This window comes from Hahella sp. CCB-MM4, assembly GCF_002260525.1.
In the GTDB taxonomy this organism is placed as follows: Bacteria; Pseudomonadota; Gammaproteobacteria; order Pseudomonadales; family Oleiphilaceae; genus Hahella.
On sequence record NZ_MRYI01000004.1, the window covers coordinates 230,687 to 288,357 of the forward strand.

Genomic DNA, 57,671 nt, shown 5'->3' on the forward strand with positions numbered 1-57,671 from the left:
CGGGCACTGAACAATACCAACGTTGCCTGCTCAGGCTTCACCAGACTTTTCACGGCATTGCCCAAAGTATCCAGGTATTCATCCCGATCACTTGGATCCGCCCCGAGATCACACAGCCGTAACAGACAGTTTTCCTGAAAATTAAAGGGACTGTGATGGATACTGAACTGGGTGTTTTCCGGCAGCCCGACCTGCATCGATAATCGTGTAAAACTGCCCGCCACACTCAAAGTGGCCGACGTTAACACCGTCGCAAAGGCACGTTCCCATAATTTGAACTTGAGCAACCCGGCGGCATTGGTAGGGCTGACATGTACCGTAATATCTCCCTCGCCTTCCGCCCCTGTGGTCGTGAGCCAGCGGGCAACCGGTATTGAGCCTTCGTCATGAACACGCTTCATCTGCTGCCAGACATCCACCATGTTGCCGACCTGGGACTGAAACACCGATAACGCCATTAAAGACTGTTCCATCATCTGCCGGGATAAGCTTCCTGGAGTTTCTTTATCGACCAGATCCCGCAGACGCTTCAGTATCGCTTCCAGATCATCTGCAATTGACGACACCCTGGAAGCACACAGCCCCGAGAGTTCAATCAACTCTTCAGGAATCACTCCCATCGGATAACGATAGATACTTCTGACCGCATCACCCTGCCATCCACCGTCCGATTCACGCTGCCATTCGACAGTGCGCCAAAATAGCTTCTGAATGCTATCCAGTATTTTGTGGCATTCGATAGAACTGGTTGATAGCGAAGGAATATGATTTCCGATCTTATCATCATGCCCCCAGCCCCTTTGACCATCAGAAATCGCTTTGGAAAGAGACTTTAGTATTTTCTGGCTGCCCTTGAGCCCAGCACTGAAGGCGAAGTGATTCAGCGCCTTATCCGCCAGGTGGTGTCCTTCGTCAAATATATAAATGGTCTGCTCTGGAGGAGGCAGTACATAACCTCCTCCGAGGCTTAAATCGGAAAACACGAGATCATGATTGGCGACGATGATCTGAGCCTGCTCCGCCTCGGCCTTGGCTTTATAATAAGGGCACTGCAAAAAGAATCCGCACCGTTTCACCAGACACTGCCGATGATCGGTTGTGACCTGCCTCCACAGATCTTCATCAACCGGTTCAGGCGTGCTGTCCCAGTCACCTTTCCAGCCTTTATCCACCATCCAGCTGAGGAGTTGCTGATAAGCCTCCTGGGAATATTCAGTCTGATTTTCCACCTGACCGAGATCCATCAGCGGCAACAGGGCCTGCTCCTGTTCTCCCATCAACTGGTCGACCCTGTGCAGGCACAGGTAACGGCCACGCCCCTTGGCCAGCGCCACCTTGAATTCCAGATCAGTATGCTCTCTGAGCATAGGCAATTCTCTGTCGATGATCTGTTGCTGGAGGGTAACCGTGGCCGTGGAAATGACAATGTTCTTACGTAACGCACTGGCGAAAGGAATAGCCGCCAGAAGATAAGCCAGAGTCTTGCCCGTCCCCGTCCCCGCTTCGATCACACAGGAGGAAGGGGCAGAGCAACGCTTCATGTCGCCGTCCATTTCGATCCCCGCCAGATAGCGGGCAATTTCAGCGATCATATGCCGCTGGCCGCTACGGGGCTTAATATCCCGGGCGGCCAGATACTGGCGGTAGGCGTTTTGAATTGAGTCTTTTACTGCTTGATCAACCATGTTTCTTTTTAAGATTTCCGGGAGTTGTATAGATAGACGGTGGCTGTATGGACGATAAGTGCCGTCGCCCTTATGACTCAGGTGCCCAGTTGCGAACGACTGACACCTTGAATGGTTGACCATTCTTTTTGAGAACAACGCCGCTTTCAGTAATTTCAACGACTTGAATACCCGAAAAGCTTTGCCCTTCCCGGAGATAATTATTATTGATCATGATGCGACGACCCTTAGGGTCGCTGCTGTAAATATGGCTATTGAAAACCAATGGAGGAATCATGCTCTGGAATGACTTATCCAGATCCGCAATGGAGGGATACTCAGAGTCATTCTCCTCAGCAGATTGGGCATTCACGTTTTCCGAAAGGTTATCTCCGGCTCCCTGACCAGGAACGACATAGGCCTTGTCCGTATTCACGTTACCACTATTTTGTGTCGAAACACCTTCATGAGCCATATCACTGGCGGGTGTTGAAGCACTGGACACAGGCACAGCTCTGACCTTACCGGTAAAGGACGGAGTAATGAGAACCGCTTCCTCCGCCGTCACGGGTGCTTCCCATGGCGGGATACTGTCAGATTCCGGCAATCCTTCATCTGCGAATGCTGCCGGCGCTTTCGCCAACATGGCTTTGCGCTCTTCCTCACGCTTTTTGGCAATCGCCGCTCTGGCCAAAGCCATTGGGTCTTGCTCGATTCCGGTTTGGCTGGCAGCGGCCTTTTCTACATTAGCGCCATCCAAACCTGTCTCCACTATCGCTGGTAGGGTATCGGGCCCGGAATTCACTGAGGAGCCAATTGCGGAAGTTGCCGCTTTGTTTTCACTGTTTTTTTCAGGAATCGCAGGTGCAACAGAGGTGTCTGGTATTTCTGGGACAGTTGAGGATTTTTGATCCGTGAATGACAAGGAATCCTTGAAGAACAGCAGATATACCACTCCCGCCAGATTGACCAGCAAGAGTATCGTCAATATTACCGGCCACATGCGGCTGCGGGAGTTCCTGCTGTATAGCATGGGTCTGGAGTTAGCCAAATGGCCCGGGAGCTTTTCCTGGTGACGCTCAGACTCTGATTTCTGCAAGGCTTCCAATATGTATGACATGGTTATTCCCTTCAGGAGTTCTTGGCAGAACGTAACAGCGGCACCTCGGGATTGGTCCAGCTGTTAAGCATGATCAAAGTAATGGTTCCGGCAATACCATCCGGCAATATGCCCACCATTTGCTGGAATTCGCGTATACGATCTTCCAAAGGCCGCTTCACCGAGTTTCTGGCTGAAGCCATGACCTCTGGATTGTCCTTCCCTGCCATCAACAATACAGAATCCAGAAGATCCAGCTGCTGCTCAAGCCACGCTTCCTTATCCTGCAAAGCCCCGGGTTCTATTACCAGGGAATCATAAGGAGGAACACGCCAAAGCAGGCTATAACTTCCTTCCCAGAACCGGTCCAGATCAGACAGCGGCATCACAATAGTTTGGTTATGAATTTTGACTGTCGCCATCTGCTCTTCAGTCACGTGCAACAAAGTCAGGAAAAAACGCTGCCCGTCGACGTCCATCAATTTCAGGACAACAGGACGATTCAGCTGCATCAGACTACGCCAGTTGCCTTCCCGGTGCAGACATCTCAGGCCCTGCAATTCAGCCCACTGACAGTACTTGCCTTCCGAATTCATTCCCGGATCGGCCGTCATGCCCCATAGATCAAACAAGGCCGTGAATGCCAATGCCACATCATTTTCCGCAGATCCATAGGACGCCAGCATCGCTTTTACGTCGCCATGTTCGACAGCTCCCCCTACGGCGGGCATCGCATAGGATTGCATACGGTCAGAATTTCGCTCTAAAGGGTTTGTGAAGCTGACACCCGAGTCTCCGAAGCTCTTGGCATCCTCCGACGTCCTTCCTTCTTGTCCACTTTGCAGCTCATCTACCGGGCTTTTTTTCTGCGCTAAATGATAACGCTCTGCCAACTGATCTGTTTCATCCACCACCTCTGCCCGAGGTTGATCCTGCTGACTCAGAGCATTTTCAGAAGAGTCCTCACTGATCGGCTCCTCGACCGCTTGTTCAAACGACATATTTCTCGATGGAGAAGCCCAATAGGCAATGGAAATGGTCAGGGTTGCCGCCATTGCCCCGGAAAGCAGTCCCTTGGTAATCCAATGCTGCCACCACTTTTCTTTTGGAGTACTGACTTCGGAACCGACTTCGCGGACAGCTGTTCGCACCATCCCAGCGGACACTTCGCCCATATGCTCGGAGTAGGCTCCCAGCAAGGCGCGGTCACAAATCAAATTAGCCAGTCTGGGGATACCCCGGCTTCCCTTGTGGACCTGGCGCACTGCAGCTTTGGTAAATACAGACCTGGGGCAGCCCGCGCGATTCATCCGGTAAGCGATATATGCGCCCAGCTCATCAAAATCCAGCGCTTCAAGGTGATATCGAGCCGTTATACGCTGGGACAATTGCCGCAATTCCGGGCGCTGTAACAGGGATTTCAGTTCCGGCTGTCCCAGCAGAATAATCTGAAGCAATTTCTTTTGATCGGTTTCGAGATTCGTGAGCAGGCGCAGCTGTTCCAGAACATCCGTGGAAAGATTCTGGGCCTCATCGATGATCAACGCGGTATGCTTGCCGGCTGCGTGCGCCTCAAGCAGGTGATGGTGAATCAGGTCCACCAGGGTTTTTGTGGACGACAGAACCGGATAGGTAATACCGAACTCATCACATACACTGGCCAGCAGTTCCCTGGCCGTCAGCTTGGGATAAAGTATAAAAGCCAGTTCCGTATTTTCCGGCACGCTCTGGATAAAACAGCGACAAATGGTGGTCTTCCCCGTTCCCACCTCTCCGGTCAGAAGTACAAATCCGCCTTCCCGCTCCAGACCATACAAAAGATGGGCAAGCGCTTCCTTGTGACGTACGCTCATATATAGATAACGGGGATCCGGAGCGATGGAGAATGGGCTTTCTTTGAGCCCGAAAAAAGATTCGTACATGTATCTCAATTAGGTTGGGTCAATGCAACGCCATAGTGTACCCCGCCATCTACCCGAGATAAATGGTTGTCGCGGTAAGGTTTGGGGATTCTGCTGAGTCGGGGGATCAGCCCCCGACAACCTTCAGATCGGCTTTGCGGCCCTGGAGCCTGCTCCGCAGGCGCTCGGTCGCCTCTTCCAAGGCAATGCTGATCTTGGAATGGCTTCGAATCATCGAAATCATCGGCCAGGTGGCCCGCTCGCCTTCCAGGGTAAGACGTTTGACAAACTCCGTATCGGGATTTGAAAGCATCTTGGAGAAATGCCAAAAACGGTAAGTAGGCGCAATGGTCACGTCGCCATAATACCGCTGAGCCAGTACCGTATAGGCCTGACCACACGCCTGACGTACCAATTCCGGTTCCGCATACTTACGCAGATAGTCAAAAACCGCCTTTCCGTGAAAACGCATTTCTGATTTCAATACCCGCCACGGAATGTTCAATTTGCTCATCGCAGACTCGGACCGGGCTTTTTTCAAAAAGGGCACAATATGGGGGTTGGTCTGACTGACAATGGAGAAATTGACGTCGTACAGATGCATCAGTCTGTCGATCGGCAGATCACTGACGACCGAACCGTCCACCCAACGCAGTTTGGACATATAGGGTACACAATTATCATGCTCATCCTTTTTCATGAGACGGACCGGGGGAAAAATTCCCGGTACCGCAGAGGATGCCAACGCCCCGCTCCACATCAATAGATAAGGAGATGTGTAGCGGCTCAGCAACCTGGATTTCTGGTGTTCATGCACGGGCGATACTGAGATGTTCACACTTCTCCCTGTGCGCTGGTAGGCTTCCTGAAAAGAGTATTCCCCGATGTTGGATCTCAGACAGCCCTCAAGCTGCTGTATATCCATAAACCCTTTGCCCTGAATCCCATTGACCAGCCCCATCCAACGCCAGGCTTTGAGGTTATGCTTATTGGGATCCAGCATATCGGGGATTTCAGCATCTGTATGGGTCCCTAAAGTGGCAGCGATGATCGCCCCGACACTGGAACCTGAGATGACCTGCGGCAGTAGCCCCCGCTCCCACAAGGCTTTAATGACACCAAGATGGAACAGCCCAAGCGAAGCACCGCCGCTGAGCAGCAGACTGGGATGGCCAAAGCTGAGGGAAGTATCCTTGAAAAATTCCAGCTTCTGCCGCAATGGCAGTTCGGGAAGGTCGTTGTCACAAACATAGTTGATCGCATCGCACACCTGACTCACATATTCCTCAATCAGGTGTTTGGTCCCGACATGACTACGGTGGTACAGGCCAGGATTGCCGAGATTACCCAGATCATGATGAAGCCCCTCTCGCAAACTGCGTATCAACCTGTCGTGCTGGCGACTTTGCTGGGCGTTCTTGAGCTCCATCAAGCGGTCATAGATAAGCTCATAATTATAGAGACTGGAACTGTAGGACTCCTTCCATTCGACGTGCCCTTCCAGATAATCCAGTTCCAGTGCGGCATCCCGCCAGGTGTGATAGTCCTTGGCCTCAGCCATGGCTTTGCGGTATTTGGCTAACTTCTGATTAAAAAACAGCCCCATAGAAATTCTTATCCTTACAACATCCTCTTTCAACTATAGTCAAGGATGGAAAGGATGTCCTTTGCCGGTGCGACGCAGCTCACAACCTGGGACATTGAGCAGATGAAAATTACAGACTAAAAGTCACTCAAATCATCATCCAGGAAACTGTCTTCCACTTTGCCGTCATTAATCAGGTACTCACGACGCTGTAAGTATATATTTCTCAAAGCAGTGTACTTATCCCCGGTCAACAGGTGCTCACCAGGAATCAAATCCGCCCGCTTGTCGACCATTTTGGTTCCAGTAGCGATATAAACTTCGGGCGATTCGAAAATATACCCAATGGGATCTACAAAAGAGTCTGGAATCCGCCCGATTGCATCGGTCACCGTTGCCGGGCCAAATAAAGGCAGTACCAGATAATTCCCTTCGGGCACACCGTAATAGTTCAATGTCTGGCCGAAATCCTCATCCTGTACCGGTAGATCCCACTCCGTTGCGATATCAAACAATCCGCCGATACCAAACGTTGTGTTGTAAACCAATCGTGAGAAAGTAATGGCAGACTCTCTCCCCTTCAGCTGCAATATATTGTTGGCAAGATTGGGGACGTCAGACAGATTATTAAAAAAATTCGTGACGGACCGATCAACGAATCCCGGAGTAACAAATCGGTAGGCCTTCGCCACCGGCTTCACAATCCATTGATCCAGAGTCTCGTTAAACGAGAATACCTTGCGGTTGAATGACTCCCACGGATCATCCGGATGCTCGTAAGCAGCCGCTACATGACTGGTTGACAACAGAGTGACTAACAGCAACCCGAGGGTCTGTTGAGGTTTCATGCTATTTTCTTCCTGATAGAGAGATGAGCGGAAAGGTTCTTCTCGTCCTTTCCCACGAACAATTTTCCCGGTTCCAGTTGGCGGTCGTTATCAGGGTTATTATTATGATGTGTTTTTTATGATTGCTGCCACCGAATACCGGCATTTGACAGCTGAAAGAATTTGACTGCTAATCCTACACGAAGCCAATTGATAATCAATGACAAATACTAACGTTGAACTCGACCGAATCATTATCCCGATACGCTGGGGAGATATGGATGCCTACGGCCACCTGAACAATACCTTGTACTTTCGGTTCTTTGAAGAATCCAGGGTCAAATGGCTGGAACAGAGCGGATACTCAGTAAGAGGAGAAGGAGAATCTCCTGTGCTAATCCAAAGCTCAGCCACTTTTCTTAAAGAAATCAATTATCCCGCTAAAGTGATCGCCACGACGGAGACCGAAGCGATTGGTCGTACCAGTTTCACACTTTACCACCGAATTTTGAGTGAAGATCTTGAAACACTGCACTGCGAGGGTTCTGCCAAACTTGTCTGGGTGAACAGGGATACTGGAAAAAGCCAGCCATTGCCGCCCGCACTCAGATCCCTGCTTGAAAACGGGTAAGTGATGGACGAAGACTCCGATACTGTGGCCGGAGTCTTCTGTCAGTCACCGCGCCTCAGAGTTTGCGAACAATCACGCTGCCTGCGGAATAGCCCGCACCGAATGAACAGATGACTCCAAGAGCACCCTCATCAAGTCCTTCCTTGTGCTTATGAAACGCAATGATGGATCCCGCTGAGCTTGTATTGGCATAGGTATCCAGGATGGTCGGAGCCTCTTCGTGAGTGGCTTCCCGACCCAATACTTTCTTAGAAATCAGCACATTCATGTTCAGATTGGCCTGATGGAGCCAGAGGCGACGAAGATCCTGTGCGCCGATTCCGTGTTCGGCAATATGGGCCTGAATCATATCAGAGACCATGGGCACCACTTCCTTGAACACTTTGCGGCCATTCTGGATAAACAGCTTGTCCGGAGCCCCGACACCGCGTTCATCACAACGATTCAGAAATCCGAAATTGTTACGGATATTATTGGAATACAAGGTCTGCAACTTGGTGCCTAATACTTCGTAACCTTTGACTTTGGCGAGATCGGCACGCTCCAGCAATACCGCAGTACAGGCGTCACCAAAAATGAAATGGCTATCCCGATCCCTGAAGTTCAAGTGTCCGCTGCAGATCTCAGGATTAATCATCAGGACAGCTTTGGCTGTGCCGGACTGAATCGCATTACAAGCGGCCTGAATACCGAAGGTTGCCGAAGAACAGGCCACATTCATATCGTAGGCAAAACCTTCAACGCCGAGAGCCGCCTGGACTTCAACAGAAACTGCAGGATAAGGCCGCTGCAGATTGGAGCAGGCCACGATCACCGCGTCGATATCCGAGGGAGAACGCCCGGCCTCTTCCAGCGCTTCTCTGGCTGCGACCAGTGCCATCTCGCATTGAATACTGTGCTCTTCGTTGCTGCGCTCAGGCAAATGCGGATGCATGTAATCTACATCCAGAATGCCCTCTTTATCGAGCACGTAGCGGCTTTTGATGCCGGAAGCTTTTTCAATAAATTCAGCAGAGGATTCCTGCAGAGGCTCCATATCACCTTTCCGGATGGCTTCGGCATGTTCCTGGTTAAACTTGTTAACGTAGGCGTTAAAGGATTCCACCAACTCCTGATTGGAAATACTGTTCTTAGGGGTATATAGCCCAGTGCCACTTATCACTACTGAATTCACAATGCAGCCTCTTTCAATCTTATCTTTTATCTGGTTTCCTCAGATTTTCACTCGTGCAGGAATAGAAACCAGTCAATTAATCACCGGGACCAGATGACACAGTTAAGGACTCCCGGAATGCATAACCGGAGAATGATACCACATTCCCCCGAATAGCATGGATGGCTATTCATTTCATTAACCAATTGTCAGGCACCACGCGACAAGGTGTCAGGCAGGCAAGGTTATAGAGTGACGCTTTCCCACTGTTTCTGGAGCTTTTTCTCCGATACGCTCATGGATGTCCCCAACTTTTGCGCGAAAAAGGACACCCTGAATTCTTCCATCATCCAACGGTAGAGCTCCAGCTCCGGGTCAGACACCCCTTCTTTCTGATGCTTGGCCAGCCTTTCCTCGTAACGCTTCCACATTGGTTCTATGATACGAAGGAAATCACGTTCCTGACTTACCTGCCGCGGCATTTTTTCCAAACGCTCTTCTACGGCCTTCAGGTATCGAGGGTAATGGCGAAGCCACTCACCCGGCACCTGCTTCAGAAAGCCATCAAAGACAAGATGGGCCAGCTGCTGTTTAACATCAGCCATTGGCATGGCAAGCGCGAGCACAGTAGACTTTGACAGCACTTTATTCAGCGCATGATGCTGCTTGAGAATATCATGCAAAAGAAGCGCTCTTTCCTCTGCCGCCCCCACCCAATCAGCCTTACAGGACTGCAATCGCTGCTTGAATTGTTCCCGGTTTCGAATCGGCTCTCTTCCAGTGAGAAACACCTCCATCGCCGAACTCAGAATCAGATCGTCGACCAGGGGTTCGAGTTTACCCTTAGGCGCATAATACAGACCGATTTCGTTCTGCTTCGGCAGATTCTTACGCAGATACTTCACCGTATCAGCCAGGGCAAACATGATCAGTCTTGCGACCCCACGGCTGTGTTGTACCAGTGCACCCTGCTCATCAAACCCGGCGGTCAGGGCAACCGATTTACCATCGTCACGCAGGTAAGGAAATAGAAACAGGTTTGCGCCACCTTGCTCGACCTGCTTTTTGGCAGGCACACTATCAAAGTCCCAGGCAACCAGACCGGCTTTTTCCTCGAACAGCTGGTTACCACTATCGGCTACCGCTGTCTCGATATCTTTTCCGATCTGATCCACCAGACGATGGTAGTCGCGGCCGCTGGCGATGACCTTGCCTTTACTGTCCACCACCGCGATGGTAATTTTCAGGTGATCCGGCAATGCGGACACATTCCAGCTTTCCTGATCGATGGTAATTCCCGTCATCTTTCTGAGCTGACGCCCCAGCACAGCGGTAAGAGGCTCATCAGTCGGCTCCATCGCCTCTGACGCTGCCTTAGCGAAATCCGGTACGGGAACAAAGTTTCTCCGCAGAGATTTGGGAAGAGACCGGATCAAGGCTTCACATTTTTCCCTCAACATTCCTGGCACCAGCCATTCCAGTCGGCTGACAGGCAACTGTTGCAAAGCCGCCGGAGGCACCTCAATGGTGACCCCGTCATCTTTTTGTCCGGGCTTGAAGGCATAATCAAGCTTGAATTGCTGGCCCCGCCACTGAAGATTATCCGGATAGGCAACGCCAAGATCCGTTTCCGGCCGGCTTCTGAGTAGATATTCCTCAGTAAGAATCAGTGAGTTCTTTTCTGAATCCGACAGATGCTTGTACCAGTATTCGAGTGTTTTAACGGTGGTACAGTCAGCCGGCAAAAGCTCATCGTAAAACTGAAACAACGTTTCATCATCGATTAGGAGATCCTTGCGCCGAGTCTTGGCTTCGATCAGCTCAACGGATTCCCGGTTTGCCGCATTCTCCCGAATAAATGGCAGCCGGGAGAGGATTTCCCCTTCAATCAGCCCCTCACGAATCAACAGCTCACGGCTCAACTTCGCATCAATCCGTCCATAGCTCACTCTACGCCGGGGAACGACGACCAACCCATACAGACTCATTTGAGCAAAGGCCTGCACTTCGCCCCGTTTCTTCGACCAATGGGGCTCAAGATAACTGGTCTTCAGCAAATGAGGAGCAATATGCTCAATCCAGAGCGGCTCTATTTTGGCCACGGTTCGCGCAAACAATCGACTGGTCTCCACCAGCTCGGCAGCCATCATCCAGGGAAAGCTTTTCTTCTTCAGCCTGGAGCCGGGAAATATCAGGAACTTGCGCTGTCTGGGGCCGACGTATTCGTTTTTCTCATCTTTTTGCCCCACCTGACTGATCAGTCCGGTTAACAAGGCTTTATGGATCTGCTCATAGGTCGCAGGCTCGGCATTTTCCTTGTAGTCCAGGTCATGGCAGAGAATCAGCAACTGCCGGTGAGTATCCCGCCATTCCCGCAGGCGGAGAAACGACAGGAAGTTTTTCTTACACCAGGCCCGTAATTGGCTGTTGGACAACTCCTGACGCTGCTCCTCATAGGCGCGCCAAAGGTTAAGAAAATCGAGAAATTCCGACTGCTCATCAGACCATTGAGCGTGCTTCTGGTCTGCCGCCTGCTGGCTTTCATGAGGACGCTCACGGGGATCCTGAACGGCCAGCGCCGACACAATCACCAGGATCTCGCCCAGGCAATGCTGCTCTGCGGCAGCAAGCAGAATCCTGGCCAGACGGGTATCTATGGGAAAACGGGAAAGCTTACGGCCGACGTTAGTCAGCTTCCGATCCTTACTGACAGCACCGATTTCTTCCAGCAGCTTATATCCGTCGTTGATGTACCGCTTGTCCGGTGGCTGCATAAAAGGAAACCGGGACACATCCCCCAGCCGTAAGGCAAGCATCTGCAAAATAACGGAAGCCAGATTCGTACGCAGAATCTCCGGGTCAGTAAACTCCGGTCGACTGACAAAGTCTTCCTGACTGTATAAGCGAATACATATCCCCTCTTCCACCCGGCCACAGCGACCAGCCCGTTGTTGGGCACTGGCCTGGGAAACGGCTTCCACCGGAAGTCTCTGCACTTTTGACCGGTAGGAGTAGCGGCTGATTCTGACATCACCCGGATCAATCACATAACGAATTCCCGGCACGGTCAGAGAGGTCTCAGCCACGTTAGTGGACAGGACAATACGCCGGCCACCATGGGATTGAAAAATTCGGCTTTGCTCCTGGTGGCTCAGGCGGGCATAGAGAGGCAATATTTCCGTATTGCGCAGCTCAGCTTTTCGCAATACGTTGGCGGTTTCCCGGATTTCCCGCTCACCAACCATAAAGATCAAAATATCGCCCGGCCCTTTTCCGGCGGCCCTTTCAATCTGCTCAATTTCACTGACTGCTGCCAGGATGCCTTCCTGCAGTGACAGGTCCGCATCTCCTTCTTCGGAGCTCACCAATGGACGATAGAGGATATCAACCGGGTAGGTCCGCCCTGAAACCTCAATCACCGGTGCACTTTCAAAGTGGCTGGAAAACCGCTCCACATCGATGGTAGCGGAGGTAATGATCAACTTCAGATCCGGCCGGTTAGGGAGAATATTTTTCAGATAGCCCAGAAGAAAATCGATATTCAGGGAGCGTTCGTGGGCTTCATCAATAATGATGGTATCGTAGCGGCTGAGAAAACGGTCATGCTGGGTTTCCGCCAACAGAATCCCGTCGGTCATGACCTTAACCAGAGTATGTGGCGTGCTCTGATCGGAAAACCGAACCTGGAATCCTACCTGATCGCCAACTTTACACTGCAACTCTTCACCCAGACGATTGGCGACAGCCCTGGCCGCCAGACGGCGTGGCTGGGTATGACCGATCATACCGGAAATCCCACGCCCCATATCCAGACACAGTTTAGGCAACTGAGTGGTTTTCCCAGAACCGGTCTCACCCGCCACAATGACCACCTGGTGCTCTGCAATCGCCTGCCGGATATCATCCAGGCGTTCGACTACCGGCAATGTCTCCGGATATTTCACTGCCGGAACTTTCTGCCGCCTTTCTTCTCTTAAAGCAGCGGAGGCTTCCGCTTTCTTACAAAAGGTTTCCAGGTCTTTTTCAGATTCTTTTTGCTGCAGCTGGCGCCATTGCTGCTGTAGTCGGTACCGGTCTTTAGTCAGCACCAGATCAGGATTAAATGCTTTCACGGAAAATCGCGTATTGGTCATGAATGTACAGGGGGAGAATGATAACGGGAAAAGGCATCTTTGTAAGCCCGCCTTTGATAGCAGGAAGGGCGAAAAGGAAAAGGCCGGGAGATGACCGGCCTTTTTGGGTCGTCAGTATCTACCGTCAGGCCGCATGGCTGTGTTTCTTGACTTCCTCATCACGCAATTCGCGTCTGAGGATCTTGCCCACGTTGGATTTCGGCAATTCGTCCCGGAACTCTATGAATTTAGGCACTTTGTAAGCGGTCAATCGTTCACGACAGAATTCTTTCAACGCACTGTCGGTAAGATTCGGACTGCTCTTCACTACAAAGACTTTTACCACTTCACCGCTCTTCAGATCGGGAACCCCAATGGCCGCACACTCCACCACATCCGGGTGACTGCCAACCACGTCCTCAATTTCATTGGGATACACGTTAAAGCCGGATACCAGGATCATATCCTTCTTACGATCGACAATCCGCAGATAACCGTCATTCTGAACCAGTGCGATATCGCCCGTCTTGATCCAGCCGTCTTCTGTCATCGTCTTGGCGGTTTCATCCGGACGCTGCCAGTAGCCTTTCATGACTTGAGGGCCCTTCACACACAGCTCACCAGCCTCCCCTACCGACAACTCCTTACCTTCATCGTCAATCACTTTGACGTGGGTATTAGGTATGGGCAATCCGATAGTACCGATCTGCACCGCATTGATGGGATTAATGGATACGACCGGTGACGTTTCAGTCATACCGTAGCCTTCCGTGACATCGCAACCGGTGACGGTTTTCCACATCTTGGCAGTATCCGATGTCAGAGCCATACCACCGGCGGCGGTAATTTTGAGGTGACTGAAATCCAGGTCCTGGAAACCTTCGTTATTGCACAGTGCAACGAACAACGTATTGATGCCCAGAAACCCGGTGAAGTTCCACTTCTGCAATTCCTTGACGAACCCGTCCAGATCCCGCGGATTGGGAATCAAAACGCTGTGGTTGCCTGTCTCCAGCATAATGCCGCAGTTCATGGTGAAGGAATAAATATGGTAGAGCGGCAACGGTGCTATGATGGTTTCGCAGCCTTCACCCAGTCGAACAGTCAGCAGTGGTTTCAGCTGTAATACATTGGCAACCAGGTTGGCTTGGGTCAGCATCGCCCCTTTGGCCACCCCGGTCGTGCCGCCGGTATACTGCAGCACTGCCAGATCGTCGCGTTTGATCTTAACCTTCCTGAACGTGCTTTTGCTTCCCAGGCCAAGTGCCTTGGTGAAACTTACCGCATCAGGAATATCAAACGGGGGCACCATTTTTTTGATGTACTTGACCGCCTTGTTCATGACGAAACGCTTCAGCGGAGAATGCATGTCGGCGATTTCGGTCACAATCACGGTTTCGATGCCAGTGTGGGGCAACACTTCTTCAGCGGTCGCCGCCATGTTAGCCAACACGACAAGCGCCTTGGCTCCCGAGTCATTAAACTGGTGTTCCATTTCCCTGGCGGTGTACAGAGGATTCGTGTTCACCACAACCAGACCGGCGCGCATGGCACCATACACCGCGATCGGGTATTGCAGAAGATTTGGCATCTGAACGGCGATACGGTCGCCGCGCTTCAGGTTGGTGTGATTCTGCAGATAGGCTGCAAACTGTCGGGTATACTGTTCCAGCTCACCGTAAGTAATGGTGGTTCCCAATGCCGAAAATGCCGGTTTATCGGCAAACCTCTGGCAAGCCTGCTCGAACATCTCAACCACAGAAGCATACTTGTCCAACTCAACCTCAGAGGGGATACCCGGAGGGTACTTGTCCTTGAAAAAGTTCTCCATACGCCTGTCTCCCAATACAATCGCTATCAATCGTTATTCTTTTGTTGTGAATTTGCCGGCAGAGATATCCAATACCGGGTTGTCAGAATGACCTGGACTTTTATGCCCGCATTTTCAGGATATTTAGCAGCCACCGACAACACTGCTCACAGCACCACCTGCGTTGATGAACCTGGCAACCCGGGGCTGGCCTTATCGGTTTCATGGAACTTTATTGGTTTCATGGAACTTTATCGGTTTCATGGAACTTTATCGGTTTCATGGAAGATTGTCGGTTTCATGAAACTACAGTGAACCACATCCCCCATATGGGTTAGGACATATTGCAGTTGATGATGATGTTATTTTGGGTGCTAAGAATACCAGCTTTGCGACCTACAACATAGACAAAGGTATGATATTTGATAATGTGGCAAGGTTTGTTTGGCGTCATAACCTTCTGATTAGCCAATAAATGATCAATACACCGGGAATTCTTGACCTGTCATTGTCATCAACCAAAACCATAATCCCTTACATCATATCTGAAGAAAAAGAGTAAACAGGATGCAGTATCAGGAATCAGACCTGGCCAGTGCTGAAAGATTGGACGAAAGCCATAGTCCGGACACCATCGAAAGTATCGATGGTCACCAAATTACCCTCTATAAATGGCTACCCCAAAATCGGGCTCCCAAGGGCGTGTTTCAGATCGTACACGGGATGGCAGAGCATAGCGCCCGTTATGAACATCTGGCCAAAGCCCTTACCGAACAGGGCTTCATGGTAATAGCCCACGACCACCGTGGCCATGGGCGTTCAGCAAGAGGCAAGCTCCTCGGACATTATGACGACAAGGACGGCTGGCGCAAGGTGGTCGGAGACGTCAATCTGGTCTACCAATATTGCCAGCAGCACTGTCATCAGGGCCCCCATGTACTATTTGCCCATAGCATGGGCTCTTTTATCACCATGGGCTTCCTGATGAACTACCCCACCGCTTTGTCCGGCCTGATTCTTTCGGGAAGCAATTACTCCCCACCAATAAAGTTCAAAGCCGCCGTCCAGATTGCCAGACTGGAGAAGCTTCGTCTGGGTGCGAGGACCACCAGCAAATTTCTGGATTTCCTGTCGTTCGGCTCATTCAACGATCACTTCAAACCTAACCGTACCAGCCACGATTGGCTGTCCCGGGATACGGAACAGGTGGATCGATACATCAATGACCCTGCCTGCGGGTTTATCGCAACCACTCAATTATGGTGCGACTTTCTCGGCGGACTGAGGGACATCTCAGCTTCCCGCAACCTCAGAAAGCTCCCCAAAAATATTCCTTACTATCTTCTCTCCGGAGACAGGGACCCCGTGGGAGGAATGGGCAAAGGCGTTAAGGAGCTGTCCCGTAAACTCAAGAATAGCGGAGTTCAGCAACTGAACTGCCGGTTATACCCGGATGGCCGTCATGAGATGTTAAACGAAACCAATAAAGACGAAGTTATTCAGGATATGGTGAAATGGCTTGAGCAACACCATTTACTGCCTGACTCCTGTCACCACTGAGCCTGTTACCACCGAGCCTGTCAGGCCGACGGACGGCCATGCTTCCGGGTTGAATATAAGCTACACTGAACACAGTGTCTCAATTTACCAGGTACGATAAGTAGACTTATGGACGTATTAGAAAACTTCACTTATGACGAACTGGATGTGGGAGATACTGCCACATTCACCAAAACCCTGACCGAGGATCAAATTATCCTGTTTGCTGCCGTCTCAGGCGACATGAATCCGGTTCACCTGGATCCAAAATTTGCAGAAACGACGGTTTTCAAAGAGCGGATAGCACACGGAATGTGGTCAGGAGCACTGATATCGGCGGCCATTGCCACGGTATTACCAGGTCCAGGATCTATCTATCTTGAACAAAGCATGGCGTTTCTGAGGCCAGTAAAAATCAACGACATTCTGACTGCCCGGATTACGGTAACGGAAAAACTTCCGAAAGGCCGCGTGGTACTACAGTGTGAAATCCACAACCAAAATGACGAGCAAGTCGTTTCCGGTCAGGCCAAAGTCATTGCGCCAAAAGAAAAGATGCAGGTAGACAAACCGGAACTCCCGGAAATCACCATCGGTTAACCGCATCTCGTAGAGCCTTGCTCTATCCAATCAAGCTTACGCTATCAAGAACCAAAAAAGCCGGACAACTGTCCGGCTTTTTTATTCCCTCATCCAAGCCCTGATCAGGTCGGGAAGAAGTCGATGGGATATTGCACCTTCTGCTTCTCAGTGTCTGCCTTGGCACCAAAGTTGACCAACAGCAGTCTTGCACAGACTTTGCGTTCAACTTCCGGATTGCCCAGCTCACTTTTGACAACATCACAGGAAGATACCGATCCGTTGGATTCCAGCACCAGCTCAAAGGTGACAGCACCTTTCAGGGTCGGGTTCTGCCTCAGCTCACGCTTGTAGATCCGCGAGATAGCCCCCTTATTGGAGTCAAACACCCGGCGGATTTCCTCCGCTGAACGCCCGCCACCTTTTCTGGATTGCTTCGCCGCAGCCTCTTCTTTTGCCACCTGTTCAGCCACCGGTGATTCCACTTCAGTCACCTGACGAGTCGCCAACGCCATTTTCTGCGTGCTCTGGTCAAGCTGACTGGTGTCCACACCGCCACTGCTCTTGGTGGAAACACTGTTGACCAAGCCTTCAGAAGACTTACGCGCTATCGGTTTAGCGGTCAACAGCGGCTGGTCCGTTGCCGGTGCCGTATCCGCTAAGGCCCTCAGTTCTGACAGCTGATCACTCAATGCCAGAAGTCCTGTGCTCTTGGCCTTCTCGCGAGCTTTCTGAACATCATTCTTGGGCTCGGGTTTAGGCTCAGGCTTCGGCTCGGGTTTGGGTTCGGGTTTAGGTTCGGGCTTCGGCTCGGGTTTCGGTTCCGGCTCTTCCTTTTTTTCCTCAGGTTTGGGCGGCTCCGGTTCGGGCTTCTTGATTTCGGGTTTCGGCAATTCCCGCTTCTCAATGACCACCCGGGCCAGCTGAGGAGGCAGGGCTTCCAGCTCCTCACGGCTTTTCTCGGGCAGATTAACCAGCGGGACAATCGTACCAATGACCAGAAATACCAGGAAACAGCACAGCAGAATCAACAGGAAGCGGTCACGCTCTTTGGCATCCACCTGCCAGGGCAATGGTACACTCGCGGTTCTCATGCTCCGGCCTCCCCTTCACCCTTGCGAGATACTGCCAGGGAGATACTGCTGTAACCGGATTCCACACAGGTGGACATAATTCTCTTCAGCAGTTTGTACGGCAGTTCCCTATCAGCCATGACCATAATTGGCCTGCCGTTGGGATCTTCAGCAACGGTTCTCGATGCCTGATAGTCCAGCTCTGCTTTGAGGCCATCGATGATCAGAGACTCCTGATCAGCAGCCTTTCCGGCATTTGCAACCACCCGACCACCGACAACGATATTGTCTTCGGAGACATTGATCGTCAGCAGGTCTCTTGGCAGCTGATCAGCAACCGAAACCGGCAGTTTGATATCCGCATTCTGCTGTAAGACCTGAACGTCCGATGAGTTCACCATCAGGAAGAAAACCAGGATGGTAAATATGTCCATCAGGGACACCAGGTTCAAACCGGCTGTTTTGTGCATGCGCCGATAGTGGCGCTGCACTCTTTTTGCGCGGGCGGACTGCTTCATTGAGCACCTCCCGCATCAGCCATGGGATCGATGATTTCCGGAGCGTCCGCGATGGATATGTCTGGAAACAGTTCCGCATTCACAACACTGCCGGCCACAACCGTTCTATAAGACCTCAGAGTATCCATGGCGGTTACCAGAGTCTGATAGGAGGTATTATCCTTGGGCATAATTGTGATATCGCGCTTCTCCGGCAGACGGGCCTTGATATCCTTGGCAACCAGACTCAGCAATGCAAAGTCGTGTTCACCGGTTTCCAGTTTGGGGATCTGCTTGATCACCCCGCCCTTGTTGTCAGCGACAATTAACCGGTCATCCAGGATAATGGCCTGCAACTGCAGGTTTTCTTCATTGTTGTTGCCCCCAGTGGACTCTGGAAAATTCAGGTCCAGAACACTGGTCTGCGCAAATACGAGATTGATAAGTAACACCGGTACCAGAACGATCATGAGATTCATGAACGCGGTAATATCAAGCTCAGCATTGCGCTCCGGGCGACGATGCTTACGACGCATGATGATTATCCTGGATTAAGCTTGTTCAGTACCGTTGTTACTACGCTCAGAAATCAGGTTCATGATTTTCACGCCGGCGGCTTCAAAACTGTCAACAATTTCGTTAGTTTTGGTTTGCAGGATAGCGTGCAAAAGCAGCAATGGAATAGCAGCAATCAGACCGAATGCGGTGGTGTTCATCGCCACGGAAATACTCTGGGATAACAGGTTGGCCTTCTCGGCAGGGTCCGCATTCGCAACGGCGGTAAAGGCCGCGATCAGACCGATAATGGTCCCCAACAGCCCAAGCAGAGTGGATACGTTCGCCAGAGTGGCCAGATACTGGGTACGTTTTTCCAGCCTTGGCAGCACCTCCATCAACCCCTCTTCCATGGCATATTCAATGTCATCACGAGACTGGCGGTTTAACAAGCGACCTATACCGGCGCCAATAATGCTTGCCATAGCCGTACGCGACTGGTTGGCATGTTTGAGCGCGCCACGATAGTCGCGCTTCCTAACCATAGGAATCAGTTTATTGAAATCAGAACGGTTGCTGACTTTTGCAACACTGAGGTAAACATACCGCTCTATTGCAATCGCTACGCCAAGTACTAACACAACGGCAATAGGATACATAAAGGTTCCGCCGTCTTGAAAAAAGCGAACGATAGTCTCAAACATTTGAGAAGGCTCCTGTAAAAATCAAAGATACTAATGCTATTCCAGGTCGCCGATTTTAAGATACTGCCTGTAATACAGGCGCTCGCGGAAGCTTTGTCTCTCCACCGGCTCTAAAATGCCATCCAATTCCTGCTTTGGCGCCGGCACCTGAATCTCAGGACTCTTGGGTGTTTGCCACGGAATCAGATACAAGACCTGGGGCTGCTCCTGATCACCTCGAACTGAGGTTCCCTCCAGTTCGATCCGTTCTACGGCAGCGGAGGTGATACTGTAGAGAGCCGTAAAAAGGATAGCAAGCCTTTGATGAATCTGCATAACTGAGCCTTTATTGAATTCTACGTTTGAGATCTACTACCCATAATGCCACCTGATTATCAGGTTGTTTTCTAATTTTTTGATAGAGTTCATAGTGCTTCAATGCATTTTCCAGATCCCCTAAATACAGATCCAGCAAAATGGCATAGTTCCTATGGTATAGAGGCTCCTCCGGTTTCAATGCGATGGCACTTTCATAGAGCTCCCGGGCACGTTCAAACTCCCCTTCTTCCCGGGCAAGCATCGCCAACTGATGCATGGCCATATGATTACCCGCATCAACCTCCAGTGCGTGACGATACAGCAACTTTGCAGATTCCTTGTCCCCTTTCATTTCCGCTATACGCCCGCGGGTCACATAGGGAGCACTCAGATTGGGTTCAATATCAATCAACTGTTGCAGATACACTTCCGCTTGCCCCAAACGTTCCAGGTTAAAAGCCTGCAACGCATTGCCGTACAATTGCTGCATCTCTTCAGTTACCACCACTGCCGGTTTAGGAGCCACCACCGGCACTGGGGTTTCAGGTGAAGAAGCACAACCGGCCAACCAGAGTGCAGCCATCGTGGTAATCAACTGGAGTTTGAAACTTTTCTTGCAGAGATACAGGCTATTGCAGAGATTCAGGCACATCAACGGCCACCTCCTGCTTGTTATATCTGACGGGTAATAATTCGCTTAACGCGGCATAGCTTTCCCTGATCCATTGGTCATAAAGTCCCTCGCGGGTTCTGGACACATTCTGCTCCAGCAATTCGATTGCCTTATCCTCAAACGGGAAGGCCTGGTCTTCAAGTAACAGGGCATATTGCTCAAGCTCCAGATCCGACAGATTGGCGGGACGCTCAGATCCGATAATATCCTGCCCAAGCTGCAGATAGAGTTCCCCCATCATGTGATTGGCTGCCGTGACATATTCGCGGATACCGTACTCAAGCGTACGGTTTAACTGAGCCACCAGGGATTTCAAAAGTACCTGTTTACGGGCAAGTGATTTCGCCAAAGGCAGCGTCAACCTGACACGGTCATACTCTTCCTTCTCGTTCTGTAGCAGATTCCAACTTGCTTCCGCTGCCAACGCTTTGCTTTCAACAGACCGCTGACTCCCACCATCCGCTTCGAAACTGACCAATTGCTGCTGCCAATATCTGACGGCCTTGTCTCCTTCAGAATTCCGGGCAATGTCGATCAGTGATTGGTAGCTATCCATCGCCGCTTCAAAAGGACGTGGATATTCTTTGATGTAGCGCTTATACAAATCCCCGGCAGAAACAGCCTCTCCCGCATCCCGGAATAACTGGGCGGTTTGCAGCAGCCCTTTGCGACGGCGCTCAGGGTCTTTTTCCTCACTGGTAATCCGTTTCAGCTCGTTTGCCGCCTGCACCTGCTGACCACTTTGCATGTAGACAAATACCAGCTTTTCTCCAATGCCTTCTGCAAGGGTATGCTGACTAAACCTGCTCCGAAAATTGGTCATCAGAGCTTCCGCTTCATCCCAGTATTTCAGATCAATGGCCCGCATAGCGGCATCATATTGCGCACTGGTTCGTACCGAAGAATCCGGGGTAAGCTCAACTATGCGCTTATACTCGTTAAAGGCTGCCTGGATATTACCCTGTCTTTCGCGCACTTCCCCCAAGCTATAGATGCTTGCCGCAAGGCTATCGGTAAGGCTTGCATAATCTGCATCCTTTTTAGTGCGGAGTTTCAATGCATTTTGATAGGCCTCTTCCGCTTCCATGAAACGATCCAAAGCAAATGCTGAGTGACCTGCCACTTTCCAGGCTGATTTCAGAATAGCCGGCTGTTGACTGCCGGTTGCCACTTGACGTGAAAGCTTAAATGCCTGGAGATAGTGCTCCATTTCATACTCTTCACTCGCCGCCAGCAGCAGTGCGCTATCGCTCCTTTCATCATCGCCGAAGGTGTCGACAAACCGGATCAGCGCCTTAACCCGCTCTTCCCGCAAAAATTGATCATCAGGGGTTTCCTTCAGAGCTTCCCCTAACGCCAGGATGGCGGCATATCCGGCCTCTGCCCGCTGTTCAGAGTCAGTATAGAAATAGGCCACACGGTCGTAGGACTTAATCGCATTTGGCCAATCCTTCAATTGAAAGTAGGCCTCACCCGCCAACATGGAAGCTTGAGCTGAAGCCGCTTCACGGGGATAAAGATCAACCATCATAGAAAAGTAGCCGGTTGCCTCCAGCAGGCTGGCACGATGGGCTTCCCCTTTCTTTTGCGCGGCCAGGGCATAGCTTCTTTGTCCGAGTTCATCCAGATATCCATATAGAACCGCGTTGACATGAGTCTTGACATCTTTGTCCTGACGGCTCAGGTAATCGCTTCCCGGAGCCAGTTCTGCAACTACGGTTTCCTTCTCCTTCCAGGCCAGTGAAGGCAGGCGTCCCAGCTGGTATGCCGCCACTTTTCTCTCATGAAAATCGATTCGTTTGGGTGAGACGGGATATTCGTCGATAAATGCCTGGGACGTATCGCTCGCATCCTGATAACGTTCCGCATCAAGATAAAATTGATAAAGCCGTCCATAGAGTGCCGGCGCCATATCGTCGTAGCTGTGCTTCGCGATGGCCCTGGCGAGAGTTTTTGGACCCTGTTCAGCACTGGCAATCACAGAGGCAATACGCAGGGTATCTGCTTCAACGGCTTCTGCGGAATCCACGCTTCCCCGGGAATCACCGATCGCTTTGAGCACTTCCAGAAACGTATTGAGAGCTTCAGAATGTCGATCCTGCTTATATTGGGACCATCCGGTCATATACAGTGCCTTCTCCTGAAAGCCACTGTTTCTGGACATATCCAGCACTTTGCCATAGGCCTTTTCCGCCTTGGCATAGTTACCGCGTGAATAGCGTAATTCAGCAATCCGAAACCAGGATTCCGGCACCAGCCCTGACTGCGGGTATTGACCGGTGAGCCGTTCCAGAATCGAAAGGGTTTTATCGGTTTTTCCAACATTTTCGTAGGCACGAGCCAACTGATAAAGAATCCAGTCATTCCCCTTCTCCGAAGGATGCTGCTTTAAAACCTCTTCATAACTTTGGATCGCAATATGCCAGATTTCCTTATCAATCATGCCATCCGGGCGTTGTGCTCCAAAAAGATCCTCCAGATTGGCCAATCTGTGCAGGGCCTTTATCCGAACCTCGGAATCCTTCGCTTCCTTGATCAGCCGGGTATATCTGAGCACCACCTCATTCAAAGGCACACGGGGGCTCGTGCGAAATTTAAAATCGATATAGGCCGGCTTCAGTTCACCGATCGTTTTGTCTGCTTCATCCTTGTCTACAATCACGATGGCTTTGTTGCTGTCTGCCAAAACCTGGGTGGACAGACAACCGAGTATGACTCCCATCAGCAACAGCATTCTCATAGGGGAGCCTCCCCTTTGTCGCTTTTGGCCTTCGATTTCTCCAGATCAGCCAGGGCCAGATCATCGTATAAATTAACCAGAGCTAACTGACTCCGTACATAATAGGAGTCGATTTGATCTCTGTGCTGCTTGAGCAACTCAACCCCCTGTCGGGTTAATTCGTTATCCAGCTCTTTAAGTTCAATGTCCAGATCTTGACGAAGATCTGAGTAGAGAGAGGTGAGCTTTTGTACGCGTTCGATCTTGGACTGGAATAGCCCGTGGCCACGCCCGAAGTCATCTTTCAAGCGGAGGAAGTTTTCTTTTAACTGATTCAGTTGATCATCCACGGATTGCATGGTGGTAACGACATCAACTCTGTTCTGTTTGTACTCATCCACGGAATTCCACAGAACCAGCCCTTTTAAACGCTGAATTCTCTGCTCATAGTCCTGCCTCTCCCGTTCGGAGAGCTGACCGGACAGGGACTGCATTTCCGCCTGCAGTTGCTCAAGCTTTTTACCGGCATTCGCATATTCCGGAAGGCTGAATGCCTGGTAATCCTGTTTTTTCTCGGCTTCAGCGAGAGATTTGGCCAATTCATTACGCTCATCCACCAATGCGTTCAGCATACGGGTATCAAGCTTTTTCTGGCCTTTTGCCGCAGCCCCACCAATCTCCTTTGCACGCCGTGTCAGCATTTTTTTGAACACCGTCAACTGGTGAAGACCATCTTCGACCGCCCCCTGCAAACTATTGAGTTGCAATGCTTCTTTGGCTAAGCCATAGAACTCCGGGTCTTCCATCATGAAGTTAACGAAGGCCACCGTTGGCGTGTTGGTGACCAGATCTGTCGCCAGAAACCATTCCACGCCGTTGTTCTGGCGTTTGATTTCCACCAGTGTTTGCAGCGCCCCCTGGGTATTCAACGAGTTGGTAATGGAATCCAGCTGACGCAATTCCTTCTCATAGACGGCAATTGCTTCCAGATAGGCATCAATGGCCGTCGCCCGCAGGTTTTCCTGCTCGTAGCCATAGGCGATCGCCTGAAATGTGTCTGCGACACCGGGAATCACCAACGCAAATTTTTTCGCCCGGTGCCAGGACTGGATAGCCGTGCGATACCGGCCCAAGCCGGCAAAGGCACGTCCATAATCGTATATGGCTGCCGGAGCACTGGTACCGGCCGCCCGGACATTTTTCAGAAACGACAGGGCTTTGTTGTAGTCCTGCTCCTCAAGAGCAATGTGACCGGCAGAAAGCTGTATACGATCATTCAGCTCCAGTCCTTCCAGGGTCTCATCGGTCATGGCCGAGGCCACTCTCAGTGACACAAATGCACGACTGTGATCAGGATCCTTCCGGGCGTAATAAACGCCGAGATTGTAGTAGCCATAGGCCGCCCACAGACTGCCGTCACTAATCGCTCCGAGTACTTTGGCAGCTTCGTTGACCTGATTGACCTTCAGATAGCTGTTGGCAAGATAGTAAAGCGCCTCATCCTTCTCGGGTTTCGTCAGTGTCCGGCCCTTGAGGGCATCCGCATAAAGATTCGCAGCTTCTCTCCACCGGCCCTGGCTATAAGCCTTGCGCCCTTTGAACATCAGCACGGTCTGCTTGACATCCTTTTCCCTGGCGGTGAACTCAAGATGCTGAAGAATCTCATCAACCGTGGACGCCATCCCGAACCTTAGGTTGGTCTCCAGGGCCAGAATATGATTCAGGTTGTGGTATTCATTATCGATGTGGTTGGAACCCACATGGGAGTTCTCAAGCAGCACCAGAGTCTTCAGGTAATCGTTGTTGTAGAAATGGTACAAAGCTTCGCGGTGCAAGAGTTCATCAGCGGCTGCATCCGCGAATACTTGACTGGCTGTCGCCATCAGGATCACAAAGGCAACAGTGAGCCTGAGGGCCGAAACTCTACCAGCGGTCCGAAGGGCTGAGAATGCCATCGCAAGAAAGGCTAAACCGGTACGAAGGCGGGACAATGATGAAGAGAACATCAATAACGCCCCAACTAGTGCTGCATTTCCTTAACCAGGAACCTGGGCAGATTCCCTTTACCGGTTCCGCGCTCTATGCGCAGTTCCAGGAATTTTGATGTTGAGGCCTTTTCAAAGTTCAGATTGGCCGCGTTACGAAAGTACTTATCATTTCCCCCTCGGCCATTAAAGACGGCTTCCACCTTATGCGGCCCTGCCGACAGACTTCCCATATACAAGCGCTGTACACCTCCGCGCTTCAGAGCATTCATTTCCCGTTCGGAGTAAAGATAGGAGGTCGCAAGCTTACCGTTCAGATTCAGCTCAACTGAATCCAGATCGAAGTCAACGTTGTCAGCCACGGACAGAAACACGACCACTTGAGTGTTGGCAGGATACAGAATTTCTTCTTCGAGCTTATATAGCTCCCGGTTGAGTTCAATCACCCTTTTCTTCAGGGACTCTGTTCTCTGCGCTAGGTTTTCTGTGGAGTTGGCAGGAGCAGAAGCAATGACCAGAGATACCAACAACAGATTGAGGAGTGCCTTACTGAGGACTTCCTTGGTGGCAAAAGGAAACATAGGCCATAGCACCTTGGTATTTGAACCGTCTGACATTTTCATGGCGCCATATTACCACTGCTTCAGCAACAAAAGTGTGAACTCCTTTACTCAAGAGAGACAATTCTTTACAAAACGAGACATGGTTAAAACTTGTCGGCATGCAAAAAACGGCGTGATTTATCGAGCGTTGCGGGTCCCGGTGTGAGTGTTACGGGTATAGGTGTGAGTGCAAGCGTGAGCGTTGCGGGTGTAAGTATGAGCGTCGCGGGTGTAAGTATGAGCGCCGCGGGTGTAAGTATGAGCGCCGCGGATACCGGTATTAATGCGGGTATGAATGCAGGAAAAACAAACCGGCACTCTCGTGCCGGTGTCAAAGCGGGCAGGAATATTCACCAAGAGATCACTGATTAAGCAATCATTTGCTGAGATATTTCATTCCCTGCTCAAGCCCTTCAATGGTCATTGGGAACATCTTTTCGCTTAGCAGCTGCTTGGTAATACCAAGGGAACCGCCCTCCCCCCAATACTGCTGTGGCAACGGATTGAGCCAGGCGACTTTGTCGAATTTCTCCATCACTCTCTGCATCCAGACGGCACCTGCTTCGTCATTCCAGTGCTCGATACTGCCGCCGGGGTGCGTGATTTCATAGGGCGCCATACTGGCATCGCCGACAAAGATCACCCGGTAGTCAGAACTGTATTTATGCAGGATATCGTAGGTCAGTGTTGTCTCAGACATCCTGCGGATGTTGTTCTTCCAGACCCGCTCATAAATGAAGTTGTGAAAGTAGAAATACTCAAGATGTTTGAATTCAGAACGGGCTGCCGAAAACAGCTCCTCACACACTCGGATATGGGGATCCATGGAACCACCCACATCAAGAAACAGCAGAACTTTCACCGTATTATGGCGCTCAGGCACCATCTTGATATCAAGGTAGCCGGCATTATTGGCGGTGCTGCGAATCGTATCCGGCATATCCAGCTCTTCCTGAGCCCCCTGACGGGCGAACTTGCGCAACCTGCGTAAAGCGACCTTGATATTACGGATTCCCAACGTGATGGAATCATCCAGATCCTTGTAGGCTCTCTGTTCCCAGACCTTTACCGCTTTCTTGTTACGGGAGTTTTTCTGGCCGATCCGAATTCCTTCCGGGTTATAGCCATTGGCTCCGAAGGGCGATGTGCCGCCAGTGCCGATCCAGCGATTACCACCTTCGTGGCGTTCTTTCTGTTCTTCCAGCCTTTTCTTGAAGGCCTCGATCAACTCTTCCAGCCCACCAAGAGACTGGATCTGGGCTTTTTCCTCTTCCGTTAACTGACGCTCGAATTCCTTGCGCAGCCAGTCATCAGGAATCAGTGCCTCCAAAAGCTCATTCAGATCTTCCAATCCCTTGAAATAGGCAGCAAATGCCCGATCGAACTTGTCGTAATGCTTCTCATCTTTCACTAGGCAGGCACGACTCAGATAATAAAACTCATCCATGTCGGCAAATGCCAGCCGATGCTGCAATGCCTCCAGAAAATCCAGGAATTCCCGCAGGGTCGCGGGCACCTTGGCTTTGCGGAGGGCCATAAAAAAATCTATCAGCATGCTTCTCTCCGGTTATCTTCCGAGTTTCCGCAGATCAGCCACCGCGCCGGGCCATAAATGCCAGTTTCTGCAACAGATGCACATCCTGCTCATTTTTAACCAACGCACCGTACAACGGTGGAATAGCCTGACTGACATCATGTTGACGCAAAATATCTTCCGGCAACTCATCGGCCATCAGAAGTTTAAGCCAGTCGATGAGCTCAGAGGTGGAGGGTTTCTTCTTCAACCCAGGAACTTTACGGACGTCAAAGAAGATATCGAGCGCATCCTTGACCAATTCCTTCTTGATGCCAGGATAATGCACCTCGATGATGTCCAGCATGGTGTCCTTATCCGGGAAGTTGATGTAGTGGAAGAAGCAGCGACGCAGGAAGGCATCCGGCAGCTCTTTTTCATTGTTACTGGTAATAATCACAATCGGACGTGTCGTCGCCTTGATCCGCTCCTGGGTCTCGTACACATAAAATTCCATCTTATCGAGCTCCAGCAGCAAATCGTTTGGAAACTCGATATCCGCTTTGTCTATTTCATCGATTAACAGTACGGCTTGCTGCTCGGATTCAAAGGCCTCCCAGAGTTTGCCTTTCTTAATGTAATTCCGGATATCGTGAACTCGATCATCCCCAAGCTGGGAATCCCTTAAACGGGACACAGCATCATATTCGTAAAGTCCCTGCTGGGCTTTGGTGGTGGATTTGATATGCCACTGAATCAGAGGAGCCCCTAATGCTTCTGCCAGCTCCTCGGCCAGCATTGTTTTGCCGGTCCCCGGCTCACCTTTGATCAGTAATGGACGTTGCAGAGCAATCGCTGCATTCACCGCCAACTGTAGATCTTCTGTTGCAACGTAGTTTTCTGTTCCAGTGAACTTCATTCATTCGTACCCGTCTTTTCTTGCCTTCTTTTCTTAACCTGCTACTTGACTGCAGTGCACCACTGCCAGGTTTCCCAGCCAATTCCCGATATTAGACCAAAGTCGAAGTTTATACGCTGGTCATTCCTGCCTCAACCTTGGCTAAAAGTTACAACTTACGGCTAAAACACATAATTCCATGCAGACAAGTGAATATTGGTGTTTGCAGACCCAACGTAATCTGAATAAGCTGCCTATCTGTGCCACCGTTATCACAGGACCGCCTGTGTCCTGAAGCCAGCACCTTGAACGTTATGAGGAGAACTCCATGCCCGTCTACGAAGACAATTCCCTTTCTATTGGCAATACCCCACTGGTTAAATTGAACCGGGTCACTAATGGCCGTGTATTTGCAAAAATTGAAGGCCGCAATCCGGCTTACTCAGTTAAATGCCGTATTGGCGCCAATATGATATGGGATGCAGAAAAATCCGGGCGCCTGAAGCCGGGCATGACGATAGTTGAACCCACCAGCGGAAACACGGGTATCGCACTGGCTTTTGTCTGCGCTTCCCGTGGTTACCGGCTGGTACTGACCATGCCGAATACCATGAGCCTGGAACGGCGTAAGATCCTGAAAGCCCTCGGCGCAGAACTGGAGCTGACCGAAGGCGCCAAGGGCATGAAAGGTGCCATCGATAAGGCCAATGAAATTGTTGCGACAGATCCGGATACCCATTTGCTGTTGCAGCAGTTTGAAAACCCAGCCAACCCGGAAATTCACGAAAAAACCACCGGGCCGGAAATCTGGAATGACACCGAAGGCAGTATCGATATTCTCGTTGCCGGCGTCGGCACCGGCGGCACCATTACCGGCATTTCCCGCTACATCAAAAACACTCAGGGTAAGGCAATTACGTCGATCGCCGTTGAACCGGCGCTTTCACCCGTCATTTCCCAAACGCTGGCAGGCACTCCGGTACAGCCCGCCCCACATAAGATTCAAGGCATCGGCGCTGGTTTCGTGCCGAAGAACCTGGATCTGGACATGGTGGACAGTGTCGAGCAGGTAACCAATGAAGAAGCGATTGAATATGCTCACAGACTGATGAAAGAAGAAGGAATTCTGGCAGGAATATCCTGTGGAGCCGCCGTAGCCGCTGCCGCGCGCGTTGCGGAAAGACCCGAGAACAAGGACAAAACCATCGTGGTTATTCTTCCTGATTCCAGTGAACGATATTTATCAAGCCCACTATTTGCAGAAGTGTTCTCCGATAAGGAAACTCAGCAGTAAGTTCTGCGCCGCCGGTATTCCCCACCGGCGGCACTTTAATAATTATCCCTGGCTGTATTATTTTTCCTTGCTGTCCTGTGAGGGAAGATCATCTGTATCGGAAATATCAAAATCCTCGAGATTGAACTCATCATCCATGTCAGCCCCTTTCTCGTTGGACTTCAGAATCTCATCGGCCAGTTCTTCCGCCGATTTGTCTTTATCTTCATCGGCTTCAGCAGCCTTTTGATTCAGTAATTCATCAATATCATCCTGAGAACCCGTATCAGTATCTTCCTTTGCACTAGGCTCCTCAGTGTCTTCCTCGGGAGGTTCGGGTTCGGACATTTCCGATTCTTCCAACGAAAACTCCATATCGTCCGTCTCATCTTTGCTGCCCTGTTCCGGCGGCATTTCTTCTTCCTCAACGCTGAACTCCTGCGACTCGTCCATGCTGAAGGCGGGGTTTTCAAGCTGCTCGATCTCATCTTCAAGATCCGGCTCAGCATCTTCTTCTACCTTCGCAGGTTCAGCCTCCTCTTTCTCCTGCTTCAGAGTACGAGGTTCCCTGGAGCTTCCTGAAGTCCGTTCGGCCAGGAGCTTTTGCTCTTTCTTCTTTTTCATCAAGGCCCAGATACCCAAGCCAGCCAAACTGATGACAACGAGCCCTCCACCCACGGCGGCAACGATATACATGATGGTCCGTTTACTGCTCTTTGGCTTCTCTTCCGTGTCTTCAGACATTGCCGCTTCCTGCTCTTCCAGTGCTTTTTGGGCAACGTCTTCCGGAATTGCGGGAACGATGCTTTCCCCTGTTGGTTCTGCGACAGGCTCAGGCACCGGTTCAGGTGGTTTGGCAACACTTTCCGCCAACGCATCATTCATCGATGCAGCACCTTCCGAATCGACCAGAGAGCGATACTCGTTTGGCGAAGCTTCCTGACGAGGAAATTCTGCAGTGATGACATCCGGATCAAAACGGAATTTCCCTCCCGTGGTGGCAACTCCCTCAACCCTTAGATTCAACTCGTACACCCCGTCTCCCTTGGTCGGCTCGATGTCAAGCTCCCAGCGCCCGGTATCCGGATTATAGGGGATTGATTTGATCAGATTACTGCCGTCAGGCCCTTTAACCTTAGAGATAATGGAAGTCTGTTCCGTATCAATGTGGTCGCTGAGGGCATTGACCACTACCCGGTAACGGGTATCCTCGCCTGTCCCTGTCGCCTCCAGGTCCACCGCCATGGGCGCATTGAGAGTGATCAATTGACGGATCTGGCGACGAAATGTCCGTCCGTCACCCAACACACTGACCTCATAGCGGCCAACATCCTTTAACTTGGTGACCTTTTCCCGGAAGACACCATCCGCAGGAGGCTCGCCGTCCTTGGATATCCGTTTGGTGCCGGACTTGTTATCCTCGGTTTTGATAGTGACGTCCACCGCAACCAGGCCCAGGAAAGTGGCGTTTGTAATTTGCTCACCGTCTTCAAAGAAACCGACTTGAAGCTGCAGCTGGTCCCCTGCATAGAAATTGGAAGGCAGCGGATCCATCACCATTCTGAGATTACTCACGACAGTTACCCGGCTTCCTGGAGCCAATTCCGCTTCCAGCTTCCATTCTCCTTCCAGAGGACGACTGACCGTAATCAGGTCATAGCCGACTTCTCTGAACCAACGAACATATTCCGGCTTGCTGTCTACCGTAAATTTTTCGCCTGTCGGCTCGATGATCGCGGTCTGGCTGTTCTCATCAGCCCGGAAAATCAGGGCGGTAAACTCTTCGATACTGGAATCCACGTCAAACTTGTTGTCTTCCAGAGGAATTTCCTCTGCAGGCGCGGCTGTCTGAAGAGCCTGCAGAAATACCTTACTGAGCTCATCGGATGATTCCGCCAGTGCATAAATTCCATTGGTGGCAATAGAGATATTCTGCAGCAGAGACTGGTCAGCATTTTTAGATAGCGCGACGGTATGAATCTTCGCCCCCATCGATTTGAACCTGGGGAGTACTTCGGTCAGTATCCGTTCACGTTCCGTGACATTGGCGCCGGTCGCCTTCGAGATGTCCACCACCCCATCGGTCAGCAGAATAAAATGTGTATTGGAGTAATCGGCTCCAGGCGGCAGGTCTTCCGATGATTTCTCAAGCGCAGCACCGATATTGGTAAACAAAGCGGATGAGCTGATCTCCTTGCTTTTTTCCCGCGCCAGCGTGCGCCACTTTGGCGTGACTTTCTGATGCGGCACCAATTCGTTGACATATTCACCGAAGGTCCAGACACCGGCAGAATTCCCCTCCGGAAGGAGCTCCGTAATCAGATTTAAGGCAGGCTTACGCAGGTTCTTAGGGTCATTTTTCTTCATGCTGCCGGAAATATCGATCAAAACCCGAACATCGGAACTTTCGGGGATCACCATTTCAGCATGGATAGAGGGCATCCAGCATAGACCCAGGACAATGACAAATAGGACCTGGAATTTCTTGAAAAACAAGGTGGTTAGTCCACTCAAGGCAATTACTCTTCCGAAGACATTAAACTCTGGGCACAAATCGCCCGTTAACCGGACACTGCCCGCCCCACCAGAAAGACAGACCATGCCTTACTACTCATTTATAGCAGCTTTTTCGGGGACTACAACGCGATATTTAAAGAAAAGTCTTAAGTAGAAGCTAGAAGATGCTTGATTTTGAAAGAATTGAAACATTACCGGCACATCGGACCAGTTCTCCAGCATGCCTGCATGTCATTCGATACAACATAGGATAAATCAAATCCGGAGCATGGATTTGAAAGAGCCACCGTCCGGCATTGGCCGTCCCTGATACCGCAAAGGTGACTCAATCAGCTTTCGGGATGTGCTAAACTCGAATTGAGCTTATCCCGGAAGCACTTAGCAGTGTGGCTCGATTCGTTCCTTGACGGCCTTCTTGGCAACCGGCTTGGGCTTGGCTTTGGACTTAGACGCCTGCTGTTGACCGCCCCCCTTACCAAGCTTTCCAAGAATGTATTCCAGGGCAAAAAGAAGCCCGATGATGCAAAGAGACCCAGCGATAAACATGCCCGCATGAAGTGCCCTGACTTCATCGTGCTGCATCAGGCTGACCAGAGCGACAATGTACGCCGGTGCCCACAATCCCTGCTCAGGAACGGAAATAGCTGGAGTGAATACAACGACAGCCACAAGAGCACGAAAGAATAGCTGTACCGGGCGCGGCCCCAGACGCTTAAATAGCGGCCAGAGCATAAAATAAAAGACAACTGCCGCCACCAGATAGATGGACCAGGCGCTAAGATAACCAAATTGTGTCAACATACCTTTAATTCTGTTTTTAATTACTCAATACTGTTTGCTGATTAACTATTCTGCAGAACTCTGTAGAGCAGTCGGGGGCTGTTTTATGGAAAACAATGCCTCCGGAAAATCAGCCTTATAGGATATCCACCAGGATCAGTTCTTCCCAGTCCACATCATCACCCAACTCATCTTCACTGATCGCCCTGTGACGAATTGAATGGCCACAGCGCTCGACATGATCGGCATCCCCCGTGTTCAACGGATGCCACACGGGTAACGGCATCCCTTGAGAGCGCAGGCGATAAGCGCATGTCTGAGGCAGCCATTCCAGCATGGACTCGATATTGTCAGGCTTTATTATCAAACAGTCCGGATTCTTTTCAGCCCGCTCTTTATAGCACTTGCAGCGAACCTTTTCTGTGCCCAGAAAGCGACAGGCAACCGCCGTGAAATAAAGCTCATCCGTCTCTTCATCCTGCAGCTTGTGCAAGCAGCATTTTCCACATCCGTCGCACAGCTGCTCCCACTGACCGGCATCCAGAGTTTCAAGCGGCTTCAGCCACCATCTGTCAGGCGTCGTGTTGGACATTTGACCGACTGACGGCAGGTTGAGACTCCTTCGCCTTTACAACTTCCTGCATGTAGTCTTCCGCCGGAGGCGGCATCTGCAGATAGAAGCCCTGTTCCTCAATTTTTGCCAACACTTCTTCCGCATCGGCACGGGCCAACGACTTTTCAGCCGTCAGCAATAAATCAAAAACGTGAACCGGCTTACCGAAATGGGCCAATAAAGCCTCCGGCAGATCCTGCACTCCCTGCTTTTTGTCCACGTAGATGTACATTTCATCCTTACGCGGACTTTTGTAGACCGACACCAGCCGCTTGGAGGGTGAGGACAGATTACTCATGCTTTTCTTTAACCAATAACTACATTCAAATATTTAAACTGCAAACTACGGCAGCATTTTACCACGCCGGCCCTGGCAACCATCCTGACTGGTTCCGGTTTTCTGGCAAACAATTGCTGTTCAAGTAGACGCCTGCTTTTACAGATAGCAGTTCTTCAGATGACTTTTTACAGATTCTAGACAGACCACAACCATTTACGGTTACCCAGTCCTGCCAACCTATAATTACCGATCATCCTCTCCCGTCTGTAACACGTCCATCAGCAAGCTCCCCAGAATATCTCCCCGCCATGTGCGAAGCAGTGCAGGCTGCTCTGCGGCCTGTCCCTTAAGATACCAGTCAACCAGCTCTTCCAGCATGCTGCGGCTCGCCAATAAGCCTGGATTAATACCCTTTTCGGAGGCAATAGACTGTGCCATTTCCCGGACCTGCTGATACAGCTCTTTCGCCGACTTGGGCAAAGGGGGGCGAATCATAACAAATTCGTCGCCCGCTGGCTCTCTTGCCTCATCCTCCTTGACCAGCTCCAAAATCAGCTTACCGAATTTCCTTAACTGGCTTCCCATCAGCTTGGTACATTGGGTGATCTGCCCCAGGGACTCAGGCCTTCGCATGGCAAGCTGGATCAGGTCGTCATCGGTACAGATCCGTCGACGCGGTATATTACGCGCCTTCGCTTCCCTTTCCCGCCAGGAGGCCAGTGTTGCCAATAAACTTTGAGCGTGCTTTCTAAGCTTCCAGCCACCACGCAGCTTCAGATAGTAAACATCCTCTGCAATGGGATTTGCCGCCTGCGCCCCCATCAGATCACCTTCAGCAAGCACCAGATCATATTGCCCACGATCGAGCAATGCTTCCTTCTGTTTCTCAAATAGAGGCAACAATATGACGACGTCCTCTTTGGCGTAGCGAATCTGTTCGTCACTTAATGGCCGCAAAGTCCAATCTGACCGGGTCTCATGTTTTGTCAGATGCAAATCCAGGTTTCTGTTGACCAGATTCTGCAGCCCCTCATTCAGCTCTCCTCCCAACATGGCCGCAGCCACCTGAGTATCAAAAAGCGGCTGAGGCTGCTGGATACCGAGACTGAAGAACAACTCCAGGTCTTCGCCGCAAGCATGCAGAACCTTCAATATGTCAGGCTGGGCAAATATGCCAGATAACGGAGACCAATCCGTGATAGGCAACGGGTCAACGAGATAGACCCTTTCGCCATCATACAATTGCACAAGCCCGGGCACCGGGTAAAAGGTGTTCGTGCGAACAAACTCAGTGTCCACTGCCAGCCATTGGACACTCTTCAACTGGCCACACAGATTTACAAGTTCGGTATCCGACGAGATCCATTGATGCTCGCGAACAGTATCTTCTGACTTTTGGGACATGAACGACATCCGGGAATTTTATAATGAGAATCTGCACCACAAGGGTAATTACAGCCGGTTTCAGATGCGACTAGAAAAGGGACTTCCGGCCTTCCAAGGCATAGCTCAACGTGCCTGCATCCAACATCCCCAATTCACCACCAACCGGGATACCATGAGCAATTCGAGATACTTTCAGGTCAAGGCCCCGGGCTATTTCGGCGACGTAGTGGGCGGTTGCTTCACCCTCAACCGTGGGGTTGGTGGCCAGTATTACTTCCTCCACCTCATCCCCTTCCAGGACGGCTTGAAGCTTGTCCATCCCGATTTCCCGAGGACCAATGCCGTCTATCGGTGACAAATGCCCCATCAGAACAAAATAGCGGCCGCTATAGGCTGATGTCTGCTCAAAAGCCACTACATCCGTAGGAGACTCCACCACGCATACCTGTTTTCCGGTACGCCGGGGATCAGCACAGATCCTGCAGAGCTCCTCTTCAGTAAAGTTCTGACAGCAGGTGCAGCGTTTTACCCTCGTCAAAGCGTCACTCAGAGCTATCGCCAGCTCTGCCGCCCGATCCTGGTTTCTTTCCAGCAAATGGAGAGCCATACGGGTGGCGGACTTGGGTCCGACACCCGGCAAATAACGCAAACACTTAACGAGTTGATCAATACTAGGGGTAAGGCGACCGGACATCAGGTACCGATTCCTCAAATAAAGCCTGATTAAAAAGGCATTTTAAAATTGGGGGGAATACCCATTCCTGAGGTCAGGCTGGACATTTTTTCCTGGTTATTGGCTTCGATTTTACGGACGGCATCATTTACCGCAGCCGCAATCAAATCCTCCAGCATATCCTTATCTTCCTGCATCAGGGATGCATCAATCTCCACTTTTTTCACATCATGACGACCGTTCATCACGACTTTGACCATACCGGCTCCAGATTCGCCCTGAACTTCGGCATTTGCCAGCTCTTCCTGGGCTTTCTGCATCTGTTCCTGAATTTTTTGGGCCTGTTTCATCAGATCGCCCATATTACCTTTTAACATGTCTACAGCTCCCGAATAATCGGTTCTATGGATTGTTCTATTACTGTCGCGCCGAATCGCTGGATCAAGGCATTGACATGAATGTCATTGCGAATTTCCTGCTCTGCCTCCGCTTGCAGTTCAGCCCGCTTCTTCTCCAATTTCTGCAACGGGGAAAGAAAGTTCGCTTCCCCGGCAATAATTTCGATTGTAACGTTTTCGTTCATGAATTCCGACAACGCTGCACGCAACCTGGCTTTATTCACCTCGTTGAAGAAATCAAAATGGTCATGATCGATCAGAAATTCAATTCTTTGCCCCAGCACATCATGCATAACACATCGCTGTGCAAGGCTTCGCGTCATTCCAGAGACTGACAATTGACGCAACACTTCATCCCACGTCAAGCCTTTCAGTTGAGGTTCCGCCGTATTCGAGACCTTGCTGACCTTGGTCACATCAAAGTCCCGCTCCATACTTTTCGCGGATTGCTGATAGGACTCCAGTTCCTCTTCCTGGTTATCCTCGTCTTCGACCTCTTCCTCAGAAACCTCAGCGGAATCTACCGGCGCGGAAGTCTGCGATAACACTGCAGGCGCAGGTATGCCACCATTACCACCATTACTGGCTTCAGATAGCTGGAGAGAGACTACAGGCGCGCTCTCATCAGGTCTTTGAGGCTCGGCGGTCACCTTCTTGTCATAAGAGTCTTCTGTGTAAGCATCATAAGACTCCCTGACAGGGATCAGATCATCATGGTCAGCTTCAAAGTCACCAGGGTCATAACCCGGATAGTCATCCACATACCCACTGGCATTGCTCTGAGTGGTCTGCGGGGTCTGATTGTTTTGCTGAAGCGACGGAGACTGGCTGGAAACCTCATCATTAAAAGGCGACTGCCTATCGGCATCAACAGTTTCAACCTGTTGCCGAGATCCCGCCTCTTCTGACATTTCTTTATCTTTAAAAGACTGGCTGTCTACGAGGGCCTGACCTTCTACAACAGCCTGATCAACCCTTGCAGTCTCGCCTACACTTTCTACTAATTCTGGTGCCTGTTCTACTGATTCTGGTGCCTGTTCTACTGATTCTGGTGCCTGTGCTGCACTGGCCTGTGCCGTATTTGTCAGAGCTTGCGACGCATGAGCGTCCAGCACCTGAGTGCCCGATGCCTGGACCGCAGGTGTGTGGTGATCACCTACTCCAACCGACTGCTGCTCTGGGCGGCCGTCATGCTCAACTTTAGCGCGAGGTTGTTCTGCGGCGGACGCAGCGGCTGCTTCCAGCACTTCGGTGCCATTTGTCTCTGGACTACGTGTCTCTGTGCTACGTGTCTCTGTGCTGCGTGTCTCAGTGCTATGTGCCTCAGAGCTGCGTGCCTCTGCACTAGGTACTTCTGTACTGGGCGCTTCCTGGCTTGCCTCATCCGTTTTGGTGAAATTTTCCTGCGTCGCTATAGCTGCCGCCCCGGAAGCACCATTTGATTCAACAGTCGCCTCAGGCATAGCCGCGTGAAGTCTGGACTCTGTATTTTCTTTAGGTGGAAGCGGGGTGACTGAAGGTGCCGGGTCACTCTCCTTGTCAGCGCTGGAAGGCCCTGTATTCGTTCCAGTGGAAGGTCCGGAATGAATTTCCCTCCCGGATTGAGCGTTGGGCCGGAAACTCACCATTCTCAACAGTGCCATTTCGAAACCAACCCGCGGATCAGGAGCAAGTGCAAGGTCCTTACGGCTGGTCAGGGCAATCTGGTAAAACAACTGGGTGTCCTCAGCTGCCAACTGTCTGGCTAATGCCACCACCTGCTGCTGATCCCCAAAGCTGTTATCTATCGCACCGGGAACGGCCTGCTCTATGGCCACACGGTGCAGAAGTTCCGCAATTGCCTGCAATATATAGGCATAGTCCGGTGAAAATTCCGCCATATGCTGAACTTTTGACAACATACCGCCGGTGTCGGACGAAGCAACGAGCTGTAGCAGTTCAACAACCACATGCTTCTCGATCGTTCCGAGCATTTCGATAACATCTTTGGCTTTAATTTCACCGTTACCGAATGCAATCGCCTGGTCAGTCAGACTCAGCGCATCCCGCATACTGCCTTCTGCAGCCTTGGCCAGCTCCCATAACGCCGCCTCTTCTGACGGCACCTGCTCGGCACCGAGTACATGAGACAGATGTTTTACGATTCTTTCAGGAGAAAGATTCTTCAGATTGAACTGCAGGCAGCGGGACAAAATCGTCACTGGCAGCTTCTGTGGATCTGTGGTGGCCAACAGGAATTTGATATGGGGAGGAGGCTCCTCGAGTGTTTTCAACAATGCATTGAAACTCGAGTTGGAAAGCATGTGCACCTCATCGATGAGGTAGATCTTATAGCGCCCTCTTGTAGGGGCATATTGCACATTGTCCAGAAGCTCTCGCATATCCTCCACTTTGGTTCTGGAGGCAGCGTCAATTTCAATCAGGTCAACAAAGCGCCCTTCAGTAATTTCTGTACACACGGCACATTCGCCACAGGGCTGGCTGGTGATTCCTGTCTCACAGTTGAGGCTTTTGGCAAAGATTCTCGCCACGGTGGTCTTACCAACACCACGAGTGCCCGTGAACAGATAGGCATGATGCAATCGATCCTGATTCAGCGCATTCCCCAAGGCCTTGAGAACGTGCTCCTGGCCGACCATTTCCTGGAAATTCTGGGGGCGCCACTTCCGGGCGAGAACTTGATACGACATGCGATTTAAATTACCGAAGAAGAGGCTTAACCGTAAAAAGCGTAACCTTAGCATGCGGGCCCGAATCTGTCACCGAAGTGATTCTAACTCCGCGAATTTTTCATTCATGAGAAGCAAGTTCATACATAAAGAGCAAGTTCATAACATCAGGAACAAGTTCAGATATCAGCCGCAAGTCGAGCTTACATCGAAGGGCATAAAGGTTTAGACTTCGCGCCCCTTAGGAAAACAATCTGTATGGAAGGATTCCATGTCTTTGAAATCATATTTGCTTCAAGCTATTGCAGTACCTGCAACCCTGTTCGCCACCTCAGCACTTGCCGAAGTCGCTTATTTCGAATTCACCGACACCGATGCCGAGCACACCTTTGTCATACAATTAACGGACAAAGCAAAAATCCAACAGGCACGGGATATTCTGGAGAACGGTCAGACCGACTTCTATCACGTGATGGGCTATATCACCCCGTCCCAGACACCCTACAACGCCAGCTGGCAATATCATTTGGACACGGACACGATCAGTTTCTTCGAGTTCGCCATAGAAGTTTGCGATGCCTCAATGGAATATGTGCAATTGCACCTGGATGAGGTTGGTGGTGCATTTTTGCCTGGCAATATGTGGTGTCCGTGGAGCTCCAAGCTCGTGAAGGAAATTCAGTATCCTTCCCAACAGCAAATGTAGCGAAATCACCCGCCAAACCAACTCCGGGAGCATGTCTCCCGGATCTCTTCCAACCGAGAAAATAAGCATGAAGAAAGAAACACGCTCAACGAATATAGATCCACGGAATCACAATAGAATTTAAGAGCGTAGAAGTAGAGAGATCTGGGAATAAAGAAGACTTGGAAATCTAGAAGAAAAGCATTTGAAATGGAGGTGAACCCTACCAGCCACACCCCGGCGCCCGAGTCCTCCGCTGTGGCTGCTCCCTTCCGGGTCTGACCAGGTTCGCGGTCTATCGTCGCGAGGGGACCGGCAAGGCCCACCATAGAACTGACAAGGATTGCTCGTCAGGAGGCGCGCATCATAGCAAAGAGCATCCGGAGGCTCAAGCTTTTATCCGGGATGTTTATGGATTACCGCAGGTTGTATAAAACCTGTACTATCAACCCTTTATAATCCCCTGCTTTTTAACTATTTACGCTTGGATTCCACTCTGCGGATAAACTCTTCAAAAATGATCCGGTAGAGTTCGTCTCCCAAATATTTGTCCTCAACGCCAGACTCGATACTGGGATTATCATTCACTTCAATGACAGCGGCTCTATCCCCGGCCTGTTTGACATCGACTCCATACAATCCCTTGCCTATCAGATTGGCCGCTTTCACTGCCGCATTAAGAACCACCTTGGGCACTTCGTAGGTTGGCAGAGTATCCCAGGCTCCGGAGTCTGTCGCGCCATCGCCATGGTGATAAATCTGCCAATGGTTTCTTGCCATATAGTACTTACAGGCATAAATTGGCTTGCCATTAAGCACCCCTACCCGCCAATCAAAATCCGTAAACATGAACTCCTGGGCCAGAAGCAGAGCCGATTGCTTGAACAGCGATGCAGACTTAGCCGCGAGATCTTCAGCATTCTCGGCTTTGACCACTCCACGAGAGAAAGAACCATCGGGAATTTTCAACACCAATGGGAATCCCAACTCTTCGCCAGCTTTCTTTAATTGATTGGGATCACCCTTGCTAAGAATCAATGTTTTCGGCGTGGGGACTTTGTGAGTATTCAACAAGTCAGCCAGATAGACTTTGTTGGTACACCGCATGATCGAGGTGCTGTCATCCATCACTATCAGCCCTTCCGCCTCCGCCTTTTTGGAAAACTTAAAGGTATGGTGATCGATGGCCGTGGTCTCCCGGATAAACAGCATGTCATATTCCGGTACCCGTTGATAATCCTTGGGCTCCAGCATGTCCACGGCAATTCCCATTTGCTTGCCGACCTTCACCATTTTCTTTAAAGCCTGACTGTCGCTGGGAGGAAATTCTTCTGCAGGATTAACCAGTATTCCCATATCGTAGCGATATTTTTTGCGTTCTTTGGGTTTTCGCCAGACTTTTTGGCTAAAACTATCGAGCGCGTCAGCAAATTGGGTTTGCTGCGTTTCGTCCAACCCTTTTGGGCTGACGGGTCGGATTCCTGCAATCTTCCAGCTACTCTTATACTCCAACTGAATTTCAGTCACCGGACAGGCAAAGCGCTCAAATATCAGAGACGCCAAACCATCCAGCTCCTTGTTTCCGGTAGTGCCGAAATAGGATTTGAACAGCATTTGGTTGGATTCTGTCTTGGGAATCTTCCGAAACGCGCCGGCAACTGCAGGGTCTGCCATTTCGAATGCCATGGAGTACAGAATCCGCTTTTCCAAATCATTAAGAGTGCGAACTGAGGGAATCACATGATGCCCCCGAGCTTCAGCCAACAGGGAGCAGTAATACCCCTTACTCAGGTACTTATAGCTGCGACAGAGGTTAATGACACGAACCCTGCCGTTCCTGCTCGCAGGCATCGCCAGGTAATCATCAAAAGTAACAACATCTTCACTTGGGTAATAAGGTGTCCAGTCTTTGAGGGACTCCACCACGATATAAAGCCGGGACATAGGGACGTGTAGCTCGCAAATAGTTCCAAAATTAACATGAAATTTCTAAGCTCTTGCAGCTTAGTGCTACTGTTGTTCCACCCAATAAAGCTATAGAGTAGCGCTCTTTTCCTGAGCCGTTTTCTTTGGCAGCTGGCGGACCCGGAGCGGAATGGCAGAATGTCCAGATTAGAGCTAAGTTTTGCTGATAATCCTGCAGCTGTCTACTGTAGAAATATCGCTTGAGTCGCAACAGGAAAAACCATCATTATTCTCACAGATACCACTGTCTATCCGGTTTACGTTTTTGAGGCGCACAATGTCCAAATCCTCTATTGCTACGGCCACTCGATCTACCCCTGAATATCGTCTGGCCGGCCTCGAAGACCTTGACGCACTGGTTACTTTGGAAAACCAGTGCTTCCAGACAGATCGCCTGAGCCGCCGCAGTTTCAAGCACCTTCTCAAAGCCGATTCCGCCATTCTGCATATTGCAGAGATCGATAACAGGATCAGCGCCTACATCATCACGCTATTCCACCGCGGCACCAGTCTGGCGCGCCTTTACAGCATAGCCGCTCATCCGGACTGCCGTGGCTACGGTTTGGCCCGGAAATTAATTGAGCTTTCAGAACAAACAGCGATTGAACGCCGCTGCATCTTCATGCGATTGGAAGTGCGAACCGACAACCTGGAAGCCATTCGATTGTATGAGAAGCTGGGCTATCAGCAATTCGGTATCTACCATGACTATTACGAAGATCACTTTGATGCACTACGGTATCAAAAGCAGATCAAGCGTTTCGCACCTCCCGAGCCGAGCCTGCAAGTCCCTTATTATGAACAGAGTACCGATTTCACCTGTGGCCCGGCATCCTTGATGATGACCATGGCCACCCTGGATCCCGAATTCCAGCCCAGCCCGGCAGAAGAACTGCAAATATGGCGTGAAGCCACCACTATCTATATGACCTCCGGACATGGCGGCTGCGGACCTCACGGTCTTGCAATAGCAGCCCATCGCAGAGGTTTTACGGCAGAAGTCTATGTGACCCAGGAAGGCCCATTGTTTACTGAAGGTGTTCGCATCCAGGAAAAGAAAGAGGTGCTGAAACTCGTTCATGAAAGTTTTGTCGAACAGCTTCACAAGTACCATATCCCCATCCACTATAAAGCGATCACCCAGGACGATATCGAGCAGGCGCTGGGTCGCCATCAACTTCCCCTCGTGATGATCAGCACGTATCATTTCGACCGGAAAAAAGCACCACACTGGGTGGCAGTTACCGCAATGGACGAGGATTTTGTTTACATACACGACCCGGATGTGGACACAGACGATCATCAACGCCCGATTGATAACCAGTATATTCCGATATCCAGAGCTCAATTCGACCGCATGTCCCAGTTTGGACAAAGCAGGTTGCGAACAGCCATCATTGTCGGGCGCGATGAGCATTCCACCAAGAAAGGACCCTGACGGGTTTTAGCTGTTTTAAACCAAGAGCATTCAAATCCACGGCATTTAAAGCCGATGAAGCAATACCAAAGGAACATTTGTAGTGAAATACCGGTTGGATAAATACCTGGTCGATAAAGGTCTCTGTCGCTCAAGGAACCAGGCCCAGGAATTAATCACCCAAGGAGCCGTGGAAATACAAATCGGCAAGGACTGGCAAAAGGCCGGCAAAGCCAGCCAGACACTTCCCGAAGGCACTCCCCTGCGCATCGTTGACAATGAATTACAGCGCTTTGTTTCCAGAGGAGCACTAAAGCTTGCGGGTGCGTTGGACCGCATTCAAAACAAATTGAACGAATCAGGGTTGGAAACCTGGGACTTTAGCCGTCTGTCAGCGGTAGACGTCGGGCAATCCACCGGTGGCTTTACTCATGTTTTACTGGACCGGGGTATTGCTTCTGTGACCGGTGTTGAAGTCGGACACGATCAACTAGTTGAAGAAATCAGAGACAACCCAAGAGTCAGTGTTTACGAAGGTGTAAACGCCAAACATCTCGCCTCCTGGTTTAAGTCGGAGCTTGAGGAACACCCAGGCTTTGACCTTGCCGTCATGGATGTAAGCTTTATCTCCCAGACATTAATACTGCCCGAACTGGCCAAAATTCTGAAACCGGGCGGCAAGCTGGTTAGCCTTGTGAAACCGCAGTTTGAAGTCGGCCCCGAAGGACTGGGTAAAGGCGGACTGGTTAACAATCCCGGACTTTACCCAGAAGTGGAAAAAGCTCTTAAGGAATGTTGTAAAACGTCCGGATTGGACGTTATTGATTACTTTGACAGCCCGATTAAAGGCGGAGATGGAAATCGGGAGTTTTTCATTTACGCCCGCAGGAGAAAAACATCCCAATAAAGGCCAGCATCCTGGTAGTTAGTGCAGCGACGGCTCCGAGGGCATTTCCTGGCGATTTTCAGGGGAGTCGATAAAGCGGCAATCCACAAGGTCCCTCAGCACGTCTACTTTTGCATCGACTGCAGCACGGAGAAACACCCCAAACTGGTCCCTGGTGATTCCAGCGGAAACCCATTGGGTATCACAAATGATCAGCCTTGCCGGCCCATCATCACTCACATCAAGAAAAAACTTCAGGTTGGCATATGTGCCATTAAATCGGGGAAGCTCAGCATTCACCGCTAAAACTGCTGAGTTACGAATATCGACTTCGGTAGTGAAAATCAGGCAATCCTGTTCAAGAAAAAGCCGGCTTTCCAATACGCCAACCTGGCTTTGCACCTCGGTAATATGTACACCCTGGCACTGACCACACAGGTAGTGCTGCACCCCCAGATCTTCCAACCAGTTTAAAAGGCTGTCGTGGTCAATAAACTTAATCGTCGGCATGTGAATCTCTTGGATAGTGCATTTGAAGTGAGGCGCGGATTATAAATTAACCAGCCCTCGAACGATAGAGTTGACAAGGCTTCCAGAGACAATTTCAGCTTTTGATCAGACACAATTCGGATGATCAATGAAGGATAATCCGCCTTAAGAGCGCATTTCTGAGTGAAGACCAATGATTGCCACCAGGGGATAGACTATGCAATGGCTCAAATATGTTGAACGTCTGTATAACCGACCGGCATCCAAGGAACTGGAACAACGCCAGTCAAAAACCAGTAGTACGCCCAAAGAAAACGACGGCACGTTTTGGGGAATGAGCGCTAACGATGCTCTTTCAGTGAACATCGTCACCAAGGAATGCGGCAGAAAGTTTTAAGCCTCAGGTGGCTTATAGTTCTACTCTTCCGCCCCCGGAGTCCCGGCAGACGTGCTGCCCTGACCGCTTTGCTCCGGGTTGAACAGCTGAAAATAGGCCACTTCCCGGAGAAATTCCTCGCGATAAATAGGTTTCAGCAAACCGGCTCCAACGATATCGACAGAGTTGGGCTGTAGTCCACCACGATTACCAGGTCTTTGCCAGGGTACGATATAGAGGATTTTAGGTTGTTCCTGATCCCCCCTGATCTCAGCGCCTTCAATCACAATGACATCCTCAGCGGCGCTTGCGCCCTGGCACAACAGCATGGACATCAGCAGAATCTTCAGGCTCTTAGGTGCTTTATAGCGCTTGATAACCAACATCAGTTTAGCCTCGATTCGATATCCACAATCCAGAATTTAACCTGCTCTACCGGTTCACTCTGCAGAGACTGATATACCTTATAGTGCTTCAGCGCCTCGGGCAGTTTTCCCATATAGAGGTCATAGACAATGCCTAAATTCAGGTGGGCTGCAGCATTACCGGGGTCCAGCTCTATCGCCTTCAGATACATTTGCTCAGCCTCGGTAAATCGACCTTCCTGCCGATCCACCAAACCTAACGCGACATAGACATCCACATTTTTTGGGTTGGCACTGAGCGCCTTTTCATAGTAGCTCCGCGCTTGCTCATAGCTCTCTTCCTGCATGGCCAGCAAGCCAAGATTCAGGTAAGGCCCTGAAAATGAGGGGTATGATTGAATCAGTTGCTCAAGATTTTCACGAGCCTGATCTGTACGGCCGCCCTCCATTGCAACCAACGCCTGATCAAATAGCAGTGCCGCTTCTTCCGGTATAACAGGTCCTTGAGCTTCTGCTCCCTCGGCAACAACGGCACCTTCACCTGACGTGCTTTCTTGTGCCACTTCACCTGAAGACTCCTGCTCCGGCGTTGAGGTCTGCATGGAGCTGCATCCAACCATCAGCGCCAGCAGGCCCATCACTGTAATGTTATAAAATGCTTTCACTGACAACGGGGATCTCTTCCACTCTTTGGTATCTTACAGGGAACAGCTTTTCCAATGCTCTGAAACTGTTCTTTACCCAAACATCGTATACTCCGGACCAGCTACGCTGAGCGTTTGATTCGTGGATACTGATCGCATCTTCCTCAAACGGATAGGCCTGATCCTCTAACAGCAACTCATATTGTTCCAACTCCAGATCGGAAAGGTTCGCCGGGCGCTCAGAATCCAGCAGATCTCTGCTGAACTGCGCATAGATTTCACCCATCTGGAACGTTGAACGCGTTGTGTACTCTGCTATTCGGTAATTAGCCGCCTTCTTGTACGCCTTCATGGCCGATTCCATGGTCTTCTTCTTCCGCGCAAGATTTTGGCTTAAAGGCGCAACCAGCTTCACACTCTGAAATTCTTCATAAGCGACATCCGCCAGCTCAATCGTTGCCCCGGCAGCCAGGAAACGCATTCGATCAGAAGCTTGAGAGGCATGACCTTCATAACTGCTCTCAATTTTCCGCAACCAAAAGTAGCGCTTATCGGGCTCATTAGTGGTGTTATAAAGTTCTGACAAAACAAACTGGGCTTCCATGGCCAGGTCAGCCGGCTCAGGATAGGTGTTGGCATACGCCCTGTAAGTATCGATCGCTTCAGGTACATAGCCGTTGGCCTCATAAATCTCGGCCGCCATCAGCAACGACTCGCGCCTGACATTCGGATCTTCATGAGTACTGGCAATAGTCTTAAGCTCGCTTGCTGCGTGATCCCATTGTTTGGTTTCTCTGTAGGCGACAGCCAGCTTCGCTGGAATATCCTTGGAGAGTTCATGATTGGGATAGCGGGAACGGAAATCCTCCAGCACTGGGATCGCCCGGTCAAATTGAGAGAGCTGTAGCATATAGGTTGCAGCATCATATTGGGCGTTCACTCGAATGCTGGCTCCCGGTGTGACCAAGGAAACTCGCAAAAACTCATCAATGGCGGCTTCGGTTTCACCCTGCTTCAACAGTGACTCACCTTGACGATAAATACTCGCCGCCAGCAACTCTACCGTATCCTCACGACGCTCATCATTTTCCGGCATCAGCGCTATCGACTGGGCGTAAGCACCCTCAGCCTCGGAGTAATTCTCCAGTGCATAATGACTGTGACTGATGATAAGCCAGGCATTCAACTGAACCTCCCGATCCGGTAGAGGCTGCCAGTTTGCAACCGTCTCCGCTGCGGGAATCGCGGCCAGATAGTCCTTCATTTCAAACAGCGTCGCAGCCGCATTCGCCTGCACATCCAAAGCCCTTGGATCCTGCGGATAATGTTCAACGAATCTCAGCTGACTGGCCACCTTCTCTGACGTCAGAATATCTCTGGAAGCCTCCGGTGACTGTTTGATCAATTCTCCATGGGTCGCGATGGCAGCATAGCCCGCCTGCGCTCCATTTATAAATTCCGGATACTGATAGGCGGCCTTTTCATAAGCAAAAATAGCCCGCTGCAGGTCGCCTACTTCATAAAGGGATTCACCCAGCAAATACACCATTTCCGGTGTTTTTGGAGAATCCGGGAAGGTATCGGCAAATTCGCCATAATAACGGGATGCCAACTGGTACTCTGACTTGGCATCTTCATTATTCTTACGACGCTGCTGAGCTCTGGCATGGTGATACTTCGCCAACTCGTCGATAAACAGTGCAAGCTTTTCATCAACAATGACCGGGATTTCCTTACCTTCTTTTGCCACCACCTGATTCCTGAAATCACTCCGGATTCCATAATTGTCCACAAACCGCGCTTTTTCATCGCGCGCTTCGGCAATCAGGCCTTCTCCAATCTGCAAGTCAATGACTTTGGCCTGATACTGAGGCGACCAGACACTATAAGGATGGAGTTCGATATATTGTTGATAAAGTGAAATGGCATCCAGGTTCTGTTCCCGGCTCACCAAGAGCTTGGCATAGTTGTCATATACCAGATGCTCATAATGCCGGGCACCCACTTTCCGGAACAGCTCACGCACAGTGTCCGCTCCGTCCATATAGGAGAACGCAAACCCCATGACCCGGAACTGGTCATTGACAAGACCAGCCCGTTCATCACCGACCTCCTTATGAGAAGAGGACTCCGGCAGCATATGATCAAGGAGTTCCACGAAAGTCATCAGGGATCTTTCAAAGCCTCCCTGCTTGAACTGGCTCCAGCCTTTCATATACAGGGCTTTCTCGAAGAATGTGTTATCTGCCTGAGAATTAGTCACTACCTGATTAAATGCACCGCCGGCCTCAGGATAGTCGCCCATGGAGTATAAAATCTCACCACGGCGGAAATTTGCCTCAGTGGCATATTCGGACTGGGGATAGCGAGTGACCAATTGATCCAATCTATCAAGCGCGGACTCCTGGTCTCCCTGAAGATCGTATGCCTTCGCCAACTGGTATAACACCTGATCATTGTCCTGACGATCAGGATAGGTTTGAAGCAGTGATTCGTATGTGTCTATCGTCAATTCATACTCATTGAGCCCAGCAACCTCTTCACTTTCTGGCACCTCAACATCCTGCATCTCGTCAGTCTGCAACATCTTAAGATCTGCAAGACGATACAGAATTTTTGCTCTAACCTCAGGGTCTTCCACTGAAGGCAACAGGTCCTGGTAATGACTGATTACCTGGCGGACATCAACTTCCACCTTCTCCTCGTCAGCCTCCTCCAGAGTCACTGGCTGAAGTTCTGCCAGAGTGGGAATGGCACGGTTTTCCGTATCCGTGTCGGAGGTCCCCATCAATGAACAGGCTGGCAACAAGCCAAACATGGCCATCAGAAAACAAGATCGGGTGATTCTCATCATGACTCAGCTTCCTCCGTACCGGCTGAAGCTGACTCATTCTTATCCGCTGCTGCCCCCTGCTGATCCTGTAATGCTTCCTTTTTTTCGGGGGGGGCAATTTCAGAAGCCGGAGCAAGACTTTCTTCCAGGAGCTTATCTGCAATACGGGCACGCGCCAGTTTGGAAGCATTCAGATAGGTCTGAATTCGATCCTGCTGCCCCGATAGTTCCTTCCGCGCCATATCGACAGCTTTGTCTTTTCTATCGATCAAAGCCTTATCAACACGGGCAATCAATCCCGCGATCCTCGGACGCACAGCATCAACCCGCTGCTGCAAACGACCGATAACAGTTGTGTCAGCCATCATACTCAGCAATTTGTCCCGACGTGAGTTGTAACTCTGAAGCTCATCATCCAACTCCTTCAAGGCCTTCCTTGTATTCCATGCCTGAGTGGTTGAGGTCTCACTGATCTGCCACAAATAGTAGCCCTCAATTCGGCGAAGTTTTTCTCTGTACTCATCGATATCAGGATCGTTTCCAAGTTTAGCGATCCGGTCCTTGACCTGTTGAATGAGATCCCTGAATTCCAGCTGTTCTTCGTTGATAAACATACCGCCGGCGTCGTCTTCCAACCCTTTTTCGACCAGATTCGCCAACCGATCACGCCGCTCCTGTAACGCCATTGACTGCTTCTCAGCCAGACTTGCCGCCGTAGCCTCTACCCTTTCATTTCTGGCTTGATTCCGGGTCTCCACCATAATCCCAAAACTGTTAACACTCGTTTGCCACTTTTCCAGGTCATTCTTCAGGAAAGTCAGTTCGCGAATATCTTTCAGAATGGACAGAAACGCTTCTGAGGCAAACAACGTCGCAAGATTGGCGGCAGCGGGTTCAACTTTCAGACGCCCATAACTGTCGGTGGACAGCTCTGGATCATCAATAGCGACCTTTCTGCCAGTCTCAGGCAGTGACATTTTCCCCGCAAAATAGTCTTCATTCAGAGAGCGGATTTCAGAGTTCAGGCTGACATTGCTCTGACCATAGGCATCGACAGCATTTTGATAAGCCTTTAATGCTCGACCTTCCTGACCAAGCTGCTCATATATATAAGCAATCGCATAGTGCGACTCTCTTACCCAAAGACTGTCGGTCTGCATATCGTTGAGCTGCTTCAATGCGCCCAGGGCCAACCCGAATTGTTTTCCGTTGGCAGCAGCCAGAGCAAAACCAAATAGAGCTCTCTCCGACCATGGTCCATTCAGCCTGATCTGCCTGTAGGAGGACATGGCCATATCAGAATTTCCCTGGTCCAGATAGAGCGCGGCCTTGGTCAATGCCACCCTATCCTGGAGTGCCAGAATTTCTTTCTTCAAAGAGGAGCCGCCCTCTTCCGCCTCATCCTCAAGAGCACCGTCAAAGTCATCAAATGTCATCTGCTCAAGCGTCTGAAGAGCCCCTTCAGGCTGCTTGTTCGCCAGCATTGCAAGTGACTTGTTGAACAACAGATAGGAAAGCAGCAATGAGGGATCGTCCACCTCATCCGCCATTTCCTCTAACACATGATCAAGCTCTTCAAGTCGATTCAGGCCAATCAGCGTCTGGGCTTTGAGGTAATAATATTCTTCAAACCTCTCTTCCCACTCATCCTCCAGCAGCTCAACATCGATCTGCTCGAGCGCCTCCAGGGCATGCTCCCAGTCTCGATTCAGGTAGTGCACTTTGGCGAGATAGAACCAAGCTTGCATTCTGACTTTAGGGCCGACATGGACAGCTTTTGGCCTTTCTTCTCCAACAGCACCTTCTTCAACAGCCTCCTCTTCACCAGCTCCTGCACCACCGGCCTCCCCGTTTCCTTCGGTCAGCAAATCAACAAATATTTTCCTTGCAGGTCCGACCATCCCATAGGACAGCATCATGCCGCCCTTCAATATCATGGGGTGCTCGCCATGGCCCTTTATACCGCCACGGGTCTCTGCCAGAGCCAGCTCAGTCAACGCCTGAAAATAGTCCTGCTGATAAAAAGAATACAGAACTTCCCCGTATGCCAGGTCATTGGCCCTGGTCGGAGGATCTTCTTCCGCGTGCGCGCCAATACTGGCCAGCAACAGCAACAGACCGGCGATACATCTTTTGGAAATCACGACTGGGAACATTCTGAATTCCCTACTCCCATTCCACGACGGTAAATTCGGGTTGGTAGTTTTTTGTGGAGTCCATGACTCTCAATTCCAGAGATGTAATATCCGACCCCTTGGTGAACGTCTTCGTAGTACCCAGCTTATAATTTCGTTCATTAGGTCCGGTGCCCGTGAGAAAAGCCGTTAGCTCATGCTCTCCACTTCGAATATTGCCGGTATACAATCTTTGAATCCCACCTTTATGCAAAGCCTTGATCTGCTTTTCCGTATAAAGGTACGTGGTAACCGTTTCACCATCCACTTTGAGCTCTACCGAATCCAGGTCCAGAAACTCACCAACGTCAACAGACAAAAAGACTACAAACTGTGTCGTAGCAGGAAACAGTAGATCTTCTTCCAATATGAACAAGTCACGGTTCAAATTGATGACTTCCTGCTTCAAGTCTTCCACTTCATCGACAATGGGCTTTTCCAGCGCTTCACTATCACCGGAGCGCGTTTCACTGTCACTGGAGAGCACTTCACTGTCATTGGAGAGCTCTTCGCTATCACTGGAGAGCATCTCAGCATCCTGCGCATAGACCATTGCAGGTAAAACCAGGGCTATGAGGAATATTCGAGCCTTGGCACTAAATGGTTTAACAGCTCCTTTGAGCTTTGATAGAAACAACATGGCTGCCTCGCTTAATATTCCAACTTCACGAAAAAGCGCCCCACTAGCGCGTCGAATTCATACAGGGGCTCTTCTCCAGCTTGATATCCTTCCTGAGAAATATCCCGGAAGTCCTCATATTCAAACTTCAAATAATCCAGAAACAGGTTGATCTGCCCTTTTTCAATTAAAGGAATACTGGTGGGCTCGAATTCAAAGGTTACCCCCAATCCCAGAGTTTGGGTCTGGAAGGTACTCAGCTCTTTATCCCTTGCAAGAAAGTTCTGGGCATCCTGGTAGGGGAAAAGATCGTTATAGAAATCAGCCTTGGTTTGGGAATAGGCACGATATTTAAGTTCAAATATCCAATGTTCAAATGCTGGATGAATATAGGCGATCTCATACTGATCAGCCCGCACTCCCCAAGAGTCATTGAAGTAACGATATTCAGCACGGATAGCTGCCCGATATGGCAGATAGTACATCCCACGAAGGGCAACAGCCCGACTTGTGTGTGTATTCGGATACTGTTCAGCCTGAAAATCATATCCACGAACACCATCACTGACGAAACGCACCTGCCGATAAGCGTTATTCAGGAAACCTTCGTCTGTAATCGCCTCAAAGTCGAGATTAACCAAAGCATTTTTAGTAAGAACCTGGCTTAGTCCCAAACGGTAATGTTGACGATCAATTTCTTCAGAAAAAGTATCATCACCCACTCGACCAACTTCGTCCCAGCCCTTGGTGTATCCCATTGTGATAGTCGTTAAGTCACCAAAAAAATCCTGGCTGATATTGAAGGATAAAGAATTTGCCTCATAGTCATTTTCTTCACTATTACTATAGGAGAGGCTCAATATCGACTTACCTGTCAGATAGTCCATTGCTACAGTCTGCTGTATACGTTCCTCTTCATATTCACTTGCGGTAGATACGACATCGATAGAGGCGCCGCTGACAGTATCAACAAGATACTCGCCGCTTAAGGAAAAAGTTGAATCAAAATTTTTGCGTACCAGAACTGCAGGACCATCAATCAATTGACCATCCTGATCATAACGATGATACAGGAACTCCACTGCCTGCTCTGGCAATACGGCAGCGGGCAGAGGCAAGCTTTGCAAAGCAAACAGGAAAGCCAGTACCAATAACAAAGGCTTCAGCATCTTAGTTGCACCCACAGCCACCACCTGAACCGCCTTCAGCACCTCTGGCACCTTCCCGGGATTGATACATGTGATGCATATAGGCGTTGGCAATACCCAGCCGGCCAAAGCTCATGATCGGATCGGCCAGGTTGTCCCTTTCATAGGGTTTGACCCACGGCTTAATTTCCCCGCAACCGGTCATAGCCAGTAGCAGCATCCAGGGCAACAGGATTTTCAGATACTTCACCGTTCTTATTCCCTGATCAATTTTTTAACTTCTTTTGCATAATGCTCTTCATACCCAGGCTGATAACCTTTATGGAGATATCTCATGTTTCCATCCCGGTCGATCATGATGGATGTCGGCATCGCTTCAACATCATACAATTCACTAACGTCATTCTTGGTGTCATACAGAATCGGAAACGAGACATCCACATCCTTCAAAAATTCATCCGCAAGCGATGGATCTTCGTCCACGTTGACGGCAAAGATGGTAAATCCGAATTTCTTGTATTTGTCATATATTTCCTGCATCAAAGGCATTTCCTGACGACAGGGGCCACACCATGATGCCCAAAAATTTATCATCACTACCTGACCTTTCTGCTCGCTCAGGCGCAGGTTTTTCTGCAAAGAACTTTTCAGCGTAAAATCGGGAGCCGCGCCTTCAATATCAGCCGCCTGAGTCAGCGCACCGAAGGCAGTCATTGATAGGGCCAGCAATCCTGTCAGCATTAATTTCTTCATTTGTATACCCTCTTTAATCTCCGACCTTTTTCAGGTCTTTTTCCCTGCATCTCTGAGCAGAGATTTACGCTAGAAAAATATGGTCAAACCTGATGTAAATTCCAGGTTATGGGTTGTCTTGTCTGCTCCCAGAATATCGTTATCAAAGATGTGATCCCTGAGATCCAGTCTGACCGACAACCAGTCAGTCGGCAGGAACTGATACCCCCAACCAAAGTTGGCTGTTAGTCTGTCATCCCCGGCAAAATCAGTGGAACCCAGTCCTGCCAGCACATAGAAATTTGTATTAAAGGCGTAGCTGCGACCAAAGAATGCTTCCCCGGGCAGAAAGTTGTATCCAATATCAACGCTGTAATAAGTCAGATCCCGGTCATCATCAGGCAACAACCGAACGTTACCGCTTAACGTCTCAAAACTGGTTTCCCCTGCTTCCGTCATGCCATAGTTCACTTCCAGAAACAGATCTTCACTCATGTGGTAGGCGACTTTTACTCCCACCACCACATCTGTGCCGAAATCCTCAATGCTGTAGATTCCGCCGTAAGCGCCAATTTCGAAATTCTCGGTATCTATCAAGTCTTCTTCCACTGACCTGGGCTCAACTTCAGGTTTGATGATCGGCTCATCACCTGAAACCTCAGAGTCTGCTGCCCAAACCGGTGAAACCACTGACAGCGAAATACCGCCGGCTAAAAGAACACGCTTAAACCAATTTTCCATTCTTCTGCTTCTTCGTTTTCGTCACGCGTTGTCATTACCACATATTCCCGATACTCAGCTCTCAGGAAATAGCGATCAGTTAAATAAAACCTCAACCCCAAACCATAGTGGGTTGAATCCTCATCCCTATTTTCTTCCCTGACCAAGGTGGCTTTGGGCTTTATGTAAGCCACCCCTGTCCCAAGTGTAAAAAATGGGGATATGCGCCACTGCGGAAAAGGTTGATGCACCAGGTTGATATTCCCTATAAGCACCTGGGAAAAATCACCCAGCACCTGTGAAACTCCCACTTCAGCCGACAGGTTAGGAGTAAACTGGTAACCCGCATATAGAGTATTAACCGCTGCTCCGCCAAAGCTTCCAGTCATCACCCCAGCTTCCCAGGTCCGGGAGTCATAGTCATCATAACGGGGGTCGGAAAACGCCACATTCTCCCCTGTAGCATCAAGTGTTTTCTCAATATCATCCCGGTGAACCCATCCCTCTTCACCCTGTTTAACCCTGACTTTTATCCAATCGGTTTTACGTTTGATAAGTTCGATCCACTCATCTTTTTCCGCGACATAAAAAACAGGAAAACCTCGCCCTGGCCCCGTTCTTATTTCAACGTATGGTTCCACCACCTGAGTGGTCTGTATTTCATCATAAAACGGCCAATACCACGGTGCTCTACTACTTTCATCAGCAGCAGAGCAGTTCATCGACAAAAAGGCCAAAGCAATCCATAACCAAGCGAATTGCAAACTTCGCAGCGTCTTTTTTTGCAAGAGGATTAATCCTGAGGAATATCAAAGGGGTTATTATAGTACTGGGCGCCAATATCTACCCACTCTGCTATCAACTTTAATTCTGCCGCTGACAGGCGACCAACATGAGAGCCTGATTCAAACAGATCGAAGAAGTTGGTACTTCCAATTGCATTTGCGGCTCTTAAAGGTGGAGAAACAGTAACAGGTTGAGTTACCTGAGTAGGCATCATGGTATCGGGATCGATGATTATTTCACCTTCATCATCCGTCTCATAGACAGGATTCCCTTCGTCATCAAATACCGGCTCCGCCACATCCACCAGATTACCATCAGCATCGAGTTCCAGCTTATTGTCCGTAAACAACAGTTCACGGAATGATTTAAACTGATCCGCATTCAAGTCAGAAATACCATCAGTTAAATCCAACTGCGCATTCGGAATCATCGCGTTCATTCCATCAGTATTGGTATGACAGCTGGTACAAGTGTCTTCATCCGTATCAGCATCAGCACCGTCAAGACGCTCCAGACTCCACATCGGATGAATATGTGTTTCATAGTTAATAACTATACGACACTTACTCGTCCACTCATCTGCGCAGTTAGTCGACATTGGCGCAGGAGTACCCAAGTCAGTGTACGCATAACTGAAGTCTGGCTCTTTACTACCATCCGGCGCCCAATCATCAGAAAAGGTAATATCCGGCAGAAGCTCACGGGGACTTTCAGCTAACCGGGTAAAGGTCTGAGCCATGGTTTCGCCCATGTCGGCCGTCAACGTCACATCCGCACCGGGGAAACCTACTCCGGTAGTCAATGCACCTTTATTAATAGAAGGTGCCTGAGCGCTGCGCCTGCCGTGCGGAAGCTCACTATCCGCAGTATGGCACCCAACACATTCCAACTCTTCTCCAGGCCGCACCTGCAACCAGTTATTGTGCAATGGTGAAATACGTTTTCCATTGGCATCAAGGATACTGAATGCAATGGCGACATTGGCCGGCACCTTAAAGCGTGCTGACCCGTCAGGCTCCACAGGGACGTACCCCAGAATCTCCCTCATGCGCAGATTCCCGGCCCTGCCGAATGCAAAACCGGGCACGTTAATCACATCGTTATCTGCACGGGATACCGGTTTCTCGACCCGTATGAATCTTGCCTCCCGCGACGAAGCAGGAGTCATCGTCGGGTTGGACACTACATCCAGGCCATCGTCAGTCGTGTCCGAACCATCAACATCGTAGACACTTCGAATATCAATAATGCCGTAGCCTGAATTGTAGAGTTCTTCATCTACATCCACTCCTTCAACCACATCAGGAATATATGTAGGTAAGGACAGATCTTGCATGATCACAGCATCACTGTACATAACACCTTCTTTCGGCAGCACTATTGGAAGTTGCGTGTCAGTACTTGGACTGAATATCCACAATCCATATAGAGGTTCTGCTGCCTCATAATCATTTGAATCAAGCCGCTCCTGAGTACACGGATATATATCACCCTCGACGTCGTCAGATCTCACCAGCCTGCACTGACTCCAGCTTACGATCATCCTGCTGGTGCCATCCTGCAACGGCGCAGCAAAAGCGTACTTACCTGCAAGATTAATATCCTCGTTAGTCAGCACCTCTCCGTCCGTCAGCGACTCTTGACCACTGGCGCTAGCAACCCCATTTGAATAAAACGGCTGATCATGATCGGTATAACCATCAATATCGATAGCCACCAAATCAGCCCCAAAGAGGCTGGAAATATATGGACGCAAACTCACCATAATTCGCCCATCTTCCATTTCCAGGGGCCTGATAAAATGAACATTTGTCTCGTCCGACCCGGTATCGTGAGAATGATGTCCATAAACCAGCTCCAGTTCCGTGCCGTCTGGATTAACCTGGTAAAGATCCATAACATCATTACCCGGTGCATGATTCCAACGGGTAAAAAGAATTTTTCCGCTCTGCAACAGAATGGGATCAAGATCACTGCTCTGATTGTATGTTATCTGATGAATATCAGAGCCATCGCTACCCATTACATGCAGACTCAGGGCAGGCTCGTCATTACCTTCATTCAAGGCAGGATATTGAGGTTTGTTCTCGTCCAGGAGGATCGCCTGGGATTGAGTCTGCCGGGTAGAGCTGAATACAATTCGTCCATCCGCCAGATAGCTGGGAGCAACATCCTGGCCATCTTCCGCGGTGTTGTTGGACTCAATGATTCTATGCAAGGATTTGGTAAGGCTGTCATACTCCCAAATATTCCAGGTGGGCTGCTCGTCTTCATCAGCCCCTTCGATCTCCGGTGCTCGCATGGCAAACAGCAGCTTGCTCCCATCATAGGAAATGGATAGGTCCTTAATGTCATAAGCTCCGGAAAATATGCCGGCGGTAACGTTTCTCTCCTGCGCACTTGGCGAAGCCTGATCACGAATAAACAGCTGAGCTCCGGGATTAAAGGCCAGAGGATCCCGCACATCGTTACTGACGAAATCTCCCTCAGCATTTATCGTGAGTGAGCGCTTTACATAAGCAATAGGGATATCCTGAACAACAGGGTCTTTACTTTGCCCTGAAGAGCCAATCCCCACACCATCACAGCCACCAAGCATTACGCCCAACATGCCGTAGATACTGACCCTTCTCAGTAACCCGCCGACTTCGCCATGACCAACATTCATTACTGGAGTCCGATTATTCATAATTCGAATGACTTCTTTAATTAAAGACCACAAGCTTCCGGAACAATCTAAACCGAATGATTACAACCGGCCACTCTATTTGTTTTGGTCTTTTTTTCCCAAAACAAACTATATACTCTTCAAGGGACACCTAAAGGGTATGTAGAACCTATATATAGAGCCAGACTATCAATGTAACCGAATGTAATATCGTGAGTC

The 57,671-nt window shown here is 50.2% G+C and carries 50 protein-coding genes and 1 other RNA gene (1 of these 51 cut by a window edge); 10 read left to right on the top strand and 41 right to left on the bottom strand.

Annotated elements, in window-relative coordinates; genetic code table 11:
• The 5 genes from dinG to BTA51_RS10780 all read right to left on the bottom strand — a co-directional run.
• A protein-coding gene (dinG, locus tag BTA51_RS10760; RefSeq protein WP_094707450.1) for an ATP-dependent DNA helicase DinG crosses the window boundary here: on the bottom strand, positions 1 to 1,685 show its 5' portion. The gene continues 493 nt to the left of window position 1, outside the view; only the first 1,685 of its 2,178 coding nucleotides appear in the window; it begins with the start codon at positions 1,683 to 1,685; its stop codon lies beyond the left edge, outside the window.
• Between the two features lie 70 nt (positions 1,686 to 1,755).
• On the bottom strand, positions 1,756 to 2,784 hold the full coding sequence (locus tag BTA51_RS10765) for a general secretion pathway protein GspB (protein WP_094707451.1): 1,029 nt from the start codon (positions 2,782 to 2,784) through the stop codon (positions 1,756 to 1,758).
• A gap of 11 nt (positions 2,785 to 2,795) precedes the next feature.
• Positions 2,796 to 4,685 (bottom strand): ExeA family protein, encoded by a 1,890-nt coding sequence (locus BTA51_RS30845; RefSeq protein WP_094707452.1) that lies wholly within the window; start codon positions 4,683 to 4,685, stop codon positions 2,796 to 2,798.
• 106 nt (positions 4,686 to 4,791) lie between these two features.
• Positions 4,792 to 6,270: a DUF3336 domain-containing protein gene (locus tag BTA51_RS10775; RefSeq protein ID WP_210404810.1), complete on the bottom strand. Its 1,479-nt coding sequence runs from the start codon at positions 6,268 to 6,270 to the stop codon at positions 4,792 to 4,794.
• Between the two features lie 116 nt (positions 6,271 to 6,386).
• Complete coding sequence (locus tag BTA51_RS10780) at positions 6,387 to 7,097, bottom strand: VacJ family lipoprotein (protein ID WP_094707453.1); 711 nt, start codon at positions 7,095 to 7,097, stop codon at positions 6,387 to 6,389.
• A gap of 199 nt (positions 7,098 to 7,296) precedes the next feature.
• Between BTA51_RS10780 and BTA51_RS10785 the strand changes: the two genes are divergently transcribed.
• Positions 7,297 to 7,707, top strand: coding sequence for a thioesterase family protein (locus BTA51_RS10785; RefSeq protein WP_094707454.1), 411 nt, complete (start codon positions 7,297 to 7,299; stop codon positions 7,705 to 7,707).
• A gap of 55 nt (positions 7,708 to 7,762) precedes the next feature.
• On the opposite strand, the gene BTA51_RS10790 is transcribed toward BTA51_RS10785, so the two are convergent.
• The 3 genes from BTA51_RS10790 to BTA51_RS10800 form a co-directional block, all read right to left on the bottom strand.
• Positions 7,763 to 8,881 carry a beta-ketoacyl-ACP synthase III gene (locus BTA51_RS10790; protein WP_094707455.1) on the bottom strand — a complete coding sequence of 373 codons (1,119 nt, stop codon included), beginning with the start codon at positions 8,879 to 8,881 and terminating at the stop codon, positions 7,763 to 7,765.
• Between the two features lie 224 nt (positions 8,882 to 9,105).
• A complete protein-coding gene (gene hrpA, locus BTA51_RS10795) occupies positions 9,106 to 12,993 on the bottom strand; it encodes an ATP-dependent RNA helicase HrpA (protein ID WP_094707456.1) in 3,888 nt (1,295 codons plus the stop codon).
• A gap of 124 nt (positions 12,994 to 13,117) precedes the next feature.
• A complete protein-coding gene (locus BTA51_RS10800) occupies positions 13,118 to 14,803 on the bottom strand; it encodes an AMP-binding protein (protein WP_094707457.1) in 1,686 nt (561 codons plus the stop codon).
• A gap of 87 nt (positions 14,804 to 14,890) precedes the next feature.
• Between BTA51_RS10800 and BTA51_RS10805 the strand changes: the two genes are divergently transcribed.
• The 3 genes from BTA51_RS10805 to BTA51_RS10815 all read left to right on the top strand — a co-directional run bounded on the left by BTA51_RS10805 (position 14,891) and on the right by BTA51_RS10815 (position 16,921).
• Positions 14,891 to 15,097: a hypothetical protein gene (locus BTA51_RS10805; RefSeq protein ID WP_094707458.1), complete on the top strand. Its 207-nt coding sequence runs from the start codon at positions 14,891 to 14,893 to the stop codon at positions 15,095 to 15,097.
• Between the two features lie 252 nt (positions 15,098 to 15,349).
• On the top strand, positions 15,350 to 16,342 hold the full coding sequence (locus BTA51_RS10810; protein ID WP_094707459.1) for an alpha/beta fold hydrolase: 993 nt from the start codon (positions 15,350 to 15,352) through the stop codon (positions 16,340 to 16,342).
• A gap of 108 nt (positions 16,343 to 16,450) precedes the next feature.
• Positions 16,451 to 16,921: a MaoC/PaaZ C-terminal domain-containing protein gene (locus BTA51_RS10815; protein WP_094707460.1), complete on the top strand. Its 471-nt coding sequence runs from the start codon at positions 16,451 to 16,453 to the stop codon at positions 16,919 to 16,921.
• Between the two features lie 104 nt (positions 16,922 to 17,025).
• Here the strand turns inward: BTA51_RS10815 and BTA51_RS29905 are convergent, their stop codons facing one another.
• Genes BTA51_RS29905 through BTA51_RS10865 form a run of 9 tightly spaced genes read right to left on the bottom strand, consistent with a single transcriptional unit; the run spans position 17,026 to position 25,966 of the window.
• On the bottom strand, positions 17,026 to 17,994 hold the full coding sequence (locus BTA51_RS29905; RefSeq protein WP_141215573.1) for an AgmX/PglI C-terminal domain-containing protein: 969 nt from the start codon (positions 17,992 to 17,994) through the stop codon (positions 17,026 to 17,028).
• Positions 17,991 to 18,491 (bottom strand): biopolymer transporter ExbD, encoded by a 501-nt coding sequence (locus tag BTA51_RS10830; RefSeq protein ID WP_094707463.1) that lies wholly within the window; start codon positions 18,489 to 18,491, stop codon positions 17,991 to 17,993. The genes BTA51_RS29905 and BTA51_RS10830 overlap by 4 nt, the downstream gene beginning before the upstream one ends.
• Positions 18,488 to 19,006: a biopolymer transporter ExbD gene (locus BTA51_RS10835; RefSeq protein ID WP_094707464.1), complete on the bottom strand. Its 519-nt coding sequence runs from the start codon at positions 19,004 to 19,006 to the stop codon at positions 18,488 to 18,490. Before BTA51_RS10835 ends, BTA51_RS10830 begins: the two co-directional genes overlap by 4 nt.
• Before the next feature lie 15 nt (positions 19,007 to 19,021).
• Positions 19,022 to 19,669 carry a MotA/TolQ/ExbB proton channel family protein gene (locus BTA51_RS10840; protein WP_094707465.1) on the bottom strand — a complete coding sequence of 216 codons (648 nt, stop codon included), beginning with the start codon at positions 19,667 to 19,669 and terminating at the stop codon, positions 19,022 to 19,024.
• 36 nt (positions 19,670 to 19,705) lie between these two features.
• Positions 19,706 to 19,984, bottom strand: a complete 279-nt coding sequence (locus BTA51_RS10845) for a hypothetical protein (protein ID WP_094707466.1) — start codon at positions 19,982 to 19,984, stop codon at positions 19,706 to 19,708.
• A gap of 10 nt (positions 19,985 to 19,994) precedes the next feature.
• Complete coding sequence (locus BTA51_RS10850) at positions 19,995 to 20,618, bottom strand: tetratricopeptide repeat protein (RefSeq protein WP_094707467.1); 624 nt, start codon at positions 20,616 to 20,618, stop codon at positions 19,995 to 19,997.
• On the bottom strand, positions 20,596 to 23,379 hold the full coding sequence (locus tag BTA51_RS10855; RefSeq protein WP_094707468.1) for a tetratricopeptide repeat protein: 2,784 nt from the start codon (positions 23,377 to 23,379) through the stop codon (positions 20,596 to 20,598). Before BTA51_RS10855 ends, BTA51_RS10850 begins: the two co-directional genes overlap by 23 nt.
• Positions 23,376 to 25,364, bottom strand: a complete 1,989-nt coding sequence (locus BTA51_RS10860; RefSeq protein ID WP_094707469.1) for a lipopolysaccharide assembly protein LapB — start codon at positions 25,362 to 25,364, stop codon at positions 23,376 to 23,378. Before BTA51_RS10860 ends, BTA51_RS10855 begins: the two co-directional genes overlap by 4 nt.
• Positions 25,365 to 25,378: 14 nt before the next feature.
• On the bottom strand, positions 25,379 to 25,966 hold the full coding sequence (locus tag BTA51_RS10865) for a hypothetical protein (protein WP_246840997.1): 588 nt from the start codon (positions 25,964 to 25,966) through the stop codon (positions 25,379 to 25,381).
• Positions 25,967 to 26,161: 195 nt separating this feature from the next.
• On the opposite strand from BTA51_RS10865, the gene BTA51_RS30150 reads away from it, so the two are divergent.
• Complete coding sequence (locus tag BTA51_RS30150) at positions 26,162 to 26,317, top strand: hypothetical protein (protein ID WP_168188130.1); 156 nt, start codon at positions 26,162 to 26,164, stop codon at positions 26,315 to 26,317.
• A gap of 4 nt (positions 26,318 to 26,321) precedes the next feature.
• On the opposite strand, the gene BTA51_RS10870 is transcribed toward BTA51_RS30150, so the two are convergent.
• Together BTA51_RS10870 and BTA51_RS10875 are read right to left on the bottom strand one after the other, a co-directional pair.
• Entirely contained in the window at positions 26,322 to 27,500 is a 1,179-nt protein-coding gene (locus BTA51_RS10870; protein ID WP_094707471.1) for a VWA domain-containing protein, read from the bottom strand.
• 34 nt (positions 27,501 to 27,534) lie between these two features.
• Complete coding sequence (locus tag BTA51_RS10875; protein ID WP_094707472.1) at positions 27,535 to 28,377, bottom strand: MoxR family ATPase; 843 nt, start codon at positions 28,375 to 28,377, stop codon at positions 27,535 to 27,537.
• A gap of 307 nt (positions 28,378 to 28,684) precedes the next feature.
• On the opposite strand from BTA51_RS10875, the gene cysK reads away from it, so the two are divergent.
• Positions 28,685 to 29,650: a cysteine synthase A gene (gene cysK / locus BTA51_RS10880; RefSeq protein ID WP_094707473.1), complete on the top strand. Its 966-nt coding sequence runs from the start codon at positions 28,685 to 28,687 to the stop codon at positions 29,648 to 29,650.
• 57 nt (positions 29,651 to 29,707) lie between these two features.
• Here the strand turns inward: cysK and BTA51_RS10885 are convergent, their stop codons facing one another.
• The 8 genes from BTA51_RS10885 to dnaX form a co-directional block, all read right to left on the bottom strand.
• Complete coding sequence (locus BTA51_RS10885) at positions 29,708 to 32,143, bottom strand: vWA domain-containing protein (RefSeq protein ID WP_246840998.1); 2,436 nt, start codon at positions 32,141 to 32,143, stop codon at positions 29,708 to 29,710.
• 381 nt (positions 32,144 to 32,524) lie between these two features.
• A complete protein-coding gene (locus tag BTA51_RS10890) occupies positions 32,525 to 32,947 on the bottom strand; it encodes a hypothetical protein (protein ID WP_094707475.1) in 423 nt (140 codons plus the stop codon).
• Between the two features lie 115 nt (positions 32,948 to 33,062).
• Positions 33,063 to 33,518 (bottom strand): YcgN family cysteine cluster protein, encoded by a 456-nt coding sequence (locus BTA51_RS10895; protein WP_094707476.1) that lies wholly within the window; start codon positions 33,516 to 33,518, stop codon positions 33,063 to 33,065.
• On the bottom strand, positions 33,499 to 33,837 hold the full coding sequence (locus tag BTA51_RS10900; RefSeq protein ID WP_094707477.1) for a YcgL domain-containing protein: 339 nt from the start codon (positions 33,835 to 33,837) through the stop codon (positions 33,499 to 33,501). Before BTA51_RS10900 ends, BTA51_RS10895 begins: the two co-directional genes overlap by 20 nt.
• A 225-nt stretch (positions 33,838 to 34,062) precedes the next feature.
• Positions 34,063 to 35,223, bottom strand: coding sequence for a ribonuclease D (gene rnd / locus BTA51_RS10905; RefSeq protein ID WP_094707478.1), 1,161 nt, complete (start codon positions 35,221 to 35,223; stop codon positions 34,063 to 34,065).
• Positions 35,224 to 35,293: 70 nt separating this feature from the next.
• Entirely contained in the window at positions 35,294 to 35,899 is a 606-nt protein-coding gene (gene recR, locus BTA51_RS10910; protein ID WP_094707479.1) for a recombination mediator RecR, read from the bottom strand.
• 29 nt (positions 35,900 to 35,928) lie between these two features.
• A complete protein-coding gene (locus BTA51_RS10915; RefSeq protein ID WP_094707480.1) occupies positions 35,929 to 36,255 on the bottom strand; it encodes a YbaB/EbfC family nucleoid-associated protein in 327 nt (108 codons plus the stop codon).
• A gap of 2 nt (positions 36,256 to 36,257) precedes the next feature.
• On the bottom strand, positions 36,258 to 38,966 hold the full coding sequence (gene dnaX, locus BTA51_RS10920; RefSeq protein ID WP_094707481.1) for a DNA polymerase III subunit gamma/tau: 2,709 nt from the start codon (positions 38,964 to 38,966) through the stop codon (positions 36,258 to 36,260).
• A 250-nt stretch (positions 38,967 to 39,216) separates the two neighbouring features.
• Here dnaX and BTA51_RS10925 point away from each other — a divergent pair, with 250 nt between their 5' ends.
• The gene (locus tag BTA51_RS10925; protein ID WP_210404811.1) at positions 39,217 to 39,651 is read left to right on the top strand and encodes a calmodulin-binding protein; all 435 of its coding nucleotides are present in this window, start codon (positions 39,217 to 39,219) and stop codon (positions 39,649 to 39,651) included.
• A gap of 200 nt (positions 39,652 to 39,851) precedes the next feature.
• On the opposite strand, the gene ffs is transcribed toward BTA51_RS10925, so the two are convergent.
• Together ffs and BTA51_RS10935 are read right to left on the bottom strand one after the other, a co-directional pair.
• An RNA gene (gene ffs / locus BTA51_RS10930) (signal recognition particle sRNA small type) lies at positions 39,852 to 39,948 on the bottom strand.
• Positions 39,949 to 40,104: 156 nt separating this feature from the next.
• Positions 40,105 to 41,574, bottom strand: a complete 1,470-nt coding sequence (locus BTA51_RS10935; protein ID WP_094707482.1) for a RimK family protein — start codon at positions 41,572 to 41,574, stop codon at positions 40,105 to 40,107.
• 298 nt (positions 41,575 to 41,872) lie between these two features.
• Here BTA51_RS10935 and BTA51_RS10940 point away from each other — a divergent pair, with 298 nt between their 5' ends.
• Together BTA51_RS10940 and BTA51_RS10945 are read left to right on the top strand one after the other, a co-directional pair.
• Positions 41,873 to 43,033, top strand: a complete 1,161-nt coding sequence (locus BTA51_RS10940) for a GNAT family N-acetyltransferase/peptidase C39 family protein (RefSeq protein WP_094707483.1) — start codon at positions 41,873 to 41,875, stop codon at positions 43,031 to 43,033.
• A gap of 82 nt (positions 43,034 to 43,115) precedes the next feature.
• On the top strand, positions 43,116 to 43,919 hold the full coding sequence (locus tag BTA51_RS10945; protein WP_094707484.1) for a TlyA family RNA methyltransferase: 804 nt from the start codon (positions 43,116 to 43,118) through the stop codon (positions 43,917 to 43,919).
• Positions 43,920 to 43,937: 18 nt separating this feature from the next.
• Here the strand turns inward: BTA51_RS10945 and BTA51_RS10950 are convergent, their stop codons facing one another.
• Positions 43,938 to 44,408 (bottom strand): YbjN domain-containing protein, encoded by a 471-nt coding sequence (locus tag BTA51_RS10950; protein ID WP_094707485.1) that lies wholly within the window; start codon positions 44,406 to 44,408, stop codon positions 43,938 to 43,940.
• A 196-nt stretch (positions 44,409 to 44,604) separates the two neighbouring features.
• Here BTA51_RS10950 and BTA51_RS10955 point away from each other — a divergent pair, with 196 nt between their 5' ends.
• Positions 44,605 to 44,784, top strand: a complete 180-nt coding sequence (locus BTA51_RS10955) for a hypothetical protein (protein ID WP_094707486.1) — start codon at positions 44,605 to 44,607, stop codon at positions 44,782 to 44,784.
• 20 nt (positions 44,785 to 44,804) lie between these two features.
• Here BTA51_RS10955 and BTA51_RS10960 read toward each other — a convergent pair whose 3' ends face one another.
• From BTA51_RS10960 to BTA51_RS11010, 11 genes are all read right to left on the bottom strand, one after another.
• Complete coding sequence (locus BTA51_RS10960; protein WP_094707487.1) at positions 44,805 to 45,149, bottom strand: hypothetical protein; 345 nt, start codon at positions 45,147 to 45,149, stop codon at positions 44,805 to 44,807.
• The gene (locus BTA51_RS10965; RefSeq protein ID WP_094707488.1) at positions 45,149 to 45,793 is read right to left on the bottom strand and encodes a tetratricopeptide repeat protein; all 645 of its coding nucleotides are present in this window, start codon (positions 45,791 to 45,793) and stop codon (positions 45,149 to 45,151) included. The genes BTA51_RS10960 and BTA51_RS10965 overlap by 1 nt, the downstream gene beginning before the upstream one ends.
• Complete coding sequence (locus tag BTA51_RS10970) at positions 45,777 to 48,626, bottom strand: tetratricopeptide repeat protein (RefSeq protein WP_094707489.1); 2,850 nt, start codon at positions 48,624 to 48,626, stop codon at positions 45,777 to 45,779. Before BTA51_RS10970 ends, BTA51_RS10965 begins: the two co-directional genes overlap by 17 nt.
• Positions 48,623 to 50,761, bottom strand: a complete 2,139-nt coding sequence (locus BTA51_RS10975) for a hypothetical protein (protein ID WP_094707490.1) — start codon at positions 50,759 to 50,761, stop codon at positions 48,623 to 48,625. The genes BTA51_RS10970 and BTA51_RS10975 overlap by 4 nt, the downstream gene beginning before the upstream one ends.
• 10 nt (positions 50,762 to 50,771) lie before the next feature.
• Positions 50,772 to 51,419 carry an AraC family transcriptional regulator gene (locus tag BTA51_RS10980; protein WP_094707491.1) on the bottom strand — a complete coding sequence of 216 codons (648 nt, stop codon included), beginning with the start codon at positions 51,417 to 51,419 and terminating at the stop codon, positions 50,772 to 50,774.
• An 11-nt stretch (positions 51,420 to 51,430) separates the two neighbouring features.
• The gene (locus BTA51_RS10985; protein ID WP_094707492.1) at positions 51,431 to 52,582 is read right to left on the bottom strand and encodes a DUF3570 domain-containing protein; all 1,152 of its coding nucleotides are present in this window, start codon (positions 52,580 to 52,582) and stop codon (positions 51,431 to 51,433) included.
• A complete protein-coding gene (locus tag BTA51_RS10990) occupies positions 52,569 to 52,796 on the bottom strand; it encodes a DUF4266 domain-containing protein (RefSeq protein ID WP_246840999.1) in 228 nt (75 codons plus the stop codon). Before BTA51_RS10990 ends, BTA51_RS10985 begins: the two co-directional genes overlap by 14 nt.
• A 5-nt stretch (positions 52,797 to 52,801) precedes the next feature.
• Positions 52,802 to 53,299, bottom strand: coding sequence for a peroxiredoxin (locus tag BTA51_RS10995; RefSeq protein WP_094707493.1), 498 nt, complete (start codon positions 53,297 to 53,299; stop codon positions 52,802 to 52,804).
• A gap of 69 nt (positions 53,300 to 53,368) precedes the next feature.
• Positions 53,369 to 54,019, bottom strand: a complete 651-nt coding sequence (locus BTA51_RS11000; protein ID WP_094707494.1) for an outer membrane beta-barrel domain-containing protein — start codon at positions 54,017 to 54,019, stop codon at positions 53,369 to 53,371.
• Entirely contained in the window at positions 53,989 to 54,786 is a 798-nt protein-coding gene (locus BTA51_RS11005; RefSeq protein ID WP_246841000.1) for an outer membrane beta-barrel protein, read from the bottom strand. The genes BTA51_RS11000 and BTA51_RS11005 overlap by 31 nt, the downstream gene beginning before the upstream one ends.
• A 5-nt stretch (positions 54,787 to 54,791) precedes the next feature.
• Positions 54,792 to 57,452 carry a hypothetical protein gene (locus BTA51_RS11010; RefSeq protein WP_094707495.1) on the bottom strand — a complete coding sequence of 887 codons (2,661 nt, stop codon included), beginning with the start codon at positions 57,450 to 57,452 and terminating at the stop codon, positions 54,792 to 54,794.
• Positions 57,453 to 57,671 lie beyond the last annotated feature (219 nt).

Bases quoted from the DNA above. Each gene is read 5' to 3' on its own strand.
- BTA51_RS10845 (WP_094707466.1), bottom strand. From the start codon at position 19,984: ATGCAGATTCATCAAAGGCTTGCTATCCTTTTTACGGCTCTCTACAGT.
- BTA51_RS10935 (WP_094707482.1), bottom strand. From the start codon at position 41,574: ATGTCCCGGCTTTATATCGTGGTGGAGTCCCTCAAAGACTGGACACCT.
- BTA51_RS10765 (WP_094707451.1), bottom strand. From the start codon at position 2,784: ATGTCATACATATTGGAAGCCTTGCAGAAATCAGAGTCTGAGCGTCAC.
- BTA51_RS10895 (WP_094707476.1), bottom strand. From the start codon at position 33,518: ATGTCCAACACGACGCCTGACAGATGGTGGCTGAAGCCGCTTGAAACT.
- BTA51_RS10925 (WP_210404811.1), top strand. From the start codon at position 39,217: ATGTCTTTGAAATCATATTTGCTTCAAGCTATTGCAGTACCTGCAACC.
- BTA51_RS11010 (WP_094707495.1), bottom strand. From the start codon at position 57,452: ATGAATGTTGGTCATGGCGAAGTCGGCGGGTTACTGAGAAGGGTCAGT.
- BTA51_RS10995 (WP_094707493.1), bottom strand. From the start codon at position 53,299: ATGAAGAAATTAATGCTGACAGGATTGCTGGCCCTATCAATGACTGCC.
- BTA51_RS10775 (WP_210404810.1), bottom strand. From the start codon at position 6,270: ATGGGGCTGTTTTTTAATCAGAAGTTAGCCAAATACCGCAAAGCCATG.
- BTA51_RS10780 (WP_094707453.1), bottom strand. From the start codon at position 7,097: ATGAAACCTCAACAGACCCTCGGGTTGCTGTTAGTCACTCTGTTGTCA.
- BTA51_RS10900 (WP_094707477.1), bottom strand. From the start codon at position 33,837: ATGAGTAATCTGTCCTCACCCTCCAAGCGGCTGGTGTCGGTCTACAAA.
- BTA51_RS10870 (WP_094707471.1), bottom strand. From the start codon at position 27,500: ATGCTGATAGATTTTTTTATGGCCCTCCGCAAAGCCAAGGTGCCCGCG.
- hrpA (WP_094707456.1), bottom strand. From the start codon at position 12,993: ATGACCAATACGCGATTTTCCGTGAAAGCATTTAATCCTGATCTGGTG.
- BTA51_RS10975 (WP_094707490.1), bottom strand. From the start codon at position 50,761: ATGTTCCCAGTCGTGATTTCCAAAAGATGTATCGCCGGTCTGTTGCTG.
- BTA51_RS10810 (WP_094707459.1), top strand. From the start codon at position 15,350: ATGCAGTATCAGGAATCAGACCTGGCCAGTGCTGAAAGATTGGACGAA.
- BTA51_RS10960 (WP_094707487.1), bottom strand. From the start codon at position 45,149: ATGTTGGTTATCAAGCGCTATAAAGCACCTAAGAGCCTGAAGATTCTG.
- dnaX (WP_094707481.1), bottom strand. From the start codon at position 38,966: ATGTCGTATCAAGTTCTCGCCCGGAAGTGGCGCCCCCAGAATTTCCAG.
- BTA51_RS10980 (WP_094707491.1), bottom strand. From the start codon at position 51,419: ATGTTGTTTCTATCAAAGCTCAAAGGAGCTGTTAAACCATTTAGTGCC.
- recR (WP_094707479.1), bottom strand. From the start codon at position 35,899: ATGTCCGGTCGCCTTACCCCTAGTATTGATCAACTCGTTAAGTGTTTG.
- BTA51_RS10970 (WP_094707489.1), bottom strand. From the start codon at position 48,626: ATGATGAGAATCACCCGATCTTGTTTTCTGATGGCCATGTTTGGCTTG.
- BTA51_RS10940 (WP_094707483.1), top strand. From the start codon at position 41,873: ATGTCCAAATCCTCTATTGCTACGGCCACTCGATCTACCCCTGAATAT.
- BTA51_RS10805 (WP_094707458.1), top strand. From the start codon at position 14,891: ATGACCTGGACTTTTATGCCCGCATTTTCAGGATATTTAGCAGCCACC.
- BTA51_RS10950 (WP_094707485.1), bottom strand. From the start codon at position 44,408: ATGCCGACGATTAAGTTTATTGACCACGACAGCCTTTTAAACTGGTTG.
- BTA51_RS30845 (WP_094707452.1), bottom strand. From the start codon at position 4,685: ATGTACGAATCTTTTTTCGGGCTCAAAGAAAGCCCATTCTCCATCGCT.
- BTA51_RS29905 (WP_141215573.1), bottom strand. From the start codon at position 17,994: ATGAGAACCGCGAGTGTACCATTGCCCTGGCAGGTGGATGCCAAAGAG.
- BTA51_RS10840 (WP_094707465.1), bottom strand. From the start codon at position 19,669: ATGTTTGAGACTATCGTTCGCTTTTTTCAAGACGGCGGAACCTTTATG.
- rnd (WP_094707478.1), bottom strand. From the start codon at position 35,223: ATGTCCCAAAAGTCAGAAGATACTGTTCGCGAGCATCAATGGATCTCG.
- BTA51_RS10785 (WP_094707454.1), top strand. From the start codon at position 7,297: ATGACAAATACTAACGTTGAACTCGACCGAATCATTATCCCGATACGC.
- BTA51_RS10835 (WP_094707464.1), bottom strand. From the start codon at position 19,006: ATGCGTCGTAAGCATCGTCGCCCGGAGCGCAATGCTGAGCTTGATATT.
- cysK (WP_094707473.1), top strand. From the start codon at position 28,685: ATGCCCGTCTACGAAGACAATTCCCTTTCTATTGGCAATACCCCACTG.
- BTA51_RS11000 (WP_094707494.1), bottom strand. From the start codon at position 54,019: ATGGAAAATTGGTTTAAGCGTGTTCTTTTAGCCGGCGGTATTTCGCTG.
- BTA51_RS10815 (WP_094707460.1), top strand. From the start codon at position 16,451: ATGGACGTATTAGAAAACTTCACTTATGACGAACTGGATGTGGGAGAT.
- BTA51_RS10850 (WP_094707467.1), bottom strand. From the start codon at position 20,618: ATGTGCCTGAATCTCTGCAATAGCCTGTATCTCTGCAAGAAAAGTTTC.
- BTA51_RS10855 (WP_094707468.1), bottom strand. From the start codon at position 23,379: ATGAGAATGCTGTTGCTGATGGGAGTCATACTCGGTTGTCTGTCCACC.
- BTA51_RS10830 (WP_094707463.1), bottom strand. From the start codon at position 18,491: ATGAAGCAGTCCGCCCGCGCAAAAAGAGTGCAGCGCCACTATCGGCGC.
- BTA51_RS10915 (WP_094707480.1), bottom strand. From the start codon at position 36,255: ATGTTAAAAGGTAATATGGGCGATCTGATGAAACAGGCCCAAAAAATT.
- BTA51_RS10860 (WP_094707469.1), bottom strand. From the start codon at position 25,364: ATGTTCTCTTCATCATTGTCCCGCCTTCGTACCGGTTTAGCCTTTCTT.
- BTA51_RS10865 (WP_246840997.1), bottom strand. From the start codon at position 25,966: ATGAAAATGTCAGACGGTTCAAATACCAAGGTGCTATGGCCTATGTTT.
- BTA51_RS10890 (WP_094707475.1), bottom strand. From the start codon at position 32,947: ATGTTGACACAATTTGGTTATCTTAGCGCCTGGTCCATCTATCTGGTG.
- BTA51_RS30150 (WP_168188130.1), top strand. From the start codon at position 26,162: ATGAGCGTCGCGGGTGTAAGTATGAGCGCCGCGGGTGTAAGTATGAGC.
- BTA51_RS10800 (WP_094707457.1), bottom strand. From the start codon at position 14,803: ATGGAGAACTTTTTCAAGGACAAGTACCCTCCGGGTATCCCCTCTGAG.
- BTA51_RS10955 (WP_094707486.1), top strand. From the start codon at position 44,605: ATGCAATGGCTCAAATATGTTGAACGTCTGTATAACCGACCGGCATCC.
- BTA51_RS10875 (WP_094707472.1), bottom strand. From the start codon at position 28,377: ATGAAGTTCACTGGAACAGAAAACTACGTTGCAACAGAAGATCTACAG.